The 57,399-nt window shown below is 72.9% G+C and carries 49 protein-coding genes, 1 tRNA gene, 1 other RNA gene and 1 pseudogene; 36 read left to right on the forward strand and 16 right to left on the reverse strand.

Annotated elements, in window-relative coordinates; genetic code table 11:
- The first annotated feature begins 39 nt into the window (after positions 1-39).
- The 3 genes from J5Y05_RS21080 (at position 40) to J5Y05_RS21090 (ending at position 3,661) form a co-directional block, all read left to right on the forward strand.
- The gene (locus J5Y05_RS21080; RefSeq protein ID WP_210874605.1) at positions 40-1,284 is read left to right on the forward strand and encodes a serine/threonine-protein kinase; all 1,245 of its coding nucleotides are present in this window, start codon (positions 40-42) and stop codon (positions 1,282-1,284) included.
- 77 nt (positions 1,285-1,361) lie between these two features.
- Positions 1,362-2,468, forward strand: coding sequence for a peptide chain release factor 2 (gene prfB / locus J5Y05_RS21085; protein ID WP_210874606.1), 1,107 nt, complete (start codon positions 1,362-1,364; stop codon positions 2,466-2,468).
- 332 nt (positions 2,469-2,800) lie between these two features.
- Positions 2,801-3,661 carry a hypothetical protein gene (locus J5Y05_RS21090; protein ID WP_210874607.1) on the forward strand — a complete coding sequence of 287 codons (861 nt, stop codon included), beginning with the start codon at positions 2,801-2,803 and terminating at the stop codon, positions 3,659-3,661.
- 106 nt (positions 3,662-3,767) lie between these two features.
- Here the strand turns inward: J5Y05_RS21090 and J5Y05_RS21095 are convergent, their stop codons facing one another.
- Positions 3,768-3,965, reverse strand: coding sequence for a hypothetical protein (locus tag J5Y05_RS21095; RefSeq protein WP_210874608.1), 198 nt, complete (start codon positions 3,963-3,965; stop codon positions 3,768-3,770).
- Between the two features lie 249 nt (positions 3,966-4,214).
- On the opposite strand from J5Y05_RS21095, the gene ftsE reads away from it, so the two are divergent.
- The 5 genes from ftsE to ssrA all read left to right on the forward strand — a co-directional run bounded on the left by ftsE (position 4,215) and on the right by ssrA (position 8,185).
- The gene (gene ftsE, locus J5Y05_RS21100) at positions 4,215-4,904 is read left to right on the forward strand and encodes a cell division ATP-binding protein FtsE (protein WP_210874609.1); all 690 of its coding nucleotides are present in this window, start codon (positions 4,215-4,217) and stop codon (positions 4,902-4,904) included.
- Positions 4,905-4,952: 48 nt separating this feature from the next.
- Positions 4,953-5,870, forward strand: coding sequence for a permease-like cell division protein FtsX (gene ftsX / locus J5Y05_RS21105; protein WP_210874610.1), 918 nt, complete (start codon positions 4,953-4,955; stop codon positions 5,868-5,870).
- 68 nt (positions 5,871-5,938) lie between these two features.
- Entirely contained in the window at positions 5,939-7,111 is a 1,173-nt protein-coding gene (locus tag J5Y05_RS21110) for a S41 family peptidase (protein ID WP_210874611.1), read from the forward strand.
- A gap of 76 nt (positions 7,112-7,187) precedes the next feature.
- Positions 7,188-7,667, forward strand: a complete 480-nt coding sequence (gene smpB / locus J5Y05_RS21115) for an SsrA-binding protein SmpB (RefSeq protein ID WP_210874612.1) — start codon at positions 7,188-7,190, stop codon at positions 7,665-7,667.
- 117 nt (positions 7,668-7,784) lie between these two features.
- Positions 7,785-8,185: a transfer-messenger RNA gene (ssrA, locus tag J5Y05_RS21120) on the forward strand.
- Between the two features lie 77 nt (positions 8,186-8,262).
- Here ssrA and J5Y05_RS21125 read toward each other — a convergent pair.
- Positions 8,263-9,564 (reverse strand): MFS transporter, encoded by a 1,302-nt coding sequence (locus tag J5Y05_RS21125; RefSeq protein ID WP_210874613.1) that lies wholly within the window; start codon positions 9,562-9,564, stop codon positions 8,263-8,265.
- An 83-nt stretch (positions 9,565-9,647) separates the two neighbouring features.
- On the opposite strand from J5Y05_RS21125, the gene J5Y05_RS21130 reads away from it, so the two are divergent.
- The 12 genes and pseudogenes from J5Y05_RS21130 to J5Y05_RS21185 all read left to right on the forward strand — a co-directional run bounded on the left by J5Y05_RS21130 (position 9,648) and on the right by J5Y05_RS21185 (position 25,800).
- On the forward strand, positions 9,648-10,667 hold the full coding sequence (locus J5Y05_RS21130) for a LysR family transcriptional regulator (RefSeq protein ID WP_210874614.1): 1,020 nt from the start codon (positions 9,648-9,650) through the stop codon (positions 10,665-10,667).
- Between the two features lie 541 nt (positions 10,668-11,208).
- Positions 11,209-12,507, forward strand: a complete 1,299-nt coding sequence (locus J5Y05_RS21135; RefSeq protein WP_210874615.1) for a hypothetical protein — start codon at positions 11,209-11,211, stop codon at positions 12,505-12,507.
- A complete protein-coding gene (locus tag J5Y05_RS21140; protein WP_210874616.1) occupies positions 12,507-14,711 on the forward strand; it encodes a bifunctional polysaccharide deacetylase/glycosyltransferase family 2 protein in 2,205 nt (734 codons plus the stop codon). Before J5Y05_RS21135 ends, J5Y05_RS21140 begins: the two co-directional genes overlap by 1 nt.
- The gene (locus J5Y05_RS21145) at positions 14,708-16,150 is read left to right on the forward strand and encodes an acyltransferase family protein (protein ID WP_247615074.1); all 1,443 of its coding nucleotides are present in this window, start codon (positions 14,708-14,710) and stop codon (positions 16,148-16,150) included. Before J5Y05_RS21140 ends, J5Y05_RS21145 begins: the two co-directional genes overlap by 4 nt.
- A gap of 110 nt (positions 16,151-16,260) precedes the next feature.
- Positions 16,261-17,364: a hypothetical protein gene (locus tag J5Y05_RS21150; RefSeq protein WP_210874617.1), complete on the forward strand. Its 1,104-nt coding sequence runs from the start codon at positions 16,261-16,263 to the stop codon at positions 17,362-17,364.
- A gap of 217 nt (positions 17,365-17,581) precedes the next feature.
- Positions 17,582-18,412 (forward strand): annotated as a pseudogene (locus J5Y05_RS21155) (uroporphyrinogen-III synthase); the annotation flags it as partial.
- A 141-nt stretch (positions 18,413-18,553) separates the two neighbouring features.
- The gene (locus J5Y05_RS21160) at positions 18,554-19,177 is read left to right on the forward strand and encodes a CGNR zinc finger domain-containing protein (RefSeq protein WP_210874618.1); all 624 of its coding nucleotides are present in this window, start codon (positions 18,554-18,556) and stop codon (positions 19,175-19,177) included.
- Positions 19,178-19,517: 340 nt separating this feature from the next.
- Positions 19,518-20,039, forward strand: a complete 522-nt coding sequence (locus tag J5Y05_RS21165; RefSeq protein ID WP_210874619.1) for a sigma-70 family RNA polymerase sigma factor — start codon at positions 19,518-19,520, stop codon at positions 20,037-20,039.
- The gene (locus tag J5Y05_RS21170; RefSeq protein WP_281730791.1) at positions 20,039-20,878 is read left to right on the forward strand and encodes an anti-sigma factor family protein; all 840 of its coding nucleotides are present in this window, start codon (positions 20,039-20,041) and stop codon (positions 20,876-20,878) included. Before J5Y05_RS21165 ends, J5Y05_RS21170 begins: the two co-directional genes overlap by 1 nt.
- Before the next feature lie 74 nt (positions 20,879-20,952).
- Positions 20,953-23,262, forward strand: coding sequence for a HelD family protein (locus J5Y05_RS21175; RefSeq protein ID WP_210874621.1), 2,310 nt, complete (start codon positions 20,953-20,955; stop codon positions 23,260-23,262).
- A 486-nt stretch (positions 23,263-23,748) separates the two neighbouring features.
- Positions 23,749-25,164: an NAD-dependent malic enzyme gene (locus tag J5Y05_RS21180; RefSeq protein WP_210874622.1), complete on the forward strand. Its 1,416-nt coding sequence runs from the start codon at positions 23,749-23,751 to the stop codon at positions 25,162-25,164.
- Between the two features lie 354 nt (positions 25,165-25,518).
- Positions 25,519-25,800 (forward strand): HU family DNA-binding protein, encoded by a 282-nt coding sequence (locus tag J5Y05_RS21185; RefSeq protein WP_003950507.1) that lies wholly within the window; start codon positions 25,519-25,521, stop codon positions 25,798-25,800.
- Positions 25,801-25,973: 173 nt separating this feature from the next.
- On the opposite strand, the gene murA is transcribed toward J5Y05_RS21185, so the two are convergent.
- A complete protein-coding gene (murA, locus tag J5Y05_RS21190) occupies positions 25,974-27,320 on the reverse strand; it encodes a UDP-N-acetylglucosamine 1-carboxyvinyltransferase (protein ID WP_210874623.1) in 1,347 nt (448 codons plus the stop codon).
- A 229-nt stretch (positions 27,321-27,549) separates the two neighbouring features.
- Here murA and J5Y05_RS21195 point away from each other — a divergent pair, with 229 nt between their 5' ends.
- From J5Y05_RS21195 to J5Y05_RS21250, 12 genes are all read left to right on the forward strand, one after another.
- Entirely contained in the window at positions 27,550-28,122 is a 573-nt protein-coding gene (locus J5Y05_RS21195) for a YqgE/AlgH family protein (RefSeq protein ID WP_210874624.1), read from the forward strand.
- A gap of 44 nt (positions 28,123-28,166) precedes the next feature.
- A complete protein-coding gene (locus J5Y05_RS21200) occupies positions 28,167-28,454 on the forward strand; it encodes a DUF3039 domain-containing protein (protein ID WP_210874625.1) in 288 nt (95 codons plus the stop codon).
- A 224-nt stretch (positions 28,455-28,678) separates the two neighbouring features.
- Positions 28,679-29,989, forward strand: a complete 1,311-nt coding sequence (locus tag J5Y05_RS21205) for an extracellular solute-binding protein (protein WP_210874626.1) — start codon at positions 28,679-28,681, stop codon at positions 29,987-29,989.
- On the forward strand, positions 29,986-30,948 hold the full coding sequence (locus tag J5Y05_RS21210) for a carbohydrate ABC transporter permease (protein WP_247615075.1): 963 nt from the start codon (positions 29,986-29,988) through the stop codon (positions 30,946-30,948). The genes J5Y05_RS21205 and J5Y05_RS21210 overlap by 4 nt, the downstream gene beginning before the upstream one ends.
- Positions 30,945-31,790, forward strand: coding sequence for a carbohydrate ABC transporter permease (locus tag J5Y05_RS21215; protein WP_210874627.1), 846 nt, complete (start codon positions 30,945-30,947; stop codon positions 31,788-31,790). The genes J5Y05_RS21210 and J5Y05_RS21215 overlap by 4 nt, the downstream gene beginning before the upstream one ends.
- A gap of 1 nt (position 31,791) precedes the next feature.
- On the forward strand, positions 31,792-33,435 hold the full coding sequence (locus J5Y05_RS21220) for a beta-N-acetylhexosaminidase (protein ID WP_210874628.1): 1,644 nt from the start codon (positions 31,792-31,794) through the stop codon (positions 33,433-33,435).
- 253 nt (positions 33,436-33,688) lie between these two features.
- Positions 33,689-34,582: an FAD binding domain-containing protein gene (locus J5Y05_RS21225; protein ID WP_210874629.1), complete on the forward strand. Its 894-nt coding sequence runs from the start codon at positions 33,689-33,691 to the stop codon at positions 34,580-34,582.
- Positions 34,579-36,930, forward strand: coding sequence for a 2Fe-2S iron-sulfur cluster-binding protein (locus tag J5Y05_RS21230; RefSeq protein ID WP_210874630.1), 2,352 nt, complete (start codon positions 34,579-34,581; stop codon positions 36,928-36,930). The genes J5Y05_RS21225 and J5Y05_RS21230 overlap by 4 nt, the downstream gene beginning before the upstream one ends.
- A complete protein-coding gene (locus J5Y05_RS21235) occupies positions 36,927-39,233 on the forward strand; it encodes a xanthine dehydrogenase family protein molybdopterin-binding subunit (protein ID WP_210874631.1) in 2,307 nt (768 codons plus the stop codon). Before J5Y05_RS21230 ends, J5Y05_RS21235 begins: the two co-directional genes overlap by 4 nt.
- Before the next feature lie 101 nt (positions 39,234-39,334).
- Positions 39,335-40,297: an SUKH-4 family immunity protein gene (locus J5Y05_RS31950; RefSeq protein WP_247615076.1), complete on the forward strand. Its 963-nt coding sequence runs from the start codon at positions 39,335-39,337 to the stop codon at positions 40,295-40,297.
- A 51-nt stretch (positions 40,298-40,348) separates the two neighbouring features.
- Complete coding sequence (locus J5Y05_RS21245) at positions 40,349-41,074, forward strand: 5-formyltetrahydrofolate cyclo-ligase (protein ID WP_210874632.1); 726 nt, start codon at positions 40,349-40,351, stop codon at positions 41,072-41,074.
- Positions 41,075-41,112: 38 nt separating this feature from the next.
- Positions 41,113-42,132 (forward strand): FAD-dependent oxidoreductase, encoded by a 1,020-nt coding sequence (locus tag J5Y05_RS21250; protein WP_210874633.1) that lies wholly within the window; start codon positions 41,113-41,115, stop codon positions 42,130-42,132.
- Between the two features lie 30 nt (positions 42,133-42,162).
- On the opposite strand, the gene J5Y05_RS21255 is transcribed toward J5Y05_RS21250, so the two are convergent.
- From J5Y05_RS21255 to J5Y05_RS21305, 11 genes are all read right to left on the reverse strand, one after another.
- Positions 42,163-43,053 (reverse strand): aKG-HExxH-type peptide beta-hydroxylase, encoded by an 891-nt coding sequence (locus tag J5Y05_RS21255; RefSeq protein ID WP_210874634.1) that lies wholly within the window; start codon positions 43,051-43,053, stop codon positions 42,163-42,165.
- Between the two features lie 56 nt (positions 43,054-43,109).
- Positions 43,110-43,271: a hypothetical protein gene (locus J5Y05_RS21260; RefSeq protein WP_210874635.1), complete on the reverse strand. Its 162-nt coding sequence runs from the start codon at positions 43,269-43,271 to the stop codon at positions 43,110-43,112.
- A 94-nt stretch (positions 43,272-43,365) separates the two neighbouring features.
- Entirely contained in the window at positions 43,366-43,623 is a 258-nt protein-coding gene (locus J5Y05_RS21265) for a hypothetical protein (RefSeq protein ID WP_210874636.1), read from the reverse strand.
- A gap of 459 nt (positions 43,624-44,082) precedes the next feature.
- On the reverse strand, positions 44,083-45,966 hold the full coding sequence (locus tag J5Y05_RS21270) for a radical SAM protein (protein WP_210874637.1): 1,884 nt from the start codon (positions 45,964-45,966) through the stop codon (positions 44,083-44,085).
- A gap of 30 nt (positions 45,967-45,996) precedes the next feature.
- The gene (locus J5Y05_RS21275; protein WP_210874638.1) at positions 45,997-46,863 is read right to left on the reverse strand and encodes a nucleotidyltransferase domain-containing protein; all 867 of its coding nucleotides are present in this window, start codon (positions 46,861-46,863) and stop codon (positions 45,997-45,999) included.
- Positions 46,860-47,783, reverse strand: a complete 924-nt coding sequence (locus J5Y05_RS21280) for an NAD(P)-dependent oxidoreductase (RefSeq protein ID WP_210874639.1) — start codon at positions 47,781-47,783, stop codon at positions 46,860-46,862. Before J5Y05_RS21280 ends, J5Y05_RS21275 begins: the two co-directional genes overlap by 4 nt.
- On the reverse strand, positions 47,780-48,445 hold the full coding sequence (locus J5Y05_RS21285; RefSeq protein ID WP_210874640.1) for a TylF/MycF/NovP-related O-methyltransferase: 666 nt from the start codon (positions 48,443-48,445) through the stop codon (positions 47,780-47,782). The genes J5Y05_RS21280 and J5Y05_RS21285 overlap by 4 nt, the downstream gene beginning before the upstream one ends.
- A 5-nt stretch (positions 48,446-48,450) precedes the next feature.
- Positions 48,451-48,921, reverse strand: coding sequence for an NUDIX domain-containing protein (locus J5Y05_RS21290; RefSeq protein ID WP_210874641.1), 471 nt, complete (start codon positions 48,919-48,921; stop codon positions 48,451-48,453).
- Positions 48,912-49,781 carry an isocitrate lyase/phosphoenolpyruvate mutase family protein gene (locus J5Y05_RS21295; RefSeq protein WP_210874642.1) on the reverse strand — a complete coding sequence of 290 codons (870 nt, stop codon included), beginning with the start codon at positions 49,779-49,781 and terminating at the stop codon, positions 48,912-48,914. Before J5Y05_RS21295 ends, J5Y05_RS21290 begins: the two co-directional genes overlap by 10 nt.
- Positions 49,774-50,460, reverse strand: a complete 687-nt coding sequence (locus tag J5Y05_RS21300) for a dTMP kinase (RefSeq protein WP_210874643.1) — start codon at positions 50,458-50,460, stop codon at positions 49,774-49,776. The genes J5Y05_RS21295 and J5Y05_RS21300 overlap by 8 nt, the downstream gene beginning before the upstream one ends.
- On the reverse strand, positions 50,457-51,218 hold the full coding sequence (locus J5Y05_RS21305) for a hypothetical protein (RefSeq protein ID WP_210874644.1): 762 nt from the start codon (positions 51,216-51,218) through the stop codon (positions 50,457-50,459). The genes J5Y05_RS21300 and J5Y05_RS21305 overlap by 4 nt, the downstream gene beginning before the upstream one ends.
- A gap of 305 nt (positions 51,219-51,523) precedes the next feature.
- On the opposite strand from J5Y05_RS21305, the gene J5Y05_RS21310 reads away from it, so the two are divergent.
- Genes J5Y05_RS21310 through J5Y05_RS21320 form a run of 3 tightly spaced genes read left to right on the forward strand, consistent with a single transcriptional unit; the run spans position 51,524 to position 54,483 of the window.
- A complete protein-coding gene (locus J5Y05_RS21310; protein ID WP_210874645.1) occupies positions 51,524-52,936 on the forward strand; it encodes a helix-turn-helix domain-containing protein in 1,413 nt (470 codons plus the stop codon).
- A gap of 59 nt (positions 52,937-52,995) precedes the next feature.
- Complete coding sequence (locus J5Y05_RS21315) at positions 52,996-53,997, forward strand: asparaginase (protein WP_210874646.1); 1,002 nt, start codon at positions 52,996-52,998, stop codon at positions 53,995-53,997.
- Positions 53,998-54,024: 27 nt separating this feature from the next.
- Positions 54,025-54,483, forward strand: a complete 459-nt coding sequence (locus tag J5Y05_RS21320) for a PPC domain-containing DNA-binding protein (protein ID WP_055628964.1) — start codon at positions 54,025-54,027, stop codon at positions 54,481-54,483.
- On the opposite strand, the gene J5Y05_RS21325 is transcribed toward J5Y05_RS21320, so the two are convergent.
- Together J5Y05_RS21325 and J5Y05_RS21330 are read right to left on the reverse strand one after the other, a co-directional pair.
- The gene (locus J5Y05_RS21325; RefSeq protein WP_210874647.1) at positions 54,470-55,093 is read right to left on the reverse strand and encodes a nucleotidyltransferase domain-containing protein; all 624 of its coding nucleotides are present in this window, start codon (positions 55,091-55,093) and stop codon (positions 54,470-54,472) included. The two genes, J5Y05_RS21320 and J5Y05_RS21325, sit on opposite strands and share 14 nt — an antisense overlap.
- A gap of 452 nt (positions 55,094-55,545) precedes the next feature.
- A tRNA-Cys gene (locus J5Y05_RS21330) sits at positions 55,546-55,617 on the reverse strand.
- Between the two features lie 198 nt (positions 55,618-55,815).
- On the opposite strand from J5Y05_RS21330, the gene J5Y05_RS21335 reads away from it, so the two are divergent.
- Positions 55,816-57,351 (forward strand): MFS transporter, encoded by a 1,536-nt coding sequence (locus tag J5Y05_RS21335; RefSeq protein WP_210874648.1) that lies wholly within the window; start codon positions 55,816-55,818, stop codon positions 57,349-57,351.
- The last annotated feature ends 48 nt before the right edge of the window (positions 57,352-57,399 follow it).

A 57,399-nucleotide genomic window follows, 5' to 3' on the forward strand; every position in this document is an offset into this window, starting at 1 on the left:
CGCCCGCGGCATCGGCACCACGCGTCGGTAGGAGCAGTCTTGGCACGGAAGATCGGCAGCCGGTACACCGCCCACCAGATCCTCGGGCGGGGCAGCGCCGGCACGGTGTGGCTCGGGGAGGGGCCCGAGGGGGCCGTCGCCATCAAGCTGCTGCGCGAGGACCTCGCTTCCGATCAGGAACTCGTCGGACGCTTCGTGCAGGAGCGCACCGCCCTGCTCGGCCTGGAGCACCCGAACGTCGTCTCCGTGCGCGACCTCGTCGTCGACGGCAACGACCTCGCCCTCGTCATGGACCTGGTCCGCGGCACCGACCTGCGCACCCGCCTGGACCGGGAACGCCGGCTGGCCCCCGAGGCCGCCGTCGCCATCGTCGCCGACATCGCCGACGGACTGGCCGCCGCGCACGCCGCCGGGGTCGTCCACCGCGACGTCAAGCCCGAGAACGTCCTGCTGGACATGGAGGGCCCGCTCGGCCCCGGCGGCGCGCACCCCGCCCTGCTCACCGACTTCGGTGTGGCCAAGCTCATCGACACCCCGCGCCGCACCCGCGCCACGAAGATCATCGGCACCCCCGACTACCTCGCCCCGGAGATCGTCGAGGGACTGCCGCCGCGCGCCTCCGTCGACATCTACGCCCTGGCCACGGTCCTGTACGAGCTGCTCGCCGGGTTCACCCCGTTCGGCGGCGGCCACCCCGGCGCGGTCCTGCGCCGCCATGTGACCGAGACGGTCGTCCCGCTCCCCGGCATCCCCGACGAGCTGTGGCAGCTCCTCGTCCAGTGCCTCGCCAAGGCGCCGGCCTCCCGGCTGCGCGCCTCCGAGCTGGGCGCCCGGCTGCGCGAGCTGCTGCCGATGCTGGCCGGGATGGGCCCCCTGGACGTGGACGAGCCCGGCGACGGCCAGGGGGCCGACGCTGAGGAACCCCCCGCCTTCGCCGCGCCCGCCCCCGGCGAGGGCGCCCGGCGCCGCGGGGCCGTACCGCTGGTGCCCGGCGGCAGGCCGGCCGACTCCAACCGCGACACGCACACCTCCATGCGCGTCCCCGCCCCCGACGAGCTGGCGGGCGGCGCCCGCGGCACCGCCCGCGCCCCGCGCGCCGCCGGTGCCCCGCGCCCCGGCTCCGCCCGCAACCGGGCCGCCGCGCGCCGCCGCCGGCTGGCCCTCGCCACCGCCACCGTCGCCCTGCTCGCCGCGGCCGGCGTCGGTACGTGGATCGCCACGGACGGTGACGACGCCCCGCGCGGCCCCCAGGACTCCGGGAACTCGGCCCCCGCCGTGCCGTGACCCCGGCCGCGCCCGCCCGTGCCCCCGGGCGCCCCGGCGCGGCGAGGGCCGCCCGGCGGAGCCGTTACGCTGGACGCGTGGCAGTCGTCGATGTATCCGAAGAGCTGAAGTCCCTCTCCTCGACCATGGAGTCGATCGAGGCCGTCCTGGACCTCGACCGGACGAGGGCAGACATCGCCGTGCTCGAGGAGCAGGCGGCCGCGCCCTCGCTCTGGGACAACCCGGACGAGGCGCAGAAGATCACCAGCCGGCTCTCGCACCTCCAGGCCGAGGTCAGGAAGGCCGAGGGGCTGCGGCAGCGGATCGACGATCTTGCCGTGCTCTTCGAGATGGCCGAGGAGGAGGACGACCCCGACACCCGCGCCGAGGCCGAGTCCGAGATGGAGGCGGTCCGCAAGGCGCTGGACGAGATGGAGGTCCGCACCCTCCTGTCCGGCGAGTACGACGCCCGTGAGGCGCTGGTCAACATCCGCGCCGAGGCGGGCGGCGTGGACGCCGCCGACTTCGCCGAGAAGCTCCAGCGGATGTACCTGCGCTGGGCCGAGCAGCACGGCTACAAGACCGAGGTCTACGAGACCTCGTACGCGGAGGAGGCCGGCATCAAGTCGACCACCTTCGCCATCCAGGCGCCGTACTCCTACGGCACCCTCTCCGTCGAGCAGGGCACCCACCGGCTGGTGCGCATCTCGCCCTTCGACAACCAGGGGCGCCGCCAGACCTCCTTCGCGGGCGTCGAGGTGCTGCCGGTCGTCGAGCAGGCCGACCACGTGGAGATCGACGAGGCCGACCTGCGGGTCGACGTCTACCGCTCCTCCGGTCCCGGCGGCCAGGGCGTCAACACCACCGACTCCGCGGTGCGCATCACCCACATCCCCACCGGCATCGTGGTCTCCTGCCAGAACGAGCGCTCGCAGATCCAGAACCGGGCCACCGCGATGAACGTCCTCCAGGCCAAGCTGCTGGAGCGGCGCCGCCAGGAGGAGCAGGCCAAGATGGACGCCCTCAAGGGCGACGGCGGCAACTCCTGGGGCAACCAGATGCGTTCGTACGTGCTGCACCCCTACCAGATGGTCAAGGACCTGCGCACCGAGCACGAGGTGGGCAACCCCGAGGCGGTCTTCAACGGCGAGATCGACGGCTTCCTGGAGGCCGGCATCCGCTGGCGCAAGCAGCGCGAGAAGTAGGCCGCGAGGGCTTCGCGGGGCGCTCCCGGCGAGTCCGTCCGCCGCTTTGTCGACAAGGCAACTGCCGCCCGTGGGGCGGCAGTTGCCTTTTTCGGCGCCGTTTCCGTACCTGAGGTGACACTTCTTCACCTCATTGTGTCCGGCATACCTTCCGTACCCGGACAACGCGCGCGGAACGACCTTGACGCCGAGTTGAACATTCGCCAGGGTGATGCGCGGCATGCGCATTTCCGGGGCGCATGTGAACCGGGGGATCGTGCACAGCCACCCCGTCGATCACGGCCCCGAGCGCGGCCTCACCGACTATTTCGGCTACTGGGGGTAGCAGCTACATGACGAAGAAGACACGTGTCCGTGTCGCGCGCATAGCGGCCGGCGCGGTGATCGCCGCCGGCGCGTCGCTGACCGCCGCGGGCGCCGCGTCCGCGCTCGACATCGGTGTCAACGTGGATGTGGCCGGCACCGGCGTCCAGGCGGGCATCTCCGCCCTGGACGGCGACGAGGACGGCGACGGCGACGGCGACGGCGGCGAAGAGGGCTGCGACATCGGCACCGGCCCGGAGTGCGAGACCGGCGGCGGCGAGAACGGCGGCGGCTCGGGCGGCGAGGAGAACGGCGGCGGCGAGAACGGCGGCGGTTCCGGCGGCGAGGAGACCGGCGGCGGCGAGAACGGGGGCGGCTCCGGCTCCGGCGGCGGCGAGAACGGCGGCAACGGGAACGGCGGCGGCTCCGGCTCCGGCGGCGAAGAGAACGGCGGCGGCGGCAACGGCGGCGGCTCGGGCTCCGGCGGCAACGAGTCCGGCGGCGGCAACGGCGGCGGCAGCGGTTCCGGCGGCGGTTCCGGCTCCGGCGGCTCCGAGACCGGCGGCGGCTCCGGCTCCGGTGGCAACACCGGCGGCACGGGCGGCTCCGGCGGTACGGGCGGTACGGGCGGTACGGGCGGCTCCGGCGGCACCACCCCCGACGGCGGCAACGACAACGTCACCCAGGACGAGGGCTCCTCGGCCCTCACCGAGACCGGCACCGGGAACGGGGCTGCCGCCTCGGCCCAGGGCGACGGCGCGGAACTCGCCGAGACGGGCGCCGGGCAGACCGTGTTCCTGCTGGTCGGCGCCGCCACGATGATCGCCGGCGGCATCGGCTTCCGGGTGCTCCCGCGCCTGGTGACCGGCCGCGACGGCGCCGCTGCCTGACGGTAGCCGCGCGCCCACCCACGGCACGCACAAAGGGCCCGGAGCAGCCGGCTCCGGGCCCTTCCCGTCTCTCACGCCCCGTGCCGGGGCCCCGCGCACTCCCGGGTCAGATGCCCTGATGCGCCAGGATCGCCACCGTGGCGACCAGCACCGCGAGCAGGACGATCAGCGCCGTCGGGTTGAGCCCCGACAGGAAGTTGTCGTTCTCCTGCTGCATGCGCTCGCGGCTGGCCCGGCACACCGGGCACCGGCCCTCGCTCACGGGCGCCGCGCAGTTCGCGCACACCAACCGGTCGTACGTCATGCGCCTCGCCCTCCTCGCAACCGGCTCTATCAGAACAACGCCCACGCGCGCGTGAACGTTCCCTCCTCCCACTGTGCCAGGTTCCGACGGGGCCCGCCCCCGCTCCCCCGGGGCCCGCGACACGCCCGGCGCGGTGGTGTGCGGGGACAAAACGCGCAACTGATACGCAACCCCGACCGGTGACTGCGGCGGACTCCCCGGTTCGCGTAAGGTCACGCTCATCTACCCCCGGCGACCCGTGGTGCATCCGTGATCCGATTCGACAGTGTGTCCAAGGTCTACCCCAAACAGAACCACCCGGCCCTCAGGGACGTCTCCCTGGAGGTCGAAAAGGGCGAGTTCGTCTTCCTCGTGGGGTCCTCCGGCTCCGGAAAGTCCACCTTCCTGCGGCTGATCCTCCGCGAGGAGCGGTGCAGTCACGGCCAGGTGCACGTCCTGGGCAGGGACCTCGCCCGCCTCTCCAACTGGAAGGTGCCCCAGATGCGGCGCCAGTTGGGGACCGTCTTCCAGGACTTCCGCCTGCTGCCGAACAAGACCGTCGGCGAGAACGTCGCCTTCGCCCAGGAGGTCATCGGCAAGACCCGCGGTGAGATCCGCAAGTCCGTGCCGCAGGTGCTCGACCTCGTCGGGCTCGGTGGCAAGGAGGACCGCAGGCCCGGCGAGCTCTCCGGTGGTGAGCAGCAGCGCGTCGCCATCGCCCGCGCCTTCGTCAACCGGCCCAAGCTGCTGATCGCGGACGAGCCCACGGGCAACCTCGACCCGCAGACCTCCGTCGGCATCATGAAGCTGCTCGACCGCATCAACCGGACGGGCACCACCGTGATCATGGCGACGCACGACCAGAACATCGTGGACCAGATGCGCAAGCGCGTCATCGAGCTGGAGAAGGGCCGCCTCGTCCGCGACCAGGCGCGCGGCGTCTACGGCTACCAGCACTGACACCGCCGCTCCCGCGCGGGTATCCACGGAAAGGCTTAAACAGACGCCATGCGCGCCCAGTTCGTGCTCTCGGAGATCGGTGTCGGTCTTCGCCGCAATCTGACGATGACCTTCGCGGTCGTCGTCTCCGTCGCCCTGTCCCTGGCCCTGTTCGGCGGCACGCTGCTGATGAGCGACCAGGTCAACGCCATGAAGGGCTACTGGTACGACAAGGTCAACGTCTCCGTCTTCCTCTGCAACAAGAGCGACGCGGCGAACGACTCCAACTGCGCCAAGGGCGCGGTGACCGCGGACCAGAAGAAGCAGATCCTGGCCGACCTCGACAAGATGGCCGTCGTCGACAAGGTGACGCACGAGTCGCAGGACGAGGCGTACAAGCACTACAAGGAGCAGTTCGGCGACTCGCCGCTGGCCGCCTCGCTCACGCCGGACCAGATGCAGGAGTCGTACCGCATCAAGCTCAAGGACCCGGAGAAGTACCAGGTCGTCGCCACCGCCTTCGACGGCCGGGACGGCGTGCAGTCCGTGCAGGACCAGAAGGGCATCCTGGAGAACCTCTTCGACCTGCTGGACGGCATGAAGTGGGGCGCGCGGGCGGTGATGGCACTCATGCTGGTCGTCGCGCTGATGCTGATCGTCAACACGGTGCGCGTCTCGGCGTTCAGCCGTCGGCGGGAAACGGGCATCATGCGCCTGGTCGGCGCCTCCGGCTTCTACATCCAGGCCCCGTTCATCATGGAGGCGGCGGTCGCCGGGCTCATCGGCGGTGCCGTCGCCTGCGCCTTCCTGGTGCTCGCGCGGTACTTCATCATCGACCACGGGCTGGCGCTCTCCGAGAAACTCAGCCTGGTCGACTTCATCGGCTGGGACGCCGTGCTCACGAAGTTGCCGCTCATCCTCGCCACCAGCCTGCTGATGCCGGCGCTGGCCGCTTTCTTCGCGTTGCGCAAGTACCTGAAGGTGTGACGCATGCCAAGGGGGCCGAACGGTCAAGCGACCGTTCGGCCCCCTCGCGTTGTCCTAGACTCACCGGCATGTCAGGCCGTGACCTGTTCTGTCAGCCCCGCCGCGCACGCCACGGGGCCGCCCTGACCTTGGTGTTCACCAGTGTCCTCGCGGCCGGCGCGGCCACCGGCTCCCTGCCCGGGAGCGAGGCGGAGACCGCCGCCGCACCCGCCCGCGCCGCCGCCCCCGCGCTCCGCCACGAGGACGTGGCCCGCGCCGCCGCCGAGGCGATGGCGGACGGCAAGTCCCCCGTCGAGGCCGCCGAACGCGCGGTCAGCCGCAGCGGGGACCGCTGGGGCGCCGTGTACTCCCGGGGCGAGTACGAGGAGTTGGAGGAGGCCCTCGACGGCCGGTACACGGGCGTCGGCCTCTCCGCCCGCCGCGAGCGCGACGGACGTATCGAGGTGACCGGGGTGCGCTCCGGCTCGCCCGCCGCCGACGCCGGCATCCGCGCGGGCGACCGGCTGCGCACCGTCGACGGCGAGAAGGCCGACGGGCGCCCCGTCACCGAGGTCGTCGCCCTGCTCCGCGGCGACGCCCACGAGCGGCCCGCCGGCACCACCGTCCGGCTCGGCCTGGAGCGCGGCACGCGCGCGTGGACCGAGACCGTCCGCCGCGCCCGGCTCTCCACGGACCCGGTGACCGTACGGACCCTCGCGGACGGCGTCACCGTCGTCAGGGTCGCCTCCTTCACCAAGGGCGTCGGCGACCAGGTGCGGGCCGCCGTGGGGCAGGTCCCCGACGGCACCGGCGTCGTCCTGGACCTGCGCGGCAACTCCGGCGGACTGGTCGCCGAGGCCGTCACCGCGGCCTCCGTCTTCCTCGACGGCGGCCTGGTCGCCACGTACGACGTCGACGGCGACCAGCGCGCCCTGCACGCCGAGGCGGGCGGCGACACGGCCAGGCCCCTGGTCGCGCTCGTCGACGGCGGCACGATGAGCGCCGCCGAACTGCTCACCGGGGCCCTCCAGGACCGGGGGCGGGCGGTCGTGCTGGGCTCCCGCACCTTCGGCAAGGGCTCCGTCCAGATGCCGAGCCGGCTGCCCGGCGGGTCGGTCGCCGAGCTGACCGTCGGCCACTACCGCACGCCCTTGGGCCGCGGTGTCGACGGCACCGGCATCACCCCCGACCTGGAGGTCGAGCCCGCCGGCCCGGCCGCCCTGGAGCGGGCCCGGACGGTCCTGAGCGGACTGGGCCGCTGACCTCGGGCGGCGTCGCGCGCCGCCGCGGAAACGGCTTTCCCGGAAACGGCGCCGTAGTGCCAAAATGGGCCGCACTATGGCTAAGGAAAAAGGGCGCAAGCTGATCGCGCAGAACAAGAAGGCGCGGCACGACTACCAGATCCTCGACACCTACGAGGCCGGTCTGGTCCTCACCGGTACCGAGGTGAAGTCGCTGCGTCAGGGGCGGGCCTCGCTGGTGGACGGCTTCGTGCAGATGGACGGCAACGAGGCGTGGCTCTACAACGTCCACGTCCCGGAGTACAGCCAGGGCACCTGGACCAACCACAGCGCCCGGCGCAAGCGGAAGCTGCTGCTGCACCGCACGGAGATCGACAAGCTGGAGTCGAAGTCCCAGGAGACCGGTCACACGATCGTGCCCCTGGCGCTCTACTTCAAGGACGGCCGGGCCAAGGTCGAGATCGCCCTGGCGCGCGGCAAGAAGGAGTACGACAAGCGGCAGGCGCTGCGCGAGAAGCAGGACCGGCGCGAGACCGAGCGGACGATCTCGGCGATCCGGCGCCGCGAGCGGGCCTGACGAGCCCGGCGGGGCCCGGGAATACGCTGGCACGGAGCCGCGTCGGTCACGTACGATGGCATCAGCACCTCACAGCGGGTGCGAGCACCCTCCTCGGAGGGTTTGAAAAGACAACATGGGGATGATCGGTTTCGACAGCGGCTGTCGAAGCAGGGGAAGCGTGTCGAGGAAGCGGCCATGATCTCGTAAACCACAGGCCGAAACAAATAATCGCCAACACCAAGCGCGATTCCTCCCAGCAGGCCTTCGCCCTCGCTGCCTGATCTCAGGTAGCCAGAGCGAGCCTCCTACTACGGGAGTGTCAGCCCGGGGCTGTTCCCGACCCGGAACCTGGCATCAGCTAGGGGACTAAACCTTGATCCCGGTCACGGGGTGAAGAGGGAAACCACACAGTGACTGAGCCCGTCGGAGACTTGTCCGCGTGATCTTCGGGGCTGAGAAAAGCGCAGCGGACTGCACACGGAGAAGCCCTGGTTCCGCACCGTTGGACGCGGGTTCGATTCCCGCCATCTCCACAGTTCCCATGTGGGCGAAGGCCCCGTCGCTTCCGGGCGACGGGGCCTTCGTCATGCCCGCGACACCGCGGGCGGCTCCCTCACCCGGACGGCCTCGCCCCGACCCGGCCGGACACGCCCGTCAGCGTCAGCAGCAGGGCCAGGGCCGCCGCTGTCGCCGGGAGGGCGTAGCCCATGGCGGGCGGGGCGTGGTCGGCGCTCCAGCCGCCGGTGGCGCTGCCGAGGGCGATGCCGGTCAGGAGGCCGGTCACCGCGAGGGTCATCGACTCGTTGAGGCGGCCCTCGGGGGCGCGTCGCTGGACCAGCGTCATGGTCGTGACCATGGTCGGCGCCGTGGCCGTACCGGCGACGAAGAGCGCCATGGAGACCAGGAGCAGCGAGCCGGACGTGGCGGCCAGGAACGGCAGCGTCATCAGGGCCGTCATCGCCGCCACGCACCACGGCAGCCGCGCCGCCGCCGGCCCCGGCAGCCGCAGCGCCCCGAAGGCCAGGCCCGCCGCGCACGAACCGGCCGCCTGGAGGCCGAGGGCCACCCCCGCCGCCGCCCGGTGCCCCCGCTCGTCGGCGAAGGCCACCGTGACGACCTCCATCGCGCCGAACACCGCGCCCATGGCGACGCAGACCGCGAGCAGCGCGGGCATCCCGGGGGAGCGCAGCGGCGCGCGCGCCGGGGTGTGCGGCACCGGCGGCGGCTCGGTCGCGCGCTGGGCGGTGAACAGCAGCATCCCCGCCACCAGCAGGACCACCCCGGCCACCGTCCCCGCCTCCGGGAACCACGCCGTGCACAGGAAGGCCGCGAGCACCGGGCCCAGCATGAAGCACAACTCGTCCGCGGCCTGTTCGAAGGAGTGCGCGCTGTGCAGCGCGGCGGCGTCCCCGCCGACCAGGCGGGCCCAGCGGGCGCGGGCCATGCCCCCGGTGTTGGGCGCCGAGGCCGTGGCGGCGTAGGCGGCGAACAGGGTCCAGGCGGGGGCGCCAGCGCGGACGCACAGCACCAGGGCGAGCGAGCCGAGCGCGGCGAGCAGCGCGGCCGGCACCGCCACGCGGGCCTGCCCGTGCCGGTCCACCAGCCGCGCCACCCCCGGCGCGACCAGCGCCGTCACCGCCAGCCCCGTGGCCGTGACGGCGCCGGCCAGGGCGTAGGAGCCGTACCGGGCGGCGATCATCAGCACCGCGCTGACGCCGAACATGCCCATCGGCAGGCGCGCGAGGAGGCTCCCGGCGGTGAACGCCCGCGCCCCCGGCACCGACAGCAGCCGCCGGTACGGGCCGGGCGGCCGGTCCCGCCCGCGGGGACGGAAGTCGGCGAGGACCAGGGTGTCCGCCGTCACGGCGGGCAACACGTACTGCGGCACGGGGCGTTCGGGTGTGGGTCGCGGCATGCGCCCACCGTCGCCCCGGGCCTGCGGGGCGGTCCAACACCTGTTCGCCGCCCATTCACGCATCCGCGTTGTAAATTCGGGGGGTGTCCGCACCCGCCCACCTCGATCCCCGCCTGCTGCGCGCCTTCGTGACCGTCGCCGAGGAGCTGCACTTCACCCGCGCCGCCGCCCGCCTGTTCGTCGCCCAGCAGGCGCTCAGCCGCGACGTACGGCGCCTGGAGCGCGAACTGCGCCGTGAACTGTTCGTACGCACCACCCGGCAGGTCACGCTGACGCCCGACGGCGAGCGGCTGCTGCCGTACGCCCGCCGGGTCCTGGAGGCCCAGGCCGATCTGCTCGCCGCCGCCGGGCAGGCCCGCCCGCTCCTGGTCGACCTCAACTCCCCGGGGCTGGCCACCGGCCGCGCGGTCCTGGAGCGCGCCCGGGAACTCGCCCCGGACCAGGAGCTGATGGCGCGCTACGAGAGCGGACTGACCGGCGCCGCCGCCGAGCTGCTCGCCGGACGCCTCGACGCCTCCTTCGGCCGCTTCGCGGGACTGCCCGCCGCCGTGCGCGCCGGCCTCGGCCACCAGCCCGTCCGGTACGAGGCGATGGCCGTCGTCCTGCCCGAGGACCATCCGCTGGCCCCCCTGGCCGAGGTCCCCCTGGCCGCGCTGGCCGGGGAGAAGGTGTACGCCGGGGCCGGGAACCCGCGGACGCCGGAGTGGACCGACCTCGCCCGCCGCCTCTTCGAGGGAAGCGGCGTCGAGGTGGCACCACCCCTTCCGCTGGCCGTCGGCGACGCGGAGTTCCGGCGCATCATGGAGAAGACCCGCAACCCCGTCCTCGCCGTGGTGGGCTTTCCGGCCATGCCCGCCTGCGTGGTCCGCCCGTTGGTCGAGCCCGTGCCGCTCTCGCCGGTCTCCCTGGTCTGGCGAAAGGGGCTGGTGCACCCCGCCTTCGACGCGCTCCGTTCGGCCGCCTCCCAGGTCGCGGCCGAAAACGGATGGCTGCGTAAACCCACCAAAGGATGGATTCCGGCCAGTGACGCCGCTGTGATGTCACCCCGTAAACCGGCACACGGCAACCACCCTTCCTCCGCGTGCGCTACATTCGTGGCCTGAGCACGGTGTGGTAGAGGGGGCGCGCGAACCTGGTGGGGGCCGGTTCGGCCGACGGGTGCTCGGAGTCGTACGCGCACCCGGACCGTCCCGCGGGGGGAAGAGTACGCGCGTGAAGAAATGGCAAAAAGACGCCCAACCGGAGTGGCCGGATGCGGCGTCCGGAATTCGTGATCTCCCGGAGGCACGACAAGATGGGGACGCCACTCAGGCGTTTTCGGCGACCGGGAGTTTCCCGGGGACCGGGAAGTCACCGATGAGCGGAACGACCGGCGGACGCCCCGGCGGGAGCCGGGGAGGACCGGACCGGCCCGGCGCCCACGACGGGTACGCGGGCTCGGACGACAGGTTCGGGCATCCCGGACCGCCCGGCGCGCGCCGCCCCGGGAGGCAGATACCCGGGCCCGCCTCGCCGCCGCCCGCGGATGCCGCCGAGACTCAGCTCCTAGAGCCCTACGGCGGCCCCGGCACCGGTGAGAGGGACTTCCCCGGGGCGCGGACGGACCGGTGGCGAACCGGCCTCGACAGCACAGGCGGGAGCCCGATGGGCGCAGACAGCAGGGGCGGGGACGCCGGAGGCCAGGACGGACCACCCTGGACCGGCACACCACGCGGGGGACCCGGACGGCCCGGCGCCGGCCGGAGCGAGCCGGGCCACGGCCGCGCGGCACGGCACGGCAGGGACCGGGGCGCGGCGAGCCGCGACAGCGACCGGGGTGACATATCCCCCGGCACCTCCCCGGCCCGCGGCTTCCCCGCGGCGGACGCCGCGACGACCGCCTTCCTCGACCCGGCCACGGCCCGCTTCCCCGCCGAACCGGGCACGACCCCCTCGCACTTCTCCGATCCGGCCGCCCCGACCACGGCCTTCCCCCCGGTGGGGGGAGCCCCGGCGGCGTTCTCCGATCCGGCCGCCACCGCGGTCTTCCCCGATCCGGCCGCCCGGACCACGGCCTTCCCCGACCCGGGCGCCCCGACCACCGCCCTGCCGGGCCCCGTTCCCGGCCCCGGCCCCGCCACCGCCGCGCTGCGCGACCCCTGGCGGGACCCGATCGGCGCCGGCGTCCCGGAGGCCGAACAGACCCACGACCCGCACGAGGTCACCGTCCAGCTCGACGCCGTCCAGTTCGGCGACGGCGTGCTGCGCCAGGTCGAACGGAGCCCCGCCAAGGGCGGACCGGACGGCTCCGACGGGCCGGTCTTCGTGGACGAGTCGGGCCGCCGCAGCCGCCGCTTCCGCCGGCTCGGCATCGCCCTCGGCATCGCCTGCGCGGTCTACGCCGTCGTCATCGTCAGCACCCTGCTCTCGGGCAACTCCGACGCCCCCTGGCTGCCCGTACCGGGCCAGGAGGAGGGGCAGCCGGCCGGTCAGGTCGACCCCACGCCGCTGCCCACGGAGACGGTGGACCCCTCGGCGGGCGTCACCGAGGACCCGCTCGCCGAACCCTCCGCCGACGAGGCCCCGACGACCGCGCCCGGCGCCGGGATCACCGTGCCCGGCACCACGGGCGGCGCGAGCGTGCCCGGCCGCGTCGCCGACCCGCAGCCGACCGCGACCGGGTCCGCCTCGGGGACCGGCGGCGCCGGCCCGGACCCGAAGACGAGCGCCCCGCAGCAGCCCCCGCCGGCCACGCAGCCGGCGACCCCGCCCAGCGGCGGCGAGTCGCCGGCCGACCCGGGCCAATCCCCGGGCGTGCCGCCGGGCACCGACCCCGGCGACGGCACGTCGCCCAACGGCTCCGGCAACTCCACGCCCGTGGCCGCCGGACGCGCCGCGGCGCCCGTCGCCGGTTCGCGCTCCACGTCCACGTCCTCATCCCTGTCCCCGGAGAACACCCTCTGATGGCCTCCCGCTCCCGCCGTCACGGGGCCGTGCGTCGCGCCCGTGGCGGCGCCCGGCGTCCCCGCCTGCCGCTGCGCCTGCTGCTCCCGCTGCTCGTCCTCGTCGCCCTCGCCGCGATGCTCATGCTCCGCGGCTACGTGCACAGCGAGATCCTCGCCGACCACCGCGTGCAGTCCCCCGCCCCCACCGACCGGGTGCCGCAGAAGATCCTGGAGGGCGGGCCGGTCATCGACACCCGGGGCGGACGCACCGAGGGCCTGTCCGTGCCCGACCACCGCCTCGTCCTCACCTTCGACGACGGCCCCGACCCGGTCTGGACCCCGCGGGTCCTGGACGTGCTGAAGAAGCACGACGCGCACGCCGTCTTCTTCGTCACCGGCACCATGGCCTCCCGCTACCCCGACCTCGTCAAGCGCATGGTCGACGAGGGCCACGAGGTCGGCCTGCACACCTTCAACCACCCCGACCTCTCCTACCAGTCGACCAAGCGCATCGACTGGGAGCTGTCGCAGAACCAGCTCGCCATCACCGGCGCGGCCGGCATCCGCACCTCGCTCTTCCGGCCGCCGTACTCCTCCTTCGCCGACGCCATGGACAACAAGACCTGGCCGGTCACCGAGTACATCGGCAGCCGCGGCTACATCACCGTCGTCAACAACACCGACAGCGAGGACTGGAAGAAGCCCGGCGTCGACGAGATCATCCGCCGCGCCACCCCGCACGGCGGCAAGGGCGCCATCGTCCTCATGCACGACTCCGGCGGCGACCGCCACCAGACCGTGCGGGCGCTCGACCGGTTCCTGCCCGATCTCAAGGAGAAGGGCTACCGGTTCGACAACCTGACCGAGGCCCTGGACGCGCCCAGCGCCATGACCCGGGTCGGTGGCGCCGAGCTGTGGAAGGGCAAGGCGTGGATCTTCCTGGTCCAGGCATCGGAGAAGCTCACCGGCGCCCTGGTGGTCGGCCTCGCCGTCATCGGCACGCTGGTCATCAGCCGCTTCGTGCTGATGCTGCTGCTCTCCGGCTTCCACGCCCGCCGCGTGCGCCGCAAGAACTTCCGCTGGGGCCCGGCCGTCACCGAACCGGTCTCGGTCCTGGTACCGGCGTACAACGAGGCGAAGTGCATCGAGAACACGGTGCGTTCGCTGATGGACAGCGACCATCCCATCGAGGTCATCGTCATCGACGACGGCTCCAGCGACGGCACGGCGCGGATCGTGGAGGCGATGGGCCTGCCCAACGTCCGCGTGGTGCGCCAGCTCAACGCGGGCAAGCCGGCCGCCCTCAACCGCGGTCTGGCCAACGCCCGGTACGACATCGTCGTGATGATGGACGGCGACACGGTCTTCGAGCCGTCCACCGTCCGCGAACTCGTCCAGCCCTTCGGCGACTCCAGGGTCGGAGCCGTCGCCGGCAACGCCAAGGTCGGCAACAAGGACAGCCTCATCGGCGCCTGGCAGCACATCGAGTACGTGATGGGCTTCAACCTGGACCGCCGCATGTACGACGTCCTCGGCTGCATGCCGACCATCCCCGGCGCGGTGGGCGCCTTCCGCCGCTCCGCGCTGGAGCCGATCGGCGGCATGAGCGACGACACGCTCGCCGAGGACACCGACGTCACCATGGCGCTGCACCGGGCCGGCTGGCGCGTCGTCTACGCCGAGAACGCCCGCGCCTGGACGGAGGCGCCCGAGTCGGTCCAGCAGCTCTGGTCCCAGCGCTACCGCTGGTCGTACGGGACCATGCAGGCCATCTGGAAGCACCGCCGCTCGGTCATCGAACGCGGGCCCTCGGGCCGCTTCGGGCGGGTCGGACTGCCCTTCGTCTCCCTGTTCATGGTCCTGGCCCCGCTGCTCGCCCCGCTCATCGACGTCTTCCTGCTCTACGGCATCGTCTTCGGCCCGACCCAGAAGACGATCCTGGCCTGGCTGGGCGTCCTCGCCATCCAGGCGGTCTGCGCGGCCTACGCCTTCCGCCTCGACCGCGAACGCATGACCCACCTGATCTCGCTGCCGTTGCAGCAGATCCTCTACCGCCAACTCATGTACGTCGTGCTGCTCCAGTCCTGGATCACCGCGCTCACCGGCGGACGCCTGCGCTGGCAGAAGCTGCGCCGCACCGGCGTCGTCGAGGCGCCCGGGGGCGGCGGCGCGGTCCCGCGCCAGCGTGCGCGCGGCGACGACGATCGGAGGCCCGTGGCATGACCCACGGATACACGCCCGGCACCGGCAGGAGCCCGGAGCCGGCCGGACCCCACGGAACGCGCCCGGCGGGCGGCCCCGGCGCGGACCCCTACGCTCCCGGGCCCGCGGACGGCCGCCCGGCCGGAGCGGGGGCGCCGTACGCCATCCCGCGGCAGAAGACCGCAGGGACCGCCGAGTTCGCCGGCCCCGGCTTCGCCGACGCCGGGGCCGGGCCGGCCGCTGAGCCCCCCACCGGGGCGCCCACCACCACCGAGCCCGCCCCGGCCTCCGCGCCGGCCAGGCCCGGCCGGGACCGGTACCTCGACGTGCTGCGGTCCGTCGCGCTGGTCCGGGTGGTGGTGTACCACCTGTTCGGCTGGGCCTGGCTGACCGTGCTCTTCCCGTCGATGGGCGTCATGTTCGCCCTCGCCGGCTCGCTGATGGCGCGCTCGCTCAAGCGCCCGGCGCTGAGCGTGATCCGCAGCCGCGTCCGGCGCCTGCTGCCGCCGATGTGGGCGTTTGCCGCGGTGGCGCTGGCCCTGATGTTCGCGGGCGGCTGGAACCCGCGGGAGGACCCCGACCACGGCGGCACCTGGGGCCTGCTCTCCCTGCTCAACTACCTCGTCCCGATCGGCGCCCCGCCCTACCCGGCCGAGGCCGGGTTCCCCGGCGGGCTGCTGGAGAGCGGCTGGGCGGTGGAGGCCGCGGGACCGCTCTGGTACCTGCGCGCCTACCTGTGGTTCGTGCTCGCCTCCCCGCTGCTGCTGTGGGCCTTCCGCCGGGCGCCGTGGCCGACCCTGCTCGCCCCGCTCGGCCTGACCGCGATCGTCGGCACCGGCCTGGTCACCATCCCCGGCGAGACCGGCAACGCGGTCACCGACTTCGCGGTCTACGGCGGCTGCTGGGTGCTCGGCTTCGCCCACCACGAGGGGATGCTCCAGCAGATCCCCCGGTACATCACGGTCTCCTGCGCCTCCCTGGTGATGGCCTTCGGGCTGTGGTGGGCCTCGGGCCACCTCGGCCCGGAGGGCTGGGACCTCAACGACATCCCGCTCGCCCAGGCCGCCTGGTCCTTCGGCTTCGTCGTGATCCTCCTCCAGTACTCGCCGTCCTGGCAGGAACTCCCCGGCCGGCTGGCCAAGTGGGACAAGCTGGTCACGCTCTCCAACAACCGCGCGGTCACGATCTACCTGTGGCACAACCTCCTCATCCTGCTGACCGTGCCGATCATCGACCTGATGTACCGGCTGCCGTTCATGCAGAGCGAGCGGGCCGCCGAAGCCCTGGACAGCGCCTCGACGCTGTGGATGTTCGCCCTGGTCTGGCCGCTGATCGGCCTCTCGGTGCTGGCCGTCGGCTGGATCGAGGACCTCGCGGCGAAACGCCGGCCGAGGCTGTGGCCGAACGGCAGCCGCCCGGCCGGCCGGGGCGGCGCGGCGCGGCCGGCCCGCCGGGGCTGAGCCGGCGGGGGCCGGTCCGGCCGGACCGGCCCCGGAGCCGCCGTACCGGGCGGCGCACCGCCGTGCGAGACTGCCCCGATCGCGGCGGTGACCAGGGAAAGCAGGTGGGGATGAGCAAGCGCCAGACGCAGAAACTGCTGCGCATGATGGCGGGCGGGGAGCCGATCGAGCTCACCAGTCCGATGGCGTCCGTACGGAAACTCGCCCGACTCGCCTGCCTGGCCCAGCAGTTCGGCTACGAGTACGCGGACGTCAGGCAGGGCTCGGGGCGCAACGCCGCCCTGACGATGCTGCTCGTGCCCGATCCGGCGCCGCAGGCGCGCTCCCGTGCCGTCCAGAACTGGGCGCAGTACCCCAACGCCCACGACGGCGTCTCCCTGCCGCCCCTCGCGCCGGACGCGGTCGAACTCCTCAAGGCCCGCATCAACTACGACCTCACCGGCAAGAACGCCGAGAAGCGCATGGGGTACGGCGCGGTCGGCGTCACCGTCGGCTGCGTGATCCTCGCGCTGCGGGCGGGCGGCGACGGCGGTGCCTTCGCCATGGCCGGGATCATCTGGTTCCTCGTGGTGGCGCTCCTCGGCGTCGGCCTCGTCGTCACCCGCAAGCGCAACGCCAAGTTCGGGGCCCGGCTGCACGCCTCCGGGTTCCGGCCGGTCCCCGACGAGACGGGGCGGGTGCGCTACCTGCCCCCCGGACCGCGGCCCGCCGGGCAGGGCAACCCGTTCGCCGGCGCATCCGGCCCCGGCGGACCCCACGGCCACCAGGCCCCCGCCGCCGCGCCGGCCCAGGGGTACGGCCACCCCGCCCCGGCCCCGTACCCGCCGCAGGCACCCGGGGGGTACCCCAACGCCCCGCAGATGCCCGACGGTTACCCCAGCGCCCCGCAGGCTCCGGTCGGTTACCCGAACGCCCCGCAGGCTCCGGTCGGTTACCCCAGCACTCCGCAGGCGCCCGGTGGTTACCCCAACGCCCCGCAGGCGCCCGGTGGTTACCCGGCGGCCCCGCAGGCGCCCGCGCCGCAGGCCCCGGGGCCGTACGGTCAGCCGCAGCCCGGCCCCTACGCCCCCGGCCCGTACGCCCCGCAGCCGTACCCGCCCCAGCAGCAGCCGTACCCCCAGCAGCCGTACGGGCAGCCCCCGGCCCAGCCTCCCCACCCGCAGCAGCCCCTCCAGCAGAATCCCCACTGGCAGCCCCAGCCGCCGCAGGGCTGAGCCGGGGGCGGCACCGCCGCCTACGACGGGAACGGGACGGACCACAGTGACGCACGACGACGCACGGCAGCACACCGCAGACACCGGAGACACCGGGAACACCGGAGACACCGGGAACACCGAAAGCACCGGAGACACCGCAGACACCGCAAGCACCGGGACACCGGAGGCGCGGCCGGGCGAAGCACGCCCGGAGGGGGAAGCCCGGGAGGCCCCCCTGCCCCTCGCCGGGTTCACCGTCGGGGTGACCGCCGCCCGCCGGGCGGAGGAGTTCGCCGCCCTGCTGCGCCGGCGCGGCGCCGAGGTCGTCCACGGACCGGCCCTGCGCACCGTGCCCCTCGCCGACGACACCGAACTGCTCGCCGCCACCCGCCGGCTGACCGAGCGGGCCCCCGACGTCGTCGTCGCCAACACCGCCGTCGGCTTCCGGGGCTGGCTGGAGGCGGCCGAGGGGTGGGGGCTCGGCCCCGCCCTGCTCGACCGGCTGCGCGCGGCGGAACTCCTCGCCCGCGGGCCCAAGGTCACCGGCGCGATCCGCGCCGCCGGCCTCACCGAACGCTGGTCGCCCTCCTCCGAGGCCCTGGCCGAGGTGCTGGACCGGCTGCTGGCCGAGGGCGTCGACGGCCGCCGCGTCGCCGTCCAGCTCCACGGCGAGCCCCTCACCGAGTTCGTGGGCGCGCTGCGCTCCGGCGGCGCCGACGTCGTCGAGGTGCCCGTCTACCGGTGGCTGCCGCCCGAGGACCCGGCCCCGCTCGACCGGCTGCTGGACGCGCTGCTCGAACGCCGCCTGGACGCCGTCACCTTCACCAGCGCGCCCGCCGCCGTCTCCCTGCTCACCCGCGCCCGGGAACGCGGCCTGCTGGACGGGCTCCTCGCCGCCCTCGGCCACGACGTGCTCGCCGCCTGCGTCGGACCGGTCACCGCCGCGCCGCTCGCCGCGCGCGGCGTCCCCACCGTCCACCCCGAACGCTTCCGCCTCGGACCCCTCGTCCAGCTCCTCTGCCGCGACCTGCCGGAACGGGCCCGGCCCGCGCGGGGGACCGGGCACCCGAAGGGCTGACTCCGCGCCCCCGGTGCCATCGGGTGCGGTAGGAGGGGTTCCGGGCGCGGCCCGGGACGGGCACTGTAGGAGGAACGCTTCCCGCTCCCCCGGCCCGCCCCCGGGCACCACCTAGGCGGTGACAGGAACATGGCACTGGGTACGGCAGGCGCCCCGTCCGAGCCGCGGTTCGACACCGGACGGATCTGCCTGGACCTCCTCGCCACCACCCACCCCGCGGAACGGCTCGGCTCGGTCGCCGCCCTCCGCGCGTGGATCGCCCGCTCCGGGCTGGTGCCGCCGGGCACCCCCCTCGCCCACGCCGACGCCTCCTGGCTCACCGGATTCCGCGAACTGCGCTGCCGTACCGGCCAACTGGTGCGCGCCCCCGCCCCCGGCACCCGGCCCCACGAGGCGGCCCGCGCCCACGAGGCCGCCCGCCCGTACGACCTCGCCCTCGTCCGCGTCAACGACCTCGCCCGCGCCGCGCCCCCGGCCGTCCGCGCGGTGCGCGGCGAGGACGGCTCGCTGACGCGGGCGCTCGCCGGCCCGCCCACCCGCACGGCCCTGCTCGCCGCCGTCGCCCGGGACGTGGTGGACCTGCTCACCGACCCCGCCGCGCGGGCGGCGCTGCGGCAGTGCGAGGGTGACGACTGCCCCGTGGTCTACGTGGACACCTCCCGGGGGCGCCGGCGCCGCTGGTGCTCCAGCGAGGTCTGCGGCAACCGCGAACGCGTCGCCCGGCACCGCCGCCGCGCCGCGGCGGCCCGCTGAGCCGGGTTCCCGGTCCGCCGGGCCGACTCCCGGTCCACCGGGCCCGGTTGACGGGCCGCCGACGCCCTCGCGGCCGACGCGGCCGGCCACCACCCCGCCCCGCTTCCGCGTGGCGGAAGCGTGAAGAAAAAGCGGAGGTGATGTGTCCCCTTGTCCGCCCACATGCCCCCGTTCGTCGCGGGGACCTTGAGAAAACTCCCACCTCGCGTTGAACACACGGCACTTCACGTCCGTACCGGATGGGCGAGCGACCGACTGGGGGAACCCCCGGACATCGGAGGTGGGCGTGCGCAAGGATTCCGTCGTGGCCAGTGAACGTGCAGCGAGGGCCCGACATCGCATGTCCCAGTCCTCGGAACCGGACGAGGAGTTGATGCGTGCGCTCTACCGTGAGCACGCCGGCCCCTTGCTGGCCTATGTGATGCGGCTGGTCGCGGGGGACCGGCAGCGCGCCGAGGACGTGGTCCAGGAGACGCTCATCCGTGCCTGGAAGAACGCCGGTCAGCTCAATCGTGCGACCGGATCGGTACGCCCCTGGCTGGTGACGGTCGCCCGGCGCATCGTCATCGACGGCCACCGCAGCCGGCAGGCCCGGCCGCAGGAGGTCGATCCGTCGCCGCTGGAGGTCATCCCCGCGGAGGACGAGATCGACAAGGCGCTGTGGCTGATGACGTTGTCGGACGCGCTCGACGACCTGACCCCGGCTCACCGGGAGGTTCTCGTCGAGACGTACTTCAAGGGACGTACCGTCAATGAGGCGGCCCAGACGCTGGGCATACCCAGCGGCACCGTGCGTTCGCGGGTGTTCTACGCCCTGCGTTCGATGAAGCTGGCACTGGAGGAGCGGGGGGTGACGGCGTGATGAGCGGGTACGGGGGATTCCAGGGGTTCGGCACGGGTGATTCGGGTAACTCTGCCCCTATGCAGGGGTCATCGGTGCCGAACGAACACGAGACCGTCGGCGCCTACGCCCTCGGCATTCTCGACGACGGCGAGGCAACCGCTTTCGAGTCGCATCTCGCCGGCTGCGAATGGTGCGCCCAGCAACTCGACGAACTGGCCGGCATGGAGCCCATGCTCGCCGCCCTCGCGGACCTGCCGGACACCGGCACGCCCGAGATCGCCGAGTCGCTCGCGGCCCGGCCCAGCCCGCGGCTGGCCGAGAGACTGGCCGACGAGGTCGCCGAGCGCCGCGCCAAGAAGCGGCGCCGCAACTTCTACCTCGTGGGCACCGCCGCCGCGCTGATCATCGGCGGCCCCTTCGCGGCCGTGGCGACGACCGGCGGCGGGGGCGGCGACGGCGGAGGCGGTCGCACCACCGAGGCGCGGACCACCGAGAGCCCGGCCGAGTCGGCCTTCGCCGCCATGCCCGACCGGGTCACGGCGACCGACCCCACCACCAAGGTCAGCGCCACCGTCGCCCTGGAGAAGAAGGTCTGGGGCACCGACGCCGTCGTCGAGCTGAAGAACGTCAAGGGCCCGGAGAAGTGCTCCCTGATCGCCGTCGGCAAGAACGGCGAACGGGAGACCCTCACCTCCTGGGCGGTCCCGGACGAGGGGTACGGCATCCCGGGCGCCACCACCGAGAAGGCCCGTGATCCGCTCTACGTCCAGGGCGGCGCCGCCTTCGAACCCAACCAGATCGACCACTTCGAGATCATGACCTTCGACGGCAAACGGCTGGTCGAAGTGGACATGTAGGACGCGGCCCGTAGCCTCACGGGGTCCCCTTCGCGTACGGTTGACGGCTGCCCAGCACGTCAGAAGGGGGCCCGGTGGCCGCACAGGCTCAACAGGATTCCGCGGTCGACTCGGTTCACACCGCAGCGCACGACTCCGTACGGGATCGGGAGATCTCCGGGGAACAGGCACACCTGGACCGGGTGTACCACCGCCTGGAGGAGAAGATCCACGAGGCGGAGTTCCTCATGCGCGACGCGGCGCAGCGCGGCCAGGTCGGCACGCCCGGCGCGCTCGCCGAACGCGATGCCCAGGTCTTCCGGGCCGGCATCCACCTCAACCGCCTCAACAGCGAGTTCGAGGACTTCCTCTTCGGCCGGATCGACCTGCTGGCCGGCAAGGACGGCAAGAAGGGTCCCGACGGCGCCTACACCGCCGTCGAGCCGGCCGAGGGCGCCATCCGGCCCGACGACACGGCCGACATCGCCGAGACCCTGCACATCGGCCGCATCGGCGTCCTCGACGAGGACTACACGCCGCTCGTCATCGACTGGCGGGCCCCCGCGGCGGCCCCCTTCTACCGGTCCACGCCGGTCGACCCGGGCCGCGTGGTGCGCCGCCGGGTGATCCGCTCCAAGGGGCGGCGCGTCCTCGGCGTCGAGGACGACCTGATGCGCCCCGAGATCCGGGCGTTCCTGGACGGCCGGGAGCTGCCGGCCGTCGGCGACGGCGCCCTGATGGCCGCCCTCGGCCAGGCCCGCACCCACTCGATGCGGGACATCGTCGCCTCCATCCAGGCCGAACAGGACCTGGTGATCCGCGCCCCCGCCGCCTCCGTGACCCACGTCGAGGGCGGCCCCGGCACCGGCAAGACCGCCGTCGCCCTGCACCGGGCGGCGTACCTGCTCTACCGGGACCGGCGCCGGTACGCGGGAGGCATCCTGATCGTCTCCCCGACCCCGCTCCTGGTGGCGTACACCGAGGGCGTGCTGCCCTCCCTCGGCGAGGAGGGGCAGGTCGCCATCCGCGCCCTCGGCTCCCTCGTCGACGGCGCCGAGGCCACCCTCTACGACTCGCCCGCCACCGCCCGCGCCAAGGGCTCCGCCCGGATGCTCAAGGTGCTGCGCAAGGCCGCCCGCGGGGCGCTGGAGCCGAGCGGTTCCCCGACCAGGCTGCGGGTCGTCGCCTTCGGCCGTCGGCTCGAACTGGAGGCCGAGGAGCTGGCCGGCATCCGGCGCAACGTCCTCGGCGGCACCGCCCCCGTCAACCTGTTGCGCCCCCGCGCCCGCCGGCTGCTCCTGGACGCCCTGTGGGAGGTCTCGGGCGCCGGCGCCCGCCACACCGACCCGGAACTCGCCGCCGAACTGCGCTCCTCCTTCGACGAGGACGTCAGTACCGAGGACTCCTTCATCGCCTTCCTCGACGCCTGGTGGCCCGAGCTGACCCCGGGGTCCGTGCTGGACGCCATGGCCGACGAGAAGCGGCTGGGCCGCTGGGCCCGGCGGGTGCTCACCCCGGGCGAGGTGCGCCGGGTGGCGCGCTCCCTGCGGCGCGAGGGCCGCAGCGTGCACGACATCGCCCTGCTGGACGAGCTGCACTCCCTCCTCGGCACCCCGGCCCGGCCCCGCCCGCGGCGCGATCCGGACGCCTTCGACCAGTTCGGCGGCGTGGAGGAGCTGATGCCGCAGCGCGAGGAGAGCCGGCGCGAGCGCGCCGAGCGGCTGGCCCGGGAGCGCACCGAGTACGCCCACGTCATCGTCGACGAGGCCCAGGACCTGACGCCGATGCAGTGGCGGATGGTGGGCCGCCGCGGCCGGCACGCCACGTGGACCGTGGTCGGCGACCCGGCCCAGTCCTCCTGGTCCGACCCGGAGGAGGCGGCCGCGGCCCGTGACGAGGCCCTGGGCAGCCGTCCGCGCCGCCACTTCCGGCTCACCGTCAACTACCGCAACCCGGCCGAGATCGCCGAGCTGGCCTCCCGGGTGCTCGCGCTCGCCCTGCCCGGCGCGGAGTCGCCCTCGGCGGTCCGCTCGACCGGCGTGGAGCCCCGTTTCACCGTCGCCGGGGACTCCCTGGCCGCCACGGTCCGCGAGGAGGCGGCGCGGCTGCTGGAGCGGGTCGACGGCACCGTCGGCGTCGTCGTCGCCATGAACCGGCGCGAGGAGGCCCGGGGGTGGCTCGACGGGCTCGGGGACCGGGTGGTGGCGCTGGGCAGCCTGGAGGCCAAGGGCCTGGAGTACGACGCGACGGTCGTGGTCTCGCCGGCCGAGATCGCCGACGAGTCGCCGGCCGGGCTGCGCGTGCTCTACGTCGCCCTGACCCGGGCCACCCAGCAGCTCACCCTCGTCTCCGCCGGGCGCGACGAGCCGGACGCCCACGGCGTGCCGGACCTGCTCCGCGACTGAGCCGGACCGGGAGACGTACGTCACAGCTCTCTCGGAGTGGGCCGTCCCCGGGAGCCGGATGACGGTGTCGCCGGGAGCCCGGGGACGGACGAGAGGCCCGTGCCGCACGGCACGGGCCTCTCTCGTGGTCTCGCACTTCTGTGAAGGTGGCACCGACCCGCCATGCTCGCCTCGCGGCAAGTGGTCGCTCGCAGCGACGAAGGTTGGGCCCGGGGGCTTGGATCGAGCCGGTGCCACATCCACGGTAACAAACGATGCCCGTGAGGCCATTCCCTCGCACAGGTTCGTTTCCGGGAGCCGGACGCGTCTTCCGCCGTGGAGTCGCGTTCTCGTATGGTGGAAGCCGTTTTTCGAAAGAAACATCCGCCGATCGGGTGGACCGCGAACAAAAAGTTCGCAATCCGGGGCGGCTACCACGTACTCGGCGGTAGGTGCGACGATCGGACGGCACAACCAGCGACACCGTGAAAGCAGAGGAAGTCGGCCATGGCAACGGCGCCCAGCGTCTCCTACTCGATGACCATCAGGCTGGAGGTGCCCGCGAGCGGAACGTCCGTGTCGCAGCTCACCACCGCCGTCGAGTCCTCCGGAGGCTCGGTGACCGGCCTCGACGTCACGGCGTCCGGCCACGAGAAGCTCCGTATCGACGTCACCATCGCGGCCAGCTCGACCTCCCACGCCGACGAGATCGTCGAGGAACTGCGCGGAGTCGAGGGCGTCGTCCTCGGCAAGGTCTCCGACCGTACCTTCCTCATGCACCTCGGCGGCAAGATCGAGATGGCGTCGAAGCACCCCATCCGCAACCGCGACGACCTCTCCATGATCTACACCCCCGGGGTCGCCCGCGTCTGCATGGCCATCGCGGAGAACCCCGAGGACGCCCGCCGCCTGACCATCAAGCGCAACTCCGTTGCGGTCGTGACGGACGGCTCGGCGGTGCTGGGCCTCGGCAACATCGGGCCGAAGGCCGCGCTGCCGGTCATGGAGGGCAAGGCCGCCCTCTTCAAGCGCTTCGCCGGCATCGACGCCTGGCCGCTCTGCCTGGACACCCAGGACACCGACGCGATCGTGGAGATCGTCAAGGCCATCGCCCCGGGCTTCGCCGGCATCAACCTGGAGGACATCTCCGCGCCGCGCTGCTTCGAGATCGAGGCCCGGCTGCGCGAGGCCCTGGACATCCCCGTCTTCCACGACGACCAGCACGGCACCGCGATCGTCGTCCTCGCCGCCCTCACCAACGCCCTGCGGGTGGTCGGCAAGGGCATCGAGAACGTCCGCGTGGTCATGTCCGGCGCAGGCGCGGCCGGCACCGCCATCCTCAGGCTGCTGCTCGCCGCGGGCGTGAAGAACGCGGTCGTCGCCGACATCCACGGCGTCGTGCACGCGGGCCGCGAGGACCTGGTGGACGCGGCGCCCGACTCGGCGCTGCGCTGGATCGCGGACAACACCAACCCGGAGAACATGACCGGCACGCTGAAGGAGGCGGTGCAGGGCGCCGACGTCTTCGTCGGTGTCTCCGCCCCCAACGTCCTGGACGGCGACGACGTCTCCGCCATGGCCGAGGGCGCGGTCGTGTTCGCGCTCGCGAACCCGGACCCCGAGGTCGACCCGGCCGTCGCCCGGCAGACCGCGGCCGTCGTCGCCACCGGCCGCTCCGACTTCCCGAACCAGATCAACAACGTCCTGGTCTTCCCGGGCGTCTTCCGCGGTCTGCTCGACGCCCAGTCCCGCGCGGTCACCACCGGCATGATGCTGGCCGCCGCGCAGGCCCTCGCGGACGTGGTGACCGAGGACGAGCTGAACCCGAACTACATCATCCCGAGCGTCTTCAACGACAAGGTGGCGGGCGCCGTCGCGGGCGCCGTGCGGGACGCGGCGAAGGCCGCGGGCGTCGCTCCGTAGGCCGGGGGGCGTGCGCCGGGGCGGCCGAACGGCGGGTGCGGGCGATCCGCACGCGGCCCCGTCCCATCGGCGCGTCGCGGACCGGCGGGCCGTGTGCCGCCCTCTAGGGTGGCGCAAGGCTCGGGCCGTCCCTTCGTGTGACTCCCTGGGGTGTTCGCACCTCGCCTGGGGGTGCCGGATTGGCATTACCGCCGCAGGTGCAGGCAGGATGCCTCCCTGGGCGCGACGGTCCGACGGCGGACCCGGGTGAGGGAACTGTCCGAGGGCCCTGGCAGCATCGGCTTTCGCTGTGCCTGACATGCGGCTCCGCCGCGTGGCACGCCTCCATGGCAAGAAGAACACGGGAGTAAGAAAATGAACCGCAGTGAGCTGGTGGCCGCGCTGGCCGACCGCGCCGAGGTGACCCGCAAGGACGCCGACGCCGTGCTGGCCGCGTTCGCCGAGGTCGTCGGCGACATCGTCTCCAAGGGCGACGAGAAGGTCACCATCCCCGGCTTCCTGACCTTCGAGCGCACGCACCGTGCCGCTCGGACCGCCCGCAACCCGCAGACCGGCGAGCCGATCCAGATCCCGGCCGGCTACAGCGTGAAGGTCTCGGCGGGCTCCAAGCTCAAGGAAGCCGCCAAGGGCAAGTAAGCAGGCGCCCCGCTTCGGGCGCCGGGTGACTGCGGGCCGTCGCGCGGCCCGCGGGCCGCCCGTGGCCGGCCGCGCGGTTCCCCGAGCCGCTCGACGGGGCACTCCTCCAGACGCCGATGGGGCGGTCACCCGGACCCGGGTGACCGCCCCATCGGCGTCCTGGACGAGGGACCCTAGCCGAGGGCCTTGCCGGGCAGCTCGACCTTGGCGCCCAGCTCCACGAGCTTCTCCATGAAGTTCTCGTAGCCCCGGTTGATCAGGTCGATGCCGTGCACCCGGGAGGTGCCCTGGGCCGCGAGGGCGGCGATCAGGTACGAGAAGCCGCCGCGCAGGTCGGGGATGACCAGGTCGGCGCCCTCCAGCCGGGTCGGTCCGGAGACGACCGCCGAGTGCAGGAAGTTGCGCTGGCCGAAGCGGCAGTCGGAGCCGCCCAGGCACTCGCGGTAGAGCTGGATGTGGGCGCCCATCTGGTTGAGCGCGGAGGTGAAGCCGAGCCGGGACTCGTAGACCGTCTCGTGCACGATGGAGAGCCCCGTGGCCTGCGTCAGCGCCACCACCAGCGGCTGCTGCCAGTCGGTCTGGAAGCCGGGGTGCACGTCCGTCTCCAGGGCGATCGACTTGAGCTGCCCGCCCGGGTGCCAGAAGCGGATGCCCTCGTCCTCGATCTCGAAGGCGCCGCCCACCTTCCGGAAGGTGTTCAGGAAGGTCATCATCGAGCGCTGCTGGGCGCCGCGGACGTAGACGTCTCCCTCGGTCGCCAGGGCCGCCGAGGCCCACGAGGCGGCCTCCAGGCGGTCCGAGAGGGCGCGGTGGTTGTAGCCGCCCAGCTCGTCCACGCCGGTGATCCGGATGGTGCGGTCGGTGTCCATGGCGATGATCGCGCCCATCTTCTGCAGTACGCAGATGAGGTCCTCGATCTCCGGCTCCACGGCCGCGTTGGACAGCTCCGTGACGCCCTCGGCCAGCACGGCCGTCAGCAGCACCTGCTCGGTGGCGCCGACCGACGGGTAGGGCAGCCGGATCTTCGTGCCGCGCAGCCGCTGCGGGGCCTCCAGGTACTGGCCGTCCGCCCGCTTCTCGATCCGCGCGCCGAACTGGCGCAGCACGTCGAAGTGGAAGTCGATGGGCCGACCGCCGATGTCGCAGCCGCCCAGCCCCGGGATGAAGGCGTGCCCGAGCCGGTGCAGCAGCGGACCGCAGAAGAGGATCGGGATGCGCGAGGAACCGGCGTGGGCGTCGATGTCGGCGACGTTCGCGCTCTCCACGTGGGTCGGGTCGAGCACCAGCTCACCGGGCTCCTCACCCGGGCGGACCGTGACCCCGTGCAGTTGGAGGAGTCCGCGTACGACCCGCACGTCGCGGATGTCCGGCACGTTGCGCAGCCGGCTCGGCGCACTGCCCAGCAGGGCGGCGACCATGGCCTTCGGCACGAGGTTCTTCGCACCGCGGACCCGGATCTCGCCCGTCAGCGGGTTTCCACCGTGGACAAGCAGTACGTCATCAGCGCCGTTGACGGTCATGGATCTCGCGTTCCGTGGAGGGGGCAGGGCCAGAAAGGAAAGGGTAGTCGCCCCCGGGAGCCCCGGAGCATGCCCGTAGGGGGTCCGCGCGGTCATGGCTCTGTCACAACACGAGCCGTCGCCCGGCGGGCACGCGGGGTCACGGGAAGCGCGTGTCCCGGGGGCGTGTTCACCCCCGTGCCCCCGATTGCCTCCCCACGGAGCGGGAACATGCGGGATCATGTCTGGCATGACCGAGGTGTCCTCGCTCACGGGGCGGCTGCTCGTGGCGACCCCCGCCCTGGCGGACCCGAACTTCGAGCGTGCGGTGGTGCTTCTCCTCGACCACGACGAGGAGGGTTCCCTCGGCGTCGTCCTCAACCGGCCCACCCCGGTCGGCGTGGACGACATCCTGGACGGCTGGGCGCGGCTGGCCGGCGAGCCCGGGGTCGTCTTCCAGGGCGGACCGGTCTCGCTGGACTCGGCCCTCGGCGTCGCGGTCGTCCCCGGCGGCTGCGGCGAGGCGGAGGCCCCGCTGGGCTGGCGCCGGGTGCACGGCGCGATCGGGCTGGTGGACCTGGAGGCCCCGCCGGAGCTGCTGGCCCCCGCGGTCGGCTCCCTGCGGATCTTCGCCGGGTACGCGGGCTGGGGACCGGGCCAGTTGGAGGACGAGCTGACGGAGGGGGCCTGGTACGTGGTCGAGTCCGAGCCCGGCGACGTCTCCTCGCCCTTCCCGGAGCGGCTCTGGCGCGCGGTCCTGCGCCGGCAGCGCAGTGAACTGGCGATGGTGGCCACGTACCCGGACGACCCCTCGCTCAACTGACGCGTGTGAGCTTGGATACCCCGGCTTTCAGTACCCTGGCACCTATGAGCACTCTCGAGCCCGAGCGCGGGACTGGTACGGGGACCCTCGTAGAGCCGACGCCGCAGGTGTCCCACGGTGACGGCGATCACGAGCGCTTCGCCCACTACGTCCAGAAGGACAAGATCATGGCGAGTGCCCTCGACGGCACTCCCGTCGTGGCGCTGTGCGGCAAGGTCTGGGTACCGGGCCGCGACCCGAAGAAATATCCGGTCTGCCCCATGTGCAAGGAGATCTACGAGTCCATGAGCGCCGGTGGCGATCAGGGCAAGGGCGGCGGCGACAAGAAGTAGCGGCCCCCCTCCCGCGGGCCGGTCTCCCGAAGGCCCCCGGAGCGCGTTCGCGGCGCGCTCCGGGGGCCTTCGTGCCGTCCCGCGTTGCACAGGGCGCAACCGGCGGTCACAGAGTGGTTGAGACCTCTTGTGGGTGTGATCCCCGAGTACCTAGCCTCCGTGGAAGTTGTGCAGAGCAAAACCGTCATTGCGCATGTTGCAACGCTCCTTCGGAGGACCGCTCGATGAAGCTCCCCGCAAGACTCCCGGCCCGGCTCGCCGTCTTCCTGGCCGCCGCCGCCCTCAGCGCCACCGCCTGTGCCCCCCAGACCTCGGGCGGTTCCGCCTCGGGCGCGGACGAGAAGACCGGCACCCTGCGGGTGTGGCTCTTCCAGGAGGTCAACAACCGGCCCAAGGAGAAGGTCGTCGACTCCGTCCTGGCCGGATTCCGCAAGGACCACAAGGGCGCGGACGTCTCCGTCGAGTACATCCCCGTCGAGACCCGCGCCGAACGCATCAAGGCCGCCTTCAACGACCCGAAGAGCGCCCCCGACGTCATCGAGTTCGGCAACACGGACACCGCCGGGTACGTGAAGGACGGCGGACTCGCCGACGTCACCGCCGACTTCGACGCCTGGAACGAGGCCAAGGACGCCGACCCGACCGCCCGCCAGTCGGTCACCGTGGACGGAAAGGTCTACGGAGCCCCCTACTTCGTCGGCGTCCGGGCCCTCTACTACCGTACCGACGTCTTCGGCGACCTCGGGCTGAAGCCGCCCGCCACCCTCGGCGAACTCGCCGCCACCGCCCGCGAGGTCAGGTCCGCCCGCCCCGACCTGTACGGCATCGCCGTCGGCGGCGCCTACACCTACGGCGCCCTGCCCTTCCTGTGGGCCCACGGCGGCGCCCTCGCCACCGGCAAGGACGGCTCCTACGCCTCCGGCCTCGACACCCCCGCCGCCCGCAAGGGCATCCAGGCGTACACCTCCCTCTTCGGCGACGACAACTGCCCCGCCGCCAAGTGCGCCGGCATGGGCGGCAACGACACCGTCACCGCCTTCGCCTCCGGCAAGGCCGCCATGGCGATCGCCGGCGACTTCAGCCACCAGGCCGTGGAGTCCGGCTCGGTCAAGGGCAAGTACGCCGTCGTGCCGCTGCCCGGTGCGAAGGCCGGCACCATCGCCCCCGCCTTCGCCGGCGGCAACAACATCGGCGTCCTGAAGGGCACCTCCCACCGCACCCTCGCCGTCGACCTGATGAAGCGGCTCGCCGCCAAGAAGACCCAGGGCGAACTCTTCGACGCCATGGGCTTCCTGCCCACCTTCACCGACGTACGGCAGCAGGCCGCCGAGCGGGAGCCGTTCGTGAAGCCCTTCGTCCAGACCCTCGCCTCCGGGACCGAGTTCGTGCCCGCCTCGCCGGCCTGGGCGCAGATCGACGCCTCCCTCGTCCTGCCCACCATGTACCAGGAGATCGTCAGCGGCCGGAAGGACGTGGCGACCGCCTCCGAGGACGCCGCCAAGAAGATGAACGACGCGTTCGGCTCCGTCGGATGACAGCGCCCGCCACCCCGGTGGCCGCGGACCGCCCGCCCGTGCGGGCGGCCCGCGGCGGCGCGGTCCACGGCACCCCCCGCCGCCGGGGTGGCCGCGCCACCCCCTGGATCTACCTCGCGCCCGCCCTCGTCGTCCTCGGCGGACTGCTCGTCTACCCCGTCTACCAGCTCGGCCTGATCTCCTTCCTGGAGTACACCCAGGCCCAGGTCTCGGGCGGCGAACCCACCACCTTCCAGGGCCTGGGCAACTACGCCACCCTCTTCCGCGACGAGGAGTTCTGGCGGGTCCTGCTCGCCACCCTCCTCTTCGCCGCCGCCTGCGTCCTCGGCACCCTCGCCGTCGGCTGCGCCCTCGCCGTGCTCCTCACCCGCGTCCGCGCCCTGCCGCGGCTCGCGCTGATGCTCGCCGGACTCGGCGCCTGGGCCACCCCCGCGGTCACCGGCTCCACCGTCTGGCTGCTCCTGTTCGACGCGGACTTCGGCCCGGTCAACCGCGTGCTCGGCCTCGGCGACCACTCCTGGACGTACGGGCGCTACAGCGCCTTCCTCTTCGTCCTGCTCGAAGTGGTCTGGTGCTCCTTCCCGTTCGTCATGGTCACCGTCTACGCCGGCATCCGCGCCGTCCCCGCCGAGGTGCTGGAGGCCGCCGCCCTCGACGGCGCCTCCCCCTGGCGCGTCTGGCGCTCGGTGCTCGCCCCGATGCTCCGGCCGATCCTGGTGGTCGTCACCATCCAGTCGGTCATCTGGGACTTCAAGGTCTTCACCCAGATCTACGTCATGACGGGCGGCGGCGGCATCGCCGGCCAGAACCTCGTCCTGAACGTCTACGCCTACCAGAAGGCGTTCGCGTCCTCGCAGTACAGCCTGGGCGCCGCGATCGGCGTGGTGATGCTGCTGATCCTGCTCGCCGTCACGCTGGTGTACCTGCGGCTGCTGCGCCGCCAGGGGGAGGAGCTGTGAACCTCACGCGCGCGCGGGTGCGCCGTCCGTGGCGGCTGGCGGCCGAGGCGTCGGCGCTGCTGATCGCCGTCCTGGTCGCCTTCCCGCTCTACTGGATGGTGCTCAGCGCCTTCAAACCGGCCGGCGAGATCGCGTCCGACCGGCCGCGGCCGTGGACGCTTTCGCCTTCGCTGGATTCCTTCCGGCGGGTCTTCGGGCAACAGGAATTCGGCCGCTATTTCCTCAACAGCCTGCTCGTCGCGGGCGCCGTCGTCGTCGCCTCGGCGCTGATCGCGTTCCTCGCCGCGACGGCCGTGACACGGTTCCGTTTCCGTTTCCGGACCACCCTCCTGATCATGTTCCTGGTGGCCCAGATGGTGCCGGTGGAAGCGCTCACCATCCCGCTCTTCTTCCTCATGCGGGACTTCGGCCAACTGAACACGCTGGGCGCGCTGATCCTGCCGCACCTCGCCTTCTCGCTGCCCTTCGCCATCTGGATGCTGAGGGGATTTGTGAAAGCCGTGCCGGAAGCCCTGGAGGAGGCCGCCCACGTCGACGGCGCGAGCCGTACGCGCTTTCTGTGGCAGATCCTTTTCCCGCTGGTCTTCCCGGGGCTCGTGGCCACCAGCGTGTTCTCCTTCATCTCGGCCTGGAACGACTTCCTCTTCGCCAAGTCGTTCATCATCAGCGACACCTCCCAGTCGACGCTGCCGATGGCCCTGCTGGTCTTCTACAAACCGGACGATCCCGACTGGGGCGGAGTGATGGCCGCCTCCACCGTGATGACGATTCCGGTACTGGTCTTCTTCGTACTCGTACAACGACGACTCGTCTCCGGCCTCGGCGGAGCGGTGAAGGACTGACGTGAGCGACACGACCCCGGCGACGGGCCCGATCCCGGCCCCGCTGACCCTCGACGGCCCCGGTCCGGGCGCCGTCGCCCTGACCCCCGCGACCACCCTGGCGGCCGGCCCCGGCACCGAAACCACCGAACGCTGGCTGCGCGCCGTCCTCGGCCCCGCCCTCGGCCTCACCCTGCCGACCGCCCCGCCCGGCGCCGACGCAGGCGCCGGGCTGCGGCTGCGCACCGACGACACGCTCGGCCCGGAGGAGTACCGGCTCACCGCCGGCGCCGACGGCGTCGAGATCACCGGCGGCGACGCGGCCGGCGTCTTCTGGGGCGCCCAGACCCTGCGCCAGCTCATCGGCCCCGACGCCTTCCGCCGGGCACCGCTGCGGCCCGGAGCCGGACACCGGCTGCCGTACGTGAGCGTGCGGGACGCGCCCCGCTTCCGCTGGCGCGGCCTCATGCTCGACGTCGCCCGGCACTTCATGCCCAAGGACGGCGTACTGCGCTACCTCGACCTGATGGCGGCGCACAAACTCAACGTCCTGCACTTTCACCTGACGGACGACCAGGGATGGCGTATCGAGATCCTGCGCTACCCCGAACTCACCGCCACCGGCGCCTGGCGCCCGCGCACCAAATACGGCCACCGGGCCTCCCCGCTGTGGGAGGACAAGCCGCACGGTGGTCACTACACCCAGGACGACATCCGCGAGATCGTCGCCTACGCCGCCGAGCGCCACATCACCGTCGTCCCGGAAATCGACGTACCCGGCCACTCGCAGGCCGCCATCGCCGCCTATCCGGAACTCGGCAACACCGACGTCGTCGACACCGCCGCCCTCGGCGTCTGGGACACCTGGGGCGTCTCCCCGAACGTCCTCGCCCCCTCCGAGAACACCCTGCGCTTCTACGAGGGCGTCTTCGAGGAACTCCTCGGCCTTTTCCCCTCCGAGTTCGTCCACGTGGGCGGCGACGAATGCCCCAAGGACCAGTGGCGCGCGTCGGCCGCCGCGCAGGCCCGCATCGCGGAACTCGGGGTCGACGGCGAAGACGGACTCCAGTCCTGGTTCATCCGGCACTTCGACCGCTGGCTCACCGCGCGCGGGCGCCGGCTCATCGGCTGGGACGAGATCCTGGAGGGCGGTCTCGCCGAGGGCGCGGCCGTCTCCTCGTGGCGCGGCTACGCCGGCGGGATCGCCGCCGCGCGCGCCGGACACGACGTCGTCATGTGCCCCGAGCAGCAGGTCTACCTGGACCACCGGCAGGACGGGGGACCGGACGAGCCGGTTCCGATCGGGTACGTCCGCACCCTGGAGGACGTCTACCGGTTCGAGCCGGTTCCTCCCGCGCTGACCGAGACGGAGGCCGCGCGCGTCCTCGGCACCCAGGCCAACGTGTGGACCGAGGTGATGGAAGACCAGGCCCGCGTCGACTACCAGGTCTTCCCGCGGCTCGCCGCCTTCGCCGAGGTCGCCTGGAGCGCCCTGCCGGCCCCCGCCGACCGGGACTTCGCCGGCTTCGAGGAGCGGATGGCCGACCACTACCGGCGCCTGGACGCCCTCGGCGTCGCCTACCGGCGGCCCGGCGGCCCGCTGCCCTGGCAGCGCCGGCCCGGGGTGCTCGGCCGCCCGATCGAGGGCGCGCCCCCGAACGCGTAGGGCGCACCGCCGGACACGTACGGAAAACGCCCCCAAACGCCACTCAAGAGTGGCAACTCGCACGCAACGCCGATCACCGGAGGTCCCGTGTGAAACCTGGCCATCTCCCTGGCCAGGTGGGCGAATGCCGCCTAGCGGACCCCTGCGTTCGGGCCCTGCAAAGATGTGCCAGAGTTGCCACGTCGGCCCTGTCAGCACGTACCGTACGGCGACACGGGCGGGACCAGTGGGACAGCGGGAAGGGGCAGTCGGGTTGACCACGCACGCACCGCAGGCGGCGCAGGCCGTCACGCTGCCCACGACACTGGACGAGGCCGTGGCGGTGCTCACCGCCACGCCCGCCGCGGTGCCGGTGGCGGGCGGAACCGACCTGATGACCTCCGTCAACTCCGGCCAGTTGCGGCCCGCCGCGCTGGTCGGACTCGGCCGCATCAGCGAGATCCGGGGCTGGCAGTACCAGGACGGGCACGCCCTGCTCGGCGCGGGACTCACCCACGCCCGCATGGGCCGCCCCGACTTCGCGGCCCTCATCCCGGCGCTGGCCGCCGCCGCCCGCGCCGCCGGCCCGCCGCAGATCCGCAACGCGGGCACCCTCGGCGGCAACATCGCCTCCGCCGCCCCGACCGGCGACGCGCTGCCGGTCCTGGCCGCGCTGGAGGCGACCCTGATCATCGCGGGCCCGTCGGGGGCCCGCCGGGAGATGCCGGTCTCGTACCTGCTGGCCGGCATGGAGATGCTGCGCGCCGGCGAGCTGATCGGCCATGTGCGCGTGCCGCTGCTGCACGCCCCCCAGGTCTTCCTGAAGGCCACCGGCCGGACCGGTCCCGGCCGCGCGCTGGCCTCCGTGGCCCTGGTCCTCGACCCGGCCCGGCGCGGGGTGCGCTGCGCCGTCGGCGCCATCGCGCCGATGCCGCTGCGCCCCCTGGAGGCCGAGGAGTGGGTCGCCCGGCTCATCGACTGGGACAACGGCCGCGCGATCGTCCCCGAGGCGCTGAGCGCCTTCGGCGAGTACGTCGCCGCCGCCTGCATCCCCGACGCCGCGCCGGCCGAGGACGGCTCCGCGCAGCAGCTCCCGCCCGCCGTACTGCACCTGCGGCGCACCGTCGCCGCGCTGGCCCGACGAGCACTGGGGAGGGCGCTGTCGTGACCGACGACCAGCAGGGAGAGGGCGCCGCGCCCCGTGGCGGCGGGCGCTGGGACCCGCTGCCCCAGGGCGACTACGACGACGGTGCCACCGCCTTCGTGAAGCTCCCCGAGGGCGGCATCGACGCGCTGCTGGCCTCCGCCGACAGCCCGCTCGCCGCGCCGGGCCACGGCTACGTGCCGCCGCAGATCACCGTCACGCCCGCGACGACCGCCGGCACCGACCCGGCGGCCACCGGCGCCTGGGCGACGCCCGCCGACGGCACCCGGTGGCAGCAGGCCCCGGACGCCGGGGGACAGGCGGCGGCGCAGCGGTTCCCGGGGCAGGAGTACGCGGGACAGGAGTACGCCGGGCAGGAGTACGGGGGCCGGGCGTACGCCGCCCCGGCCGAACCGGACGCCTACCCGGGGCAGGTGCCGTACCAGGACCGCAACGGCCACGGCGGGCAGGGCGGTTACCCGGCGCAGGACCCGTACGGGCAGCCGGGGCAGGCGCGTCAGCCGGGGCAGCCGGGCCGGGCCGGGCACGGTGGTCAGGACGGGCACGGGGGCGGTCAGGACAGGCACGGTGGTGGTCAGGCCGGGCACGGTGGTGGTCAGCCGGGGCGGCCGGCGGCCGACGTCGGGCACGACGACCGGTTCGCCTACCACCCGGACGCCTCCGGGCAGTGGGACCTCGGCGGCGAGGCGCCCGCGTCCGCCCCGGGCCCCGACGCCGCCGGACGCGGCGCGGCCGAGCCGGGCCCGAACGGCCCGTGGTCCATCCCGCTCGCCGACGGCGATCTCCCCGACGACTCGGGCGAGTTCACCACGTCGTCCCTGGCCGGTCAGTGGAGCGGCGGCGCCGCTCCGCCGGCCACGCTCCCGGGCGGCGCCGCCGCCCCCTGGGCACCCCAGCCGGCCGGACAGCCGTGGGACGAGCGCGAGCGGGAACGCCCCGGGGCGCTGCCGGACGCCGGTCCCCGGACCGACGGGCGCGGCGAGGCCCTCGTCCGCGAGGAGACGCCGACGGCGTCCCCGTCGCCGACGCCTGCTGAGGCGGGTGCGGCGGGTGCGGTCCGGGAGGCCATGGGGCTTGGTGGGCCTGGTGGGCCTGGTGGGCATGGTGGGACCGAAGGGACTGTTGGGGCTGGTGGGGCTGCCGCGGCGGCCGGAGCCCGCGGGCCCGGCGAGGCCGGAGCGCTCGGCGCGGCAGGCGAGACCGGTGCGCCAGGTGGTTCTGCCGGTCCCGGTGGGGCCAATGCGGCCGGTGTGCCCGGTGCGCCCGGTGTGCCCGCTGGGTCAGGCAGGCAAGGCGAGTCCGGTGCGCCCGGTGCGCCCGGTGAGTCCCGTGAGGCTGCCGGGAACGGTGGGCCCCGAGGGCCGGAAGGGTCCCAGAAGGCCCCTGAGGCCCCCGTGGCGCCCTCCGCGGCCCCCGTACGGCACTCCGAGGCCGAATCCGGGCCGGAGGCCGCCCAGCCGCCCGTGACGGACCCCGCCCCGGCGGCGGCCCGCACGGCGTCCGCCGGGGAGCCGGCCGCCGAGGCCGGGGGAGCGGCCCGCCCCGGCGCCGGGGCATCCGCCGAACCCGCCCCGGGGCCCGAGCCCGCCGCCGACCCCGGCCCCGTACGCCAGGACGGCTCGCTCGGCGCCCACGACGAACACCCCCTCGCCTCCTACGTGCTCCGCGTCAACGGCGCCGACCGGCCCGTCACCGACGCCTGGATCGGCGAGTCGCTGCTGTACGTGCTGCGTGAACGCCTCGGCCTCGCGGGCGCCAAGGACGGCTGCTCCCAGGGCGAGTGCGGCGCCTGCAACGTGCAGGTCGACGGACGCCTCGTCGCCTCCTGCCTCGTCCCGGCCGTCACCGCCGCCGGCAGCGAGGTGCGGACCGTCGAGGGACTGGCCACGGACGGCCGGCCCTCCGACGTCCAGCGGGCCCTCGCCCGGTGCGGCGCCGTGCAGTGCGGCTTCTGCGTGCCCGGCATGGCGATGACCGTGCACAACCTCCTGGAGGGCAACCCGGCCCCGACCGAGCTGGAGACCCGCCAGGCCCTCTGCGGCAACCTGTGCCGCTGCTCCGGCTACCGGGGCTTCCTGGAGGCGGTCCGCGAGGTCGTCGCCGAACGCGCCGCCGAGGCGGAGGAGGACGAGGGCGCCGACCCCGGCGAGGACGACGGCGCCCGCATCCCGCACCAGGCCGGACCGGGCGCGGGCGGCGTCAACCCCTCGGCCTTCGACCCGGCACCCCGCAGCGCCGCCCCCGACCCGCACGGCCGCCCCCCGCACGACCAGGCGCCCCGTGACGGGCAGCCCCCGTACGACCAGCCCTACGACCAGCCGCCCTACGGTCAGGACGGAGGCCAGGCGTGAGCAACGAGACCGCCACCGCGGAGCCCGCCGCGACGGCGCAGACCGACCCCGACACGCCCCCCCTCGGCCTCGGCGCGTCCCTGCTGCCCGCCGACGCCCGCGCCAAGACCGAGGGCACCTTCCCCTACGCCGCCGACCTGTGGGCCGAGGGACTGCTCTGGGCGGCCGTCCTGCGCTCCCCGCACCCGCACGCGCGCATCGTCTCCATCGACACCAGCCACGCGCGCGAGATGCCCGGCGTCCGCGCCGTCGTCACCCACGAGGACGTGCCCGGCACCCCGCTGCACGGCCGCGGCCGTGCCGACCGGCCGCTCTTCGCCTCCGAGGTCGTACGCCACCACGGCGAACCCCTCGCCGCCGTCGCCGCCGACCACCCGGACACCGCGCGGATGGCCGCCGCCGCCGTCATCGTCGAGTACGAGGTGCTCGACCCGGTGACCGACCCCGAGCAGGCGTTCGAGGCCGAACCGCTGCACCCCGACGGCAACCTGATCCGGCACATCCCGCTGCGCCACGGCGACCCGGACGCGGCCGGCGAGATCGTCGTCGACGGCCTCTACCGCATCGGCCGCCAGGACCCCGCCCCCATCGGCGCCGAGGCCGGCCTCGCCGTGCCCCGCCCCGACGGCGGCGTGGAGCTGTACCTGGCCTCCACCGACCCGCACGGCGACCGCGACGCCGCCGCCGCCTGCTACGGGCTGGAACCCGAGCGCGTCAAGATCGTCGTCACCGGCGTCCCCGGCGCCACCGCCGACCGCGAGGACCAGGGCTTCCAGCTCCCGCTGGGCCTGCTCGCCCTCAAGACCGGCTGCCCGGTGAAGCTCACCGCCACGCGCGAGGAGTCCTTCCTCGGACACGCCCACCGCCACCCCACCCTGCTGCGCTACCGCCACCACGCGGACGGCGAGGGCCGGGTGGTGAAGGTCGAGGCGCAGATCCTGCTCGACGCGGGCGCCTACGCCGACACCTCCTCCGACGCGCTCGCCGCCGCCGTCGCCTTCGCCTGCGGCCCCTACGTGGTGCCCAACGCCTTCATCGAGGGCTGGGCCGTACGCACCAACAACCCGCCGTCCGGCCATGTGCGCGGCGAGGGCGCGATGCAGGTCTGCGCCGCCTACGAGGCGCAGATGGACAAGATCGCCAAGAAGCTCGGCCTCGACCCGGCCGAGGTCCGGCTGCGCAACGTACTCGCCACCGGCGACGTGCTGCCCACCGGCCAGACCGTCACCTGCCCGGCCCCGGTCGCCGAACTCCTGGAGGCGGTACGGGAGTTCCCGCTGCCGCCGCTGCCCAAGGACACCCCCGAGGACGAGTGGCTGCTGCCCGGCGGCCCCGAGGGCGCGGGCGAGCCGGGCGCGGTGCGGCGCGGCGTGGGCTACGGCGTCGGCATGGTGCACATGCTCGGCGCGGAGGGCGCCGACGAGGTCTCCACGGCCACCGTCCGGGTCCAGGGCGGATCGGCGACCGTGCTGTGCGCGGCCGTCGAGACCGGACAGGGCTTCACCACCCTCGCCCGGCAGATCGTGCAGGAGACCCTCGGCATCGACGACGTGCGCGTCGCCCCCGTCGACACCGACCAGCCCACGGCCGGGGCGGGCTGCCGGGGCCGGCACACCTGGGTCTCGGGCGGCGCGGTCGAACGGGCCGCGAAGATGGTCCGCACCCAGCTCCTCCAGCCCCTCGCCCACAAGTTCGGCATGTCCACCGAGCTGCTCCAGATCACCGACGGCAAGATCACCTCGTACGACGGGGTGCTGTCGACCACCGTCACCGAGGCGATGGACGGCAAGGAGCTGTGGGCCACCGCGCAGTGCCGCCCGCACCCGACCGAGCCGCTCGACGCCTCCGGGCAGGGCGACGCCTTCGTCGGCATGGCCTTCTGCGCGATCCGCGCGGTGGTCGACGTCGACATCGAGATCGGCTCCGTGCGCGTGGTGGAACTGGCCGTCGCCCAGGACGTGGGCCGGGTGCTGAACCCGGCGCAGCTCGCCGCCCGGATCGAGGCGGGCGTCACCCAGGGCGTGGGCATCGCGCTCACCGAGAACCTGCGCACCCCGCGCGGACTGGTCCGCCACCCCGACCTCACCGGCTACGCCCTGCCGACCGCCCTGGACGCCCCGGACATCCGCATCGTCAAGCTGGTCGAGGAACGGGACGTCGTCGCGCCCTTCGGTGCCAAGGCGGTCAGCGCGGTGCCCGTGGTGGCCTCCCCGGCGGCCGTCGCCTCGGCGGTGCGCGCGGCCACCGGACGCCCGGTCAACCGGCTGCCGATCCGCCCCCAGGCCGCGGTGGTCACCGGCTGATCCGGACCGGCCTGCGCGGCCGGGGCGTTGTCGGTGGGGCGCCGTAGTGTGGCGGTCGGTGGGGACGGTCGTGCCCGCCGGACCAGACGCACGGGGGACTCATGAGCACGCCGACCGGGTACCAGTCCGATCCGTACACCGCGCACCGCCCCGCGCGGCGCCGCCCCACCCCTGTGCCGCGCTCCCTGGCCGGCTGCGCGGCGGCGGCCGACGCGCTGGCCGCCCTGCGCGCCGGTGCCCCCGAGCCGGCCGCCGTCCCCCGGTGGCTGCCCGCGCTCCTGGGCGACGACCCGGAGGCCCTGCGCAAGGTGGCGTCGCTGCTCCGCCCGCCCCGCCGCTCCGGCCTCGCCCTGGACCTGCCCGCCCGGCTGCTGAGGGAGGGTTACGGCGCCGGGCGGATCGTCCGCTTCGAGGACGTCGACTTCCCGGCCGCGCTCACCCACGAGCCGAGCCGCCGTTTCCTGCGCGAGGTGGGCCTGCCCGAGGACGGGCCGGGGTTCCGCCTCGACACGGACGTGCCGCTGCCGACCCTGGCGGAACTCCACGCCCTCGCCGGCGACCCGGACAGCTTCGACGACGCCCCGGACACCCCGCCGATACCGGGCACGGACGACCTGATCCACCTGGGCCGCCTGCCGGGCGACGGCCGGCTGCTCCTCGACGGCACGACAGGCACGGTCCTCCACCTCACGACGACCGCCGCCCGCCCCCTCACCACGGACCTCTCCACCCTCGCCCTCACCCTGTGGCTCACCCACCGTGCGGGGTCGACCAAGGGTGCCCTCCGCCCGGCCGGCCACCGGAACCCGCCCCGCACAGCAGCCCCGGCAGCGACCCCCCACCCCGAGACCCGCCCCCGCATCCCGGGCCCCCGCGCCGGAGACCCCCGGGAGACGCACCCCCGCGGCGCGGCGCCCTCCCCGCCGGTCCCGCCGGTCCGCCGAGGGACCCCGCCCCGCAACCCCCTGCCCGGCCGGCGCCCGGCATCCGTACCACGGCCGCGCCTGACACGACGGACAGAGCCTGACCTGGCGCTCGCCGCTGGGCGTGAGTCGCGGCAGTAGCGGCAGGACCGTGGGCACAAGAGATCAACGACCAGTACGGGCGGGGTGGGCGTGAACGACATCGACCAGGCCAAGCACGAGCTGCGCGACAAGGTGTGGCGTCGTCTCATCGACGGCGGCGGCGCACCGGATGACTCCTACGGGAAGATCCCCGGCTTCCACGGCACCGAGGGCACTGCCGAGATGCTGGCCGGTCAGGATTTCTGGCGACGCGCCACCACCGTGAAGGCCAACCCCGACTGGGCGCAGCTTGCCGTCAGGGTTCGTGCGCTCAAAGACGGCAAGCGTGTCTACATGGCCGTCCCGCGCATGGCATCACCGCAACCCTTCCACCTGCTCGATCCGGAAAACCTCGGGCTTCCTCCCGAGGAGGCCGCCGAGAAGAAGGGCGCGGCTCAGGTTGCCCGCCGGATCGGGGTCGAGTCGATGGAACCTGTCGACGTCGTGGTGTGCGGCAGTGTCGCAGTGAACCGCTCCGGCGCGCGCATCGGCAAGGGTGCCGGGTACTCCGACCTCGAAGTCGCTCTTTTGATCGAGGCAGGCTTGGTGACGGAGCGGACGGTGATCGTCGCGCCGGTGCACCCGCTCCAGGTGATCGAGGAGGACATCCCCGAGACGGAGCACGACTTCAGCGTGGACTACATCGTCACTCCCGGCGAGGTGATCCCCTGTCCCGGCCGCAGGCGTCCACGCGGCATTGTCTGGGGCGATCTGACCGCCGACAAGATCGCAGCCATCCCCGTACTCGCCCAACGGGAACGCCGGGGACGGGCGTAACACCCTCGCTCACCACGGCCCCCGTCAGGATCAGGATCATGTCCGCACGCGAGCGCGTTGTCGTTGTCGGGGCTGGGGTGGCGGGGCTCATCACGGCCGTCGTTCTCGCCGAGGCCGGTGCTTCGGTGCACGTGATCGCCGAGCAGGTGCCGGGCGTCACGTCGCTGGCGGCCGGGGCGATGTGGGGGCCGTATCTGGCCGAACCGCAGGACAAAGCCGACCAGTGGGGGCAACGGTCCCTGGCGGTCTTCCACGAGCTGGCCGAGGACCCCGCCACGGGTGTCCGGCTCACCAGCGGTATCGAGGCATCCCGCACGACCGAGGCTCCGCCCGCCTGGGCCACCGCCCTGCCCGGCTTCCGGCCATGCGAGCCGCCCGAACTGCCGGCCGGGTTCACGGCCGGTCACCGGTTCACGGCGCCGCTGATCGACATGCCCAGCTACCTCGGCTACCTCCTGCGCCGCTTCCACGCCGCCGGCGGAACGGTCGAGCTGCGACGCCTGGCCTCGCTCACGGGCGCCGGCCTCGCGCCCGTGATCGTCAACTGCGCGGGCCTCGGCGCCAAGGATCTCCTCCCGGACCCCGACCTTCGGCCCATCCGGGGCCAGCACGTCGTCGTCACCAACCCGGGACTGACCGAGTTCTTCTCCGAGGACACCGGCCTCTCACCGGACCTGCTGTGCTTCTACCCCCACGGCGACACCGTCGTCCTGGGCGGCACCGCCATCGACGGCGACGGCGGCCTCGCCCCCGACGACAAGGCGGCGGACGACATCATCGCCCGCTGCGCCGAGATCGAGCCCCGTCTCGCCGAGGCCCGGGTCCTGGAGCACCGGATCGGGGCCCGGCCGACCCGGGCCACGGTCCGCGTGGAGACGGAGCGGCGGAAGGATGGCACGGTGCTCTTGCACAACTACGGACACGGAGGCGCCGGCGTCACGCTGTCCTGGGGCTGCGCTGAAGAGCAGCGGGGGCATGGTGGCTTGATGAGACCAGAGCTGAGGCCAGGGGCCCACTCTCCCTGCTGGTCGGCTCGGTCTCCGAGTGTAGATCTGTAAATGCTCGATGCCGCACTCTCCTGCCGAACTCTATGCCGGGCCCATGGCCTCCCCGACCGCGCGGCCAATGTGATCACGGACGTTGTCCGCTGAGACGTATGAGAGGGCCCTCTCCAGGCACTCGGCAGCGGCAGCGAACCAAGCCGCCTGCCGGCGCATGTGGCTGTCGAGAAAGGGGACAACAGCGCCCGTGGCGCTGCCCCGGGCCTCTCGTGCATACAGCACGGAGAGAGCGAACGCCCAGCACGCGTGGAGGAATCCATAGACGGGACGGTCGGTGCCTCGCCAGGGGGAGAAGAAGGTGACATCGGCGGGGAGAAGCACGTCGTACGCGGCCAGGGCGTCGTTGAGCCAGTTGTGGGCTGCCTCGTGGATCAGGTCGCGGGCCAGGATTTCGGGGTGGGCGGTGTAGTCGGTGAAGACGGTGCCGGGGAGGCGGGTGAGGGCCCAGCTGTGGAGGGTCTCGTCGAGCTGGCGGAGGTTGAGCAGGCAGATGACGGGGGCGTGCTGGATGAGCAGAGTGCCGAAGCCGTGTTCGACGGCGGATGCGAGGGCGGCACGAACGAGGGACTGGGCATCAGGTGGGGCGGGGGCGGTGTCGGGACCGACGAGGTAGTACGCGGTTTCGGAGATCTCCGAGCGGAGCAGCTCCGCGGGGCACGGGTTGAGCACGATGTGCTGGTCGGTCGACAGGTGGGTCAGGTCTCGCACCGACGTACGGCGGTACCAGGCGAGGCGGTCCGAGTCCCTTGCGCGCGCTGCGTGTTCCGCGCCTTCGAGCAGGTGGTGGGCCACGGCGTAGTCGAGGGCGGACGAGCCGAGGCGGTTGCCGAGCACGGAGGCGATACGGCTGGTTCTGCGGCGCTGGTGGTCGGCGATGCCGTCGAGGGTGACCAGGGCTTCCGCGGTGAGGGCGCTCATCAGGGGCTCCAGAGGGGAACGGGGCCGGACCCGGCTGAGCCCGGCCCCGGTGGAGGTCAGGGTGTGGTGGTGGGCTCGCTGGCGCCGGTGTCCGGCGTGATGGCCCGCCAGGTCTCGGTGGCCGCGTTGGAGGTGTGTGCGGTGGTGCGCACGGGGTCGCTGTCGCGCAGGGACGCGACCGCCTCCAGGAACTCGTCGAACGTCTTGTCGTCTGCCACTGCTCGCTCTCTCCTCCGGTCGGTGCGGTGGGTTGGGATGAAGGACGGGTGCGGGAGGGTGGGCCGCGGGGTCGGTTCATGGGCGCATGGCCCCCTACTCGGAGACGAAGTGCGTGAGGAACTTGCGAACGCGGCCGACGCGGACCGGTTCGGTGCCGTGGATGAGCTGGCTGCCGAAGACCACGAGCGTTCCGGGATCGGGTGTGACGCTCCATCGCGTGCGGGGCATGGCGCGAAACCAGGGAGAGGACATGTCCGCCCCGTCGTGCGCGAAGCGCATCCCCTGGGCGTACCCCGACCCGGTCGGCGCCTTGTCGGTGGTCCAGACGGCGTCGTTGCCCGTGGTCTCCACGTAGAACGCGCCGCCGGTGTCCCGGGTGTCCGTGGGGCGAGACCGTCGCGGCGGCGATCTGGCGGGGACGGGTGAGGGGGTCGGGAGCGATGCCGTCGACGTGCGGGGTGATGTACTGCCCGGCGCCGTACTCCAGATAGAACCAGGGCCGGTGGCCTGTGACCGACGGCAGCGTGCGCGTGACGGCGGCCATGTGGAGCTTCAGGGCCCGGTCGAGGCGGGCGGTCGCCTCGACCGGGATCTCGCTCATCTCGATCCGGCCGGCCGGTTCGTAGACGTCCTGCGCCTCGGCGGGGGAGTGGTCGGGGATCTCATGGATGGTGGTGCGGCGGTCCGTGCCGTAACGGTCGCGTCCGAGGGAGCCCAGCGCGTTGTCCATGACGAGGGAGAGGTGCTGGATCTCCTCCGGCTTGAGGAAGCCCTCCAGGGTGTGGACGGACAGCGTCTCGGAGACGTGGATCACTGCCGTCCTCCCTCGCCGGCATCGGCTTCGGTCGCGCAGGCGCAGGGGGTGGACGGCGGGGCGGAAGACGTCGCGGCCAGGGCCTCCGTGAGGACGCGTACGGCCTGGTCCAGGCTCCCGAAGTATGCGGTGGGCGTGGTGTCGGCAGCGGGCACGAGACGGAGGTCGAGTGTCGGATGCACCCGGCCGGTGGTGCGGCAGCCGAGTTCGCTGCGCCCGAGGACCAGCGCATACGCGTTCGGGAGTGCAGGCTCGGCCAGCCCGGCGGCACGGCACAGGCGCCCCGCTGTTCGCGCGTACTCGACGCGGTCGCGCGGCAGGATGCCAACCGACAGGAATCGGGGCTCGGCTCCGGGGACGCCGTCGTACCCGTGGCCCTGGCAACTGTCGTAGGTGACGGCGTTCCAGCCCGCGGTGAGCGCGTCGACGACAGGGCGGACGCCGGGCTCGATGCCCTCGGACCACTGGGGGTGGCGGGGGTCGAGATCGTCTGCCTCGTGCACGCCGGGGAGGCCGACCGTGTTGATGTTGCCGTGGGTGCTGACCTGGAGGCGCGCGGGTGGGCGGGGCGCGGCGGGGTCGTCCCACCGGGCCAGGAACGCCGCGACGTGGTGCATGTCGTTGGGGCTGATGGGGCGCCACCGCAGTCGGGCGCAGGGGGTGCCGGGCTGGAGGTCCGGTTGGGCGAGGAGGGCGGCAACGCCGTCGATCAGGCGCATGCGGTGGTCGCAGTACGCGTCCTCGTCACCGGCGGCGGCGAAGCGGAGTCGGACTGCCGGGCAGCCCGCGCCGCAGGTGTCTCGATAGTCGCAGGTCATGCACTTCGTGACCAGGGAGCCTGCCTGCCGCAGCAGGGAAGAGCTGCCCTGGGCACCTGCTACGTCCGACTCAGCGTGTACGTCGCCGAGCGCGGCGAGGCCGGCCTGTGGCCAGGGCAGCTCGTCACAGCTTCCCAGACGGTCATTGGGATAGAGAGTGAGGACGTGGTCGCACTTCAGGTCGGAGAAGTGACAGGAACGGGTCCGCAGACCCCTCAGACGGCGGATGACGGAGACGACGGGCTCCAGCTTGATACGGCGGAACATGCCGCCTGCGACCCAGTGGTGGGCGGCCTCCAGCACGAAGTCGGCGTACTGACGCGGCGTGACGGCCCAGGCCGGGCCGGTGGGGCCGATGGCCCGTTGCTGGAGTGCCCGACTGGTCGGCGCGCGGGATCCGACCACCGTGGTTGACCGGGTGACCGCCTCGTCGAAGCACGGCACCAGGCTGACCGTCGTCACGGCGGGAAAGGAGGCGAGGTGTTCCACGACCTCGGATGCTCGGCCAAGGACGTACGGGGTGACGGCGCAGATGACGCCGACCCGGCGGTCGCGACGGCCGAGGAGGTTCAGGGCCTTGACCGCTCGGGGGTACGTGGGGCGGCCGTCGTAACCGACGCGCCACGAGTTCCCGAGTGCGTCGCCGTCGAGAGAGATGCCGATCTCCAGCTCCGGGTAGTGCCGCTCGAACAGGTCCAACCAGGCGTCGTCGAGCTGGAGGCCGTTGGTCTGGAGGCTCACGCGGATGACGTTCGGTTGTGCGGCGAGCGCGTCCAGGATCTCTGCGATCCTTTCCCGGCCGGCTGTCAGGGGCTCTCCGCCATGGAGTTCGACGCTGAGCGGACGCCCGGAGAAGATCGAACCGAGACGGTGGATCTGTGCCGCGCTGATCCGGGCACCGCCCGGTGACTCCTTGCGCTTCTCGAAGCAGTACAGGCAGTCGATGTCGCAGGTCTCTCCTCGGAGCTTGAGGATGACGGAGACCGCGGTGTCCGGCCCGGTGCTCGACAACGGGGCGTAGAGACTCTCCAGGTCCGTGGGTGCGGTGCGGGTGACGGGCATCAGAGAACTCCCGAGGAGGAGAGGCGCGGTCTACGCGCCATCGGTGGAGACCACGGACAGCCACCCGAGAAGCTGTCCGCCGGTGATGGGGACGTGGACGTCGCCGCGGCGAAGAAACCACCCGTCGGCGTACCGCTGGGGTAGCCAGCCGACGTCAGGGACACCCAGGTTGGGAGGCTTCTGCACCGGGTCGTCGACGGGCCAGCAGTCCAGGAGTGCTCTGGTCACGCGTTGCTGAACCGGGCGGAACCACTCCCACGTTTCCGCGCGGGCCGGGTCGATCGGCGGATGGAACGGAGCGCTGGCAAGCAGCGGCAGCCACTTGTCGCCCAGGACCGGGTGGCCGGCCGCCGCGCAGTCGAGCGCGGCGAGACAGGTCTCCAGCTTCCGGCACACGATGTCGGTGGGTTCGGCCAGGCCGTCCTCGACGAGGCCGGTCAGGTCCTCGGCGAGACTCGCAGCGACCTCGGCCTGGTCGGCTACCGCCCAGCGTCGGTAGCCCTGACGCTCCCCGGAATCGAGCACCGGATGCCAGCGTCCGGGACCGTAGGAGAGAGCGGTACGCAGGCACATGAGGTCGTGCATCGAGGCACGTGCCCGGCGGAACGATCCGAGGTCGTCGCGGCGGACGTCGAAGGAGCGGAGCAGGCGGCGGAGTTCCTCCGCCCGCTGCGGCGCAGTCGCCTGGAGGTCGACACGGATGCCGTCCACGATGCGCGACTCCCACGCCGGAAGGGTGCCAGCCACGATGCCACGCAGGTCGATGTCGCTCGCCGCGTGGGCGAAGCCGCAGGCGAGGGCTCCCTCCAGCCAGACCTCTTGAGCCTCGCCGGACGCGAGCAGCGCCTGGGCGACTCTGTCGGCGATTTCCCGACGAAGCTGTGCCGACGGGTTCACCTGAGCCCTCCTTCGATGAGGGGCTTGTCGTCCACGGTGATCTCCATGAGGAGATCGATGGCCCATCGGTCGAGCGCGCCGCGTACGTCGGACCGCTGGGCGCCGATGTGAGGCGAAGCCAGGAGGTTGAGTGGTGCCACGGAACCGGTGAGGAGCGGCAGGTGCTCCCGCTCGACCGGGTCGAGTGCGAGGCCCGAGAGCCTCCCGTCCGCCAGCGCCCGCAGGCAGGCAGTGACATCGAGGGTCTCCAGCCGCCCGGCGCAGATCAGCAGAGGCCGCTGTGGAGCGACGCGTGCGAGGAAGCCCTCGCCGATGAGCTGTTCGGTCGTGGGACGCAGCGGCAGAGCGATCACGTGTACCTGCGACTGCTCCATGAGGGCTCTCGGCGACAGCTCCCGTAGACCGGGAGGGTTCGACGGCCATGCGGCGAAGGCGGTGCGGCCCACGTAGGGGGCGAGGGCCCCGTCGGCGGCCAGCCCCACTGGGCCCGCGCCCCAGATACCTGCCGGCAGGGTGCTGAGGGACGCACCCATGCACGCCTGCTTCTCGTGCCGGCCGAGCAGCAGCGCATGCTGCCCCAAGGGGATCCGCCGGGCCAGGGCGAGGGCAGCGGCGAGGACCCACTCGCCCACGGCGCCCGCGCCGGCCTCGGCGTTGCGGTGCAGCGTGATGCCACGGTGCCGGAGGGCGCTCACGTCGATGTGGTCGATGCCGGAGCCGGTCCGTACGACGTGCCGCAGGCGAGGCAGCGCGTCGAGCTCTCGCTCGCCGGGACGGACCCCGGAACGCAGGACGAGCACGGTCGCGTCGGCGGGTAGAGGCGACTTCAGGTCCGGCAACTCGTGCACGAGGACACCGGGCAGGGCACGGCGGATCGCGCTCGCGTCCGCCGCACCGCGTACCACCAGGACAGCGCTCATCGGCGGGACCCGGGCTTCTCGTACCGGCCGAAGGCGAGATCACCCTCGCCGACGACGGTGGTCACCGGTGACGGAGCGCCGAAGTACGCGTCGCAGGCTCGCTTCACCCCCGGGAGCCCATCCCAGACCTGCGGATTGACCGCCGTGTCCGCGTAGTCGTCGACCAGCAGCACACCCGTCGGCACGAGGCGGGTGACGCAGTGCGTGAGTCCCGTGAGGGTCGAGTCGTAGAAGTCGCCGTCCAGGTAGGCGAACGCGATCCTGTCGGGCAGTTCCGTGGGAAGGGTCTCGTCGAACCACCCCGGGTGGATGAGCGGCGTCGGCCTGCCCCAGGCCGCGTGCGTCGCCCGCACGTCCTCCGGGGACGACCGGAGCTCGCCTGCTGCCAGATGGTCCGAGTCCTCGGCCCCGGGTGCGGGCATGCCCTGGAAGGAGTCGTACACGTGGATCTCGCGGTCACGGTCGCCCAGCAAGTCGAGCACGCTACGGGTCCAGAGGGCCATTGCCCCCCGGTAGCAGCCGAGTTCCACCACGGTGCCCGGCAGACCGCGCGCGGTGAGACCGGCGAGCTCGTCGGCGATCACGCGGAGCCGGTCGGCGCAGACCGTCCCGGAGTGCTCTCGCAGCAGCCACTCCCGCAGGTCCTTCAGCGTCGGATCCATGAAGGTCACCACCTGTCCACGAAGGGGTCGGCGAGATCCCCGCTCAGCGCCGCCAGCAGCGGGCGGTTGATCCGGGGCAGCAGGTACACGTCTCCCAGACGTTCCAGCGGAACCCACTCGAAGCCCACCTGGATGGGGTCCGGCGGTTCCGGCATACGAGGCTCGGCGTCGTCCACCTGCTCCGCGAGGAAGTTGAACTGAACCTTCTGCACGTCTCCGAACTCGCCCTGCCACGACTCGGGGACGTACTCGACGACGCACAGCAGACGCCGGGCCACGACCTGGAGGCCGGTCTCCTGCGCGACCTTGCGGTTCACAGCCTGACGCAGGTCCTCGCCGACCTGGGCCTTGCCACCCGGGAGGTTGTAGTGAAACCCGGCCTCGTCGTCGTAGGACAGCAACAGGAGGGCGCCGTCGCGCACGATCGCCGCCTTCACCGAGACACTGATCCGGGGCAGTTCGGGTGTCAGAGGCACGACAGCGCCTCCGGTTCGCCGACGCGCATCAGGTCGCCGACCTCCGCGAGGGACCCCGCGACGGTGGAGCGGAAACTCCCTCCGCGCCGGAACTGACGGGCGGCGGCGCGCATACCCGCCAGAGCGGCACGGCTGAGCTGGTTCGCGTAGATGCAGAGACTGAAGCCGGCCTCGCCGAGTTCGGCGGCGCTCAGGTCGGGGAACGCGGTGGGTACGCTGACCAGCGGTACGCCGTGGCTCCACGCGCGCCCGATGGTCCGCGCCTGATCACCGGTCGTGTCCTTGGAGTGGATGAGGACCGCGTCCGCTCCGGCCTCGGTGTACGCCTCGGCCCTCGCGATGGCCGTGGCGATGTCCTCGCCGGCGATCAGGGCCTCGGTGCGGGCCACGACCACGAGGCCGTCACCAGCGAGCTTCCGTATGCGTCCCACCTGCTCACACAGCAGGTCCCGGTCGGCGAGGGTCTGGGCCCGGTGGGCAGCGAAGCTGTTGCACTTCGGGTACGCGCTGTCCTCGACGCACACCGCCGCAGCTCCGGCGCGCATCAGGTCGTATGCGAACCGCTCCGCCGTGCGCTCCGAACCGCCCGCATTGTCGATGTCCACGATGACGGGCAGATCGGTGACACGGCCGAGCGAGGCGACCACGTCGGCCAGGTCCCGGGGGCCCAGGACGTTGGCGTCGGGCAGCCCGGAGGCCGCGGACACCTCCAGACCGCTCACCCACAGCGCGTCGAAGCCCGTTTCCGCCGCGACGTGCGCGGCGAGCGCGTTCACCGCACCGATCGCCAGGAGCGGGTGCTTCCGCTCGCTGTCGCCGAGGGCCCTGCGCAGACGCATCGCCTTCGTGCTGTCAGCCATGGTTTTCTCCTCCTTCCACTTGAGCGGTGAGTGACGGCACCAGGTGCCGTTCGCGCAGTACGTCCCAGGCGGCGAGCAGCACCTCGCACCGGGGCCGGCGGGCGTCCAGCCGGACCACGTCGCCGAGGAGCGGAAACTCGTCGGGCTTCGTGACCACGGCCTCGTAGGTCTCGCGAACCCGGCTCTGGACGTCGTGCACGTCCCAGTCGGCCCGGACGGCGTCACCCTGCCGGGCCTGCGCCCGGCTCATCGAGGCGTCGGTCTCCAGGTCCAGGACGAGCGTGAGGTCGGGGGCCGTGGTGAGCCGCGTGGCCAGAGCCTCGTAAGTCTTCGACACCTTCATGCCGTGCTTCACCGCGAAGAAGGCCAGCTCACTGAGGAGCCAGCGATCCGCGATCACGGGCCGGGCCGACCGCTGGGGGAGCACGAGTCGTTCCAGAGTTGCCCGCTTGTCCGCCGCGATCGCGGACAGATAGGCGTCGTGGTTCCCGGCGTTCGGCTGGTACTTGCCGGTGATGATGGCGGCGGCCTGGTCGGTGGCGAGGAAGTTGGTGGTGAGTACACACAGCGGGGTGACGCCGTAAAGCCCCTCCCAAAGTCGGAAAAGGCCCTTGCGCAGCGTTGTCTTTCCGGTGCCGTCGAGCCCCTCAACGACGATGAACGGATAGCGGTCGTTCATTCGACCTGCCCCGCCCCCGTGCCGCCGGCGTACTTGGTGAAGCGACCCCGCCAACGGGCGGTGGTGGACACCAGGTCCACCAGCCGCAGCTCGGCCAGTTCGTCGACGAGGCGGGGCAGCTCGGGCTCCATGCAGATGCCGGCCTCGACGGCCCGGCAGTACGCGGCGCGGACGGCCGGGTCGTCGTCGGAGGTGTGCAGCGCCGCCTCCAGCACCCGCATGGCCATGCCGTGGGCCACGACGCTCACTGCGGTGCCCAGGGCCTGCTCGTGGAACGGGCCGGGGCGTGGCTCCAGCGTGACGTGGTGCACCCCACGGTGGCGGATGGCCGCGAAGAAGCCCACCCACCACGCGGCGGCGCCGCTGACGGCGGTCACGGCGTCGGACCAGGCCGACTTGGAGCGGCCCGCGAGGATGCTCCGGGCAGCGGCGTCGGCGGCGTGCGCAAGGAACCCGCACGGATCCCGTGCATCCGATCCGTATCGCTGGGGCAGCTCCCACCAGAACCCCAGCCCGGCGCCCTCCAGCAGCATCAGGGCGGTGTCGTCGTCTTCCGGCAGCGGGGACGGGCGCCGGGCCAGCAAGGACACGTCGGCGCTGGGCACGTCCGGCAGGGCCTTTCCCTCCGCGACGACAGTCCGCCATTCATCGAGGTGGAGGTGGAGCCGCTGGGTCAGCAGTCCGTCCGCCAGCGTCTGCCAGGCATGGGCCAGCGGCGGTGAACCAGGTGGCCGAGGAGGCAGGGTCAAGGAGGTCACAAGTCGGATCCTCACGTCCGGGGAGTCGCGGCACACGGCTCCGATCGGTGGTGCTCCTTCAGGGTGACCGCGGCCAAGTCCCCCGCCTATGAGTGTTTATGAGCCCCACCCATGGAACGCGCCCGAGCGGGCGTGCAGCGAGGAAGAATGCCGACATGGTCGACAGCGGACAGCGGCGGTGCGCACGCTGCGGTGCCCTCCTCAGTCGCTTCAACGCCGCTACCAGGTGCGCCTCGTGCCAGGTCGGTCCGGCAGCCCGCCGGGCCGACCCGGCCTTCTGGCGTGATCCGACAGTCCGACGAGCCGTGGCCGCATGGGAACTCGGCACCGTCGTCAAGCTGTTCAGGAAGCACACGGGCCTCTCTCAGGCCGGCGTGGCGCGGCTGGTCAACATCGACCAGGCCGAGGTCAGCAGACTCGAACGCGGACTCAAGCAGATCCGTGACCGACGGCAGTTCGTCCAGTGGACCGACGCGCTGGGAGTCCCGGAAGAACTGCTCGGGCTCCTGCCCGCGGCCGATCCTCACCTTCCGGCCTCCACGGGCCGACCAGGAACGGCGGCCGCCCGAGCCGGTGGGTACGTGGCGCTGCCCGAAGGGCCGGGCCAACTCCTGTTACCTGGCGGCCGGTCCGTCTCGACGACGGCGCTTCCCGTGCTGACCCTTCCCGCGGCTTCCTTCCTGGGGGACAGCCTGAGGCTCGATTCCCGCCCGGAGCTGGACTCCTGGCGCACCATGACGATGCGCGCGCTTGTCGTCGCGAACCGCATGGTGAACGGTGCGGTCCGGCAGTTCGTCGCCGATGCCAGGGCGAGCGGCGTACGCGGCACCGTCTCCGACCCGGTCGACATCCCCGCCGCGTACGAGCTGGACGATCTGACGTACGGCATTCTGTGGGCCGTGTCGGGATTCGAAGCGGCACTGCTGGGCGACGACCAGACCCTGCACGCCACGATGGCGGCCTTCACCGCATTCCCAGGCTCACACGTCGCCTCCGGCCATGACCTGACCGAAGTCTCCAGGATGCTGATCGGCTCGGAGACCGCTGCCCGCTACATCCTGGGTCACCGTGCCCACCTGGGCGACGCGCCTGTCTTCTGGACCAGGGAACAGTGCGGTGAGGAGGCCGCCACGTGGCTGTTTTTCCGGCACAAGTACCGCTACCTCGAACGGATGTCTCCGCGGTGTCCGGATGGTGTCAGCGGCCGGGGATTCTGCGTCCCCGAGACGGAGGTCACCACCTCGCCGGCGTACGAGCGCGTTCTGCTGTTCCTCGCCATCGCGCTCATGGAGTCCTTCGGCATCCGCACCTGGGTGACCGACGACGGAGGCTTTGCCCACATCGACGGCTTCGCCCTCTCTCACGGGCGTCGGGTTGTCATCGCCTCATGGGTACGGACCGGTGGGAGGTCCCACCTCGCGGTCACCGCGCGTCCAGGCGCCCTGCGCACGTTCGCCGACGTGACAGGCCACGTCAGCCGCCACCCGACCACGGCGGCCGGGCAGGCAGGACAGCGCCTCGCGGCGACGGCGGCGTACCTCGGACTCGACGTCTCCTGGCTCGGGCGCCGGTGCGCGCAGCTATCGGTCGTCGGCACGGAGCGGCTCGCCAGGCCACGCAGCCGGCTGCTCGGTCTCGAAGGACTGGAGGCCGCTTGCCGGTTCGTGGCCGAGCAACTGGTGATCATTCCGCGTACCCGGACGGCGCCGACTCGCTAGCCTGCGTGAACCACTCGTAAGGCCGCGCTCGGCGGCGTCGGGACAGGGGGGCAGGGGATATGACGAGGTCGGCCAGGAACGTGGCGGTCTTCTCCCTTGGGGGCACCATCGCCATGACCACCGATCCCACCACCGGGGGTGTCGTACCCGCGCTCTCGGCACACGAACTGCTTGCCGCGGTCCCCGCCCTGGCCACGAGCGGCATCGGCCTCCGGGTACGTGACTTCCGGCGTCTGCCCGGCGCCTCCCTGGCCTTCGACGACCTCACCGCGCTGTCAGCCGCGATCGCGGTGGAGCTGGAGCGCGGGGACGTCGACGGCGTCGTCATCACCCAGGGCACCGACACCATCGAGGAGACCGCCTTCCTCCTCGACCTCCACCACGGCCACGAGCAGCCGGTCGTCGTCACCGGAGCCATGCGCAACCCCGCCCTTCCCGGCGCCGACGGCCCGGCCAACCTCCACGCCGCCGTCCGGGCCGCGGCCGATCCTGGTCTCAGGGGTGCCGGGTGCCTCGTCGTACTCGGCGACGAGATCCACGTCGCCAGGACCGTCCGCAAGTCCCACACCACCAGCCCCGCCGCTTTCACCTCACCGGCGTGCGGCCCGATCGCCACGATCTCGGAGAACCGCGTGCGGATGGTGGGCGGCCTGCCGTCCCGCGGACCGCTGGTCGGCGCCCCCGACCGTGAGGCGCGCGTCGGGCTCTACACCGTCACCCTCGGCGACGACGGCGCCCTGCTCGACCTGTGGGACGGCAACTGCGACGGACTCGTCGTCGCGGCCTTCGGCGTCGGCCACGTCCCCGAACGCTTGGTCGAGGGACTCACCAAGCTCGCGGCCCGCATCCCCGTGGTGCTGGCCTCCCGCATCGGCAACGGGCCCGTTCTGTCCGGCACATACGGTTTCCCCGGCTCCGAGAAGGACCTCCTCGGCCGAGGGCTCATCGGCGCTGGAGACCTCGGCCCGTACCAGGCACGGCTTCTGCTGCACGCCCTGCTCGCACAGGGCGCCGACGGGGCGACGGTCCGGGAGACCTTCGCCGCCGCATCCGCCCGCTGATCCCACCCCGTCAGGAGACACTCGTATATGCGTGCTCACGAGCTGACCGTCGGCCGTACCTTCGGCGTCACCTTCGATCACGGAGAGGACTTCTTCGAGGCGCTGTCGACCTTCTGCCGGGACAACGGGGTACGGCAGGGCTACATCCCCTCGTTCATCGGGGCGTTCGCGGAGGCCGAGATCGTGGGCGCCTGCGAGAAGTTGGCGGACCCGGACGCGCCGGTCTGGGCGAAGACCTATGTCACCAATGTCGAGGCGTTCGGCGCCGGTACCCTCGCCCACGACCCGGCCACCGGCGGGATACTCCCGCACATCCACGTCTCCGCCGGCCTGAAGGCCCAGTCGGCCGACGGCAGGACGAGTCATCTCCTCAGCGCCAAGGTCCAGTTCCTCAGCGAGCTGCTGATCGTGGAGGTCACCTCGCCTGCGATGACCCGACCGCGGAATCCTGACTTGTACGACGTCCCGCTGCTCACCTTCGGCTGACCGGCAGGAGACGGACGAGCCAGGGGTGTTCGGGGGCGATCACGCTGATCGCGTCCGCCAGCCAGGCACGCGCCGGATCGTCGAGCAGCGGCAGCACCGCCTCGAAGTCGATCTCGTCCTTCTCCCGGGTCGCCTTCGCCTTGTAGAAGAGCTGTACCTCGGGCGCGAGATACGGGATGCCCGTCTCGCTGGTCCGCCCGAGCCGGTCGATCGGGAGCCGGACCGTCGGTTCTCGTCGTGAGACCCAGTGGGCGCCCTCGGCCTCGTCCAGCATGAGCTGGATGGACCAGGGGGTCTCGGGGGTGCGGCGGCACCAGATGTCGTGGAGCGGCGGCCGAAGGACCTCCCCGGGATGCCACGGCCGCAGCTTCCCCTGGCCCGGCGGATCCGCAACGTACAAGTCCCAGCCGTCCAGGAGAACCCGTACGCGGGCCTGGTCCCGCCGGAGGACGAGGACGTCGAGATCGCTGTGTGCGCGCAGCTCGGGGCCGACCGCGAGTTCGATCGCGTAACCACCGGCGATCCACCACGGGAAGTCCCCCGTGTGGAAGACCGCGGCTACGTCTTCGGGACGATCCGGCACCCAGCGTCCCAACCTGTCATCACTCACAGGCCCATACTCCCAGCGACGGGACGGTTGGAGGCGAAGACAAGCGGCAGGCCGCCGGGTCGGCTCGGAGGTCTTGTTGTTCGTTCGCCCCTGGGCTCATAAACGCCCATGCGTAGCAGGGATATCGACGTCCATCGTTGAGCGTGTGGCCCGGCCGCCGGCCGCCGGCCGCTGGTTCGGTTCTGGTCGCGGGGGCGTGAACGTAGGCGTTGGGGGCCCTGTTCGAGGGTCTGAGGGGCTGCGGGGAGGTTGGCCATCCGTCGTGGTCGCCACACGAGCACGTCGCTGTTTCTCTCCGCCGGGTCCAGTCCCCTTCGGGCGGCGGCTTTGGCGACCAGGGCGGTGGGGTTGTGGCCGGAGGTCTGGGTCTCGGTGAGGGTGGCTGCGAGGGCGGGACAGCCTTGCCGGGGTGCCGCCCTCTCGTTCTGCCTGGTCAGGCGGTTGGACATCAGAGGCCGTGGCGGGAATCGAACCCGCGTAACTCGCTTTGCAGGCGAGTCCCTGAGCCGCTCGGGTACACGGCCGTGCTCTCGTGCGGTGTCCTGACCGTAGGCCGGGGTGGTCGGGGTGCTCAAGGGATGCGGGGGTGGCGCAACACGACTGCCATGCGGCGTTCACGGGGAGGGGGAGAGACCGGTTCCGGGGACGTACGACCAAGGTCGGGGTGGCGGACCGCCCTCCGACAGGAGTCATCGGGTGGTGCGCCCCTTACTCTGGCGGTCATGACCGTCCCCGAGCCGCGCGACACCGATGTCGCCGTCCCCGCCGACCCCGTCCTGCCCGCAGGCATCCCCGCCGACCCCGCGAATCACGCGGATCACCCGGGCCCCGTCGATCCCGCCGGGGCCGCCGTGTCCCCGCCGGGCGGCGAGACCGTGCTGAGCCGGGCCCACCGGGCGCTGAGCATCGGCATCGTCTCCGTCGTCGTTCTGATCGCCTTCGAGGCGACCGCGGTAGGCACGGCAATGCCCGTCGCCGCCCGTGAGCTGGACGGGATCTCGCTGTACGCGTTCGCCTTCTCGGGGTACTTCACGACCAGCCTGTTCGGGATGGTCCTCTCCGGCCAGTGGTCGGACCGGCGCGGCCCGCTCGCGCCGCTGACCGTGGGGATCGGCTCCTTCGCGGCCGGGCTGGTGCTCTCCGGGACGGCCGGCGCGATGTGGCCGTTTATCCTCGGCCGGGCCGTGCAGGGCTTCGGCGGCGGGCTGGTCATCGTCGCCCTCTACGTCGTCGTCGGCCGCGCCTACCCGGAGCGGCTGCGCCCGGCCATCATGGCCGCGTTCGCGGCGGGCTGGGTGGTGCCGTCGGTCGTCGGACCGCTCGCCTCCGGCGCGGTGACCGAGCACCTCGGCTGGCGCTGGGTCTTCCTCGGCATCCCGGTCCTGGTGGTCTTCCCGCTGGCCCTCGCGCTGCCCCAGATACGCCGCCGCGCCTCGGGCTCGGTGGGCGGGCCCGAGGCGCCCGGGACGGCACCGGCCTCCTTCGACGGCCGCCGCATCCGCCTCGCCCTCGCCATCTCCTTCGGCGCCGGCCTCCTCCAGTACGCCGCCCAGGACCTGCGCTGGACATCCCTGCTCCCCGGCGCGGCCGGCGTCGCCCTGCTGGTCCCGGCCGTCCTCGGGCTCCTCCCGCGAGGCACCTGGCGGGCGGCGCGCGGGCTGCCCTCCGTGGTGCTGCTGCGCGGAGTGGCCGCGGGGTCCTTCATCGCCGCCGAGTCCTTCGTACCGCTGATGCTCGTCACCCAGCGGGGACTGAGCCCCACGCTCGCCGGGCTCTCCCTCGCGGCAGGCGGCGCGACCTGGGCCTTCGGCTCCTGGCTCCAGTCCCGGCCGGGCACGGAGGCGCACCGCGAGCGGCTGATGACCTTCGGCATGGTGCTGGTGGCCGCCTCCATCGCCGCCGCGCCGAGCGTGCTGATCCCCGCCGTGCCCGCCTGGACCGTGGCCGTCGCCTGGGGCTTCGGCTGCTTCGGCATGGGCCTGGTGATCTCCTCCACCAGCGTGCTCCTGCTGCGGCTCTCCGCCCCCGAGGAGGCCGGGACCAACTCCGCCGCCCTCCAGATCTCCGACGGCCTGTCCAACGTGATCCTGCTCGCCGCGGGCGGGGCCGCCTTCGCCGCCCTCGGCGGCGGCACCGTCAGCCACGCGGCGGCCCACGCCACCGGCTCCCACCCGGCCGCCTTCGCCGCGGTGTTCCTGCCGATGGCGGCGGTGGCCCTGGCCGGGGCCTGGGTGGCGACCCGGCTGCGGGAGCGGTGAGCAGGCGGAGGTGCCCGTGCCGGGCGGGCTGTGACGCCGGTCCCGCCC

It is taken from the genome of Streptomyces tagetis (assembly GCF_018069565.1).
Classification (GTDB): Bacteria; Actinomycetota; Actinomycetes; order Streptomycetales; family Streptomycetaceae; genus Streptomyces; species Streptomyces tagetis.

What these genes read in the sequence shown, in the direction of transcription:
- J5Y05_RS21125 (WP_210874613.1), bottom strand. Translation starts at nt 9,564, where the DNA reads ATGCCGCGACCCACACCCGAACGCCCCGTGCCGCAGTACGTGTTGCCC.
- J5Y05_RS21180 (WP_210874622.1), top strand. Translation starts at nt 23,749, where the DNA reads ATGGCAACGGCGCCCAGCGTCTCCTACTCGATGACCATCAGGCTGGAG.
- J5Y05_RS21110 (WP_210874611.1), top strand. Translation starts at nt 5,939, where the DNA reads ATGTCAGGCCGTGACCTGTTCTGTCAGCCCCGCCGCGCACGCCACGGG.
- J5Y05_RS21285 (WP_210874640.1), bottom strand. Translation starts at nt 48,445, where the DNA reads ATGGATCCGACGCTGAAGGACCTGCGGGAGTGGCTGCTGCGAGAGCAC.
- J5Y05_RS21145 (WP_247615074.1), top strand. Translation starts at nt 14,708, where the DNA reads ATGACCCACGGATACACGCCCGGCACCGGCAGGAGCCCGGAGCCGGCC.
- J5Y05_RS21165 (WP_210874619.1), top strand. Translation starts at nt 19,518, where the DNA reads ATGTCCCAGTCCTCGGAACCGGACGAGGAGTTGATGCGTGCGCTCTAC.
- J5Y05_RS21170 (WP_281730791.1), top strand. Translation starts at nt 20,039, where the DNA reads ATGAGCGGGTACGGGGGATTCCAGGGGTTCGGCACGGGTGATTCGGGT.
- J5Y05_RS21250 (WP_210874633.1), top strand. Translation starts at nt 41,113, where the DNA reads ATGTCCGCACGCGAGCGCGTTGTCGTTGTCGGGGCTGGGGTGGCGGGG.
- J5Y05_RS21320 (WP_055628964.1), top strand. Translation starts at nt 54,025, where the DNA reads ATGCGTGCTCACGAGCTGACCGTCGGCCGTACCTTCGGCGTCACCTTC.
- J5Y05_RS21280 (WP_210874639.1), bottom strand. Translation starts at nt 47,783, where the DNA reads ATGAGCGCTGTCCTGGTGGTACGCGGTGCGGCGGACGCGAGCGCGATC.
- J5Y05_RS21150 (WP_210874617.1), top strand. Translation starts at nt 16,261, where the DNA reads ATGAGCAAGCGCCAGACGCAGAAACTGCTGCGCATGATGGCGGGCGGG.
- J5Y05_RS21185 (WP_003950507.1), top strand. Translation starts at nt 25,519, where the DNA reads ATGAACCGCAGTGAGCTGGTGGCCGCGCTGGCCGACCGCGCCGAGGTG.
- J5Y05_RS21095 (WP_210874608.1), bottom strand. Translation starts at nt 3,965, where the DNA reads ATGACGTACGACCGGTTGGTGTGCGCGAACTGCGCGGCGCCCGTGAGC.
- J5Y05_RS21200 (WP_210874625.1), top strand. Translation starts at nt 28,167, where the DNA reads ATGAGCACTCTCGAGCCCGAGCGCGGGACTGGTACGGGGACCCTCGTA.
- J5Y05_RS21195 (WP_210874624.1), top strand. Translation starts at nt 27,550, where the DNA reads ATGACCGAGGTGTCCTCGCTCACGGGGCGGCTGCTCGTGGCGACCCCC.
- J5Y05_RS21160 (WP_210874618.1), top strand. Translation starts at nt 18,554, where the DNA reads ATGGCACTGGGTACGGCAGGCGCCCCGTCCGAGCCGCGGTTCGACACC.
- J5Y05_RS21335 (WP_210874648.1), top strand. Translation starts at nt 55,816, where the DNA reads ATGACCGTCCCCGAGCCGCGCGACACCGATGTCGCCGTCCCCGCCGAC.
- ftsX (WP_210874610.1), top strand. Translation starts at nt 4,953, where the DNA reads ATGCGCGCCCAGTTCGTGCTCTCGGAGATCGGTGTCGGTCTTCGCCGC.
- J5Y05_RS21300 (WP_210874643.1), bottom strand. Translation starts at nt 50,460, where the DNA reads ATGAACGACCGCTATCCGTTCATCGTCGTTGAGGGGCTCGACGGCACC.
- J5Y05_RS21205 (WP_210874626.1), top strand. Translation starts at nt 28,679, where the DNA reads ATGAAGCTCCCCGCAAGACTCCCGGCCCGGCTCGCCGTCTTCCTGGCC.
- J5Y05_RS21140 (WP_210874616.1), top strand. Translation starts at nt 12,507, where the DNA reads ATGGCCTCCCGCTCCCGCCGTCACGGGGCCGTGCGTCGCGCCCGTGGC.
- J5Y05_RS21315 (WP_210874646.1), top strand. Translation starts at nt 52,996, where the DNA reads ATGACGAGGTCGGCCAGGAACGTGGCGGTCTTCTCCCTTGGGGGCACC.
- smpB (WP_210874612.1), top strand. Translation starts at nt 7,188, where the DNA reads ATGGCTAAGGAAAAAGGGCGCAAGCTGATCGCGCAGAACAAGAAGGCG.
- J5Y05_RS21135 (WP_210874615.1), top strand. Translation starts at nt 11,209, where the DNA reads ATGGGCGCAGACAGCAGGGGCGGGGACGCCGGAGGCCAGGACGGACCA.
- J5Y05_RS31950 (WP_247615076.1), top strand. Translation starts at nt 39,335, where the DNA reads ATGAGCACGCCGACCGGGTACCAGTCCGATCCGTACACCGCGCACCGC.
- J5Y05_RS21090 (WP_210874607.1), top strand. Translation starts at nt 2,801, where the DNA reads ATGACGAAGAAGACACGTGTCCGTGTCGCGCGCATAGCGGCCGGCGCG.
- J5Y05_RS21295 (WP_210874642.1), bottom strand. Translation starts at nt 49,781, where the DNA reads ATGGCTGACAGCACGAAGGCGATGCGTCTGCGCAGGGCCCTCGGCGAC.
- J5Y05_RS21270 (WP_210874637.1), bottom strand. Translation starts at nt 45,966, where the DNA reads ATGCCCGTCACCCGCACCGCACCCACGGACCTGGAGAGTCTCTACGCC.
- J5Y05_RS21255 (WP_210874634.1), bottom strand. Translation starts at nt 43,053, where the DNA reads ATGAGCGCCCTCACCGCGGAAGCCCTGGTCACCCTCGACGGCATCGCC.
- murA (WP_210874623.1), bottom strand. Translation starts at nt 27,320, where the DNA reads ATGACCGTCAACGGCGCTGATGACGTACTGCTTGTCCACGGTGGAAAC.
- J5Y05_RS21210 (WP_247615075.1), top strand. Translation starts at nt 29,986, where the DNA reads ATGACAGCGCCCGCCACCCCGGTGGCCGCGGACCGCCCGCCCGTGCGG.